This window comes from Candidatus Woesearchaeota archaeon, assembly GCA_016928155.1.
Taxonomy (GTDB): domain Archaea; phylum Nanobdellota; class Nanobdellia; order Woesearchaeales; family JAFGLG01; genus JAFGLG01.
In genome coordinates, this window is the sequence record JAFGLG010000005.1 from 115,344 (window position 1) to 170,792 (window position 55,449).

68 protein-coding genes and 2 tRNA genes (2 of these 70 running past the window's edge) are annotated in these 55,449 nt (G+C 43.3%); 44 read left to right on the forward strand and 26 right to left on the reverse strand.

What is annotated here, in order from left to right:
• On the reverse strand, positions 1 to 237 hold the 5' portion of the coding sequence (locus tag JW968_02320; GenBank protein ID MBN1385793.1) for a hypothetical protein. The gene continues 12 nt to the left of window position 1, outside the view; only the first 237 of its 249 coding nucleotides appear in the window; the start codon lies at positions 235 to 237; its stop codon lies beyond the left edge, outside the window.
• A 128-nt stretch (positions 238 to 365) separates the two neighbouring features.
• Here JW968_02320 and JW968_02325 point away from each other — a divergent pair, with 128 nt between their 5' ends.
• The 3 genes from JW968_02325 to JW968_02335 are packed head-to-tail and all read left to right on the forward strand — an operon-like array spanning position 366 to position 2,552.
• Positions 366 to 1,736, forward strand: coding sequence for a radical SAM protein (locus tag JW968_02325; protein ID MBN1385794.1), 1,371 nt, complete (start codon positions 366 to 368; stop codon positions 1,734 to 1,736).
• Positions 1,737 to 1,761: 25 nt separating this feature from the next.
• The gene (locus JW968_02330; GenBank protein ID MBN1385795.1) at positions 1,762 to 2,166 is read left to right on the forward strand and encodes a hypothetical protein; all 405 of its coding nucleotides are present in this window, start codon (positions 1,762 to 1,764) and stop codon (positions 2,164 to 2,166) included.
• A complete protein-coding gene (locus JW968_02335; protein MBN1385796.1) occupies positions 2,157 to 2,552 on the forward strand; it encodes a hypothetical protein in 396 nt (131 codons plus the stop codon). Before JW968_02330 ends, JW968_02335 begins: the two co-directional genes overlap by 10 nt.
• Before the next feature lie 373 nt (positions 2,553 to 2,925).
• Here the strand turns inward: JW968_02335 and JW968_02340 are convergent, their stop codons facing one another.
• Positions 2,926 to 3,399, reverse strand: coding sequence for a tryptophan-rich sensory protein (locus tag JW968_02340; GenBank protein ID MBN1385797.1), 474 nt, complete (start codon positions 3,397 to 3,399; stop codon positions 2,926 to 2,928).
• Between the two features lie 240 nt (positions 3,400 to 3,639).
• On the opposite strand from JW968_02340, the gene JW968_02345 reads away from it, so the two are divergent.
• Positions 3,640 to 4,422: an HNH endonuclease gene (locus JW968_02345; GenBank protein ID MBN1385798.1), complete on the forward strand. Its 783-nt coding sequence runs from the start codon at positions 3,640 to 3,642 to the stop codon at positions 4,420 to 4,422.
• A gap of 207 nt (positions 4,423 to 4,629) precedes the next feature.
• Here JW968_02345 and JW968_02350 read toward each other — a convergent pair whose 3' ends face one another.
• The 4 genes from JW968_02350 to JW968_02365 form a co-directional block, all read right to left on the reverse strand.
• On the reverse strand, positions 4,630 to 5,097 hold the full coding sequence (locus JW968_02350; protein MBN1385799.1) for a hypothetical protein: 468 nt from the start codon (positions 5,095 to 5,097) through the stop codon (positions 4,630 to 4,632).
• A gap of 154 nt (positions 5,098 to 5,251) precedes the next feature.
• The gene (locus tag JW968_02355; protein ID MBN1385800.1) at positions 5,252 to 5,812 is read right to left on the reverse strand and encodes a YdeI/OmpD-associated family protein; all 561 of its coding nucleotides are present in this window, start codon (positions 5,810 to 5,812) and stop codon (positions 5,252 to 5,254) included.
• Between the two features lie 140 nt (positions 5,813 to 5,952).
• Positions 5,953 to 6,375: a hypothetical protein gene (locus tag JW968_02360; protein ID MBN1385801.1), complete on the reverse strand. Its 423-nt coding sequence runs from the start codon at positions 6,373 to 6,375 to the stop codon at positions 5,953 to 5,955.
• A 209-nt stretch (positions 6,376 to 6,584) separates the two neighbouring features.
• Positions 6,585 to 7,331 carry a hypothetical protein gene (locus JW968_02365; protein MBN1385802.1) on the reverse strand — a complete coding sequence of 249 codons (747 nt, stop codon included), beginning with the start codon at positions 7,329 to 7,331 and terminating at the stop codon, positions 6,585 to 6,587.
• A 106-nt stretch (positions 7,332 to 7,437) separates the two neighbouring features.
• Here JW968_02365 and JW968_02370 point away from each other — a divergent pair, with 106 nt between their 5' ends.
• The 17 genes from JW968_02370 to JW968_02450 all read left to right on the forward strand — a co-directional run bounded on the left by JW968_02370 (position 7,438) and on the right by JW968_02450 (position 24,298).
• Complete coding sequence (locus JW968_02370) at positions 7,438 to 8,016, forward strand: hypothetical protein (GenBank protein MBN1385803.1); 579 nt, start codon at positions 7,438 to 7,440, stop codon at positions 8,014 to 8,016.
• Positions 8,013 to 8,897: a hypothetical protein gene (locus JW968_02375; GenBank protein ID MBN1385804.1), complete on the forward strand. Its 885-nt coding sequence runs from the start codon at positions 8,013 to 8,015 to the stop codon at positions 8,895 to 8,897. The genes JW968_02370 and JW968_02375 overlap by 4 nt, the downstream gene beginning before the upstream one ends.
• 321 nt (positions 8,898 to 9,218) lie before the next feature.
• Positions 9,219 to 9,482, forward strand: a complete 264-nt coding sequence (locus JW968_02380; protein ID MBN1385805.1) for a hypothetical protein — start codon at positions 9,219 to 9,221, stop codon at positions 9,480 to 9,482.
• Positions 9,479 to 9,793: a hypothetical protein gene (locus JW968_02385; protein ID MBN1385806.1), complete on the forward strand. Its 315-nt coding sequence runs from the start codon at positions 9,479 to 9,481 to the stop codon at positions 9,791 to 9,793. Before JW968_02380 ends, JW968_02385 begins: the two co-directional genes overlap by 4 nt.
• A 267-nt stretch (positions 9,794 to 10,060) precedes the next feature.
• On the forward strand, positions 10,061 to 10,408 hold the full coding sequence (locus JW968_02390; GenBank protein ID MBN1385807.1) for a hypothetical protein: 348 nt from the start codon (positions 10,061 to 10,063) through the stop codon (positions 10,406 to 10,408).
• Between the two features lie 118 nt (positions 10,409 to 10,526).
• Positions 10,527 to 12,209 carry a DUF4267 domain-containing protein gene (locus JW968_02395; protein MBN1385808.1) on the forward strand — a complete coding sequence of 561 codons (1,683 nt, stop codon included), beginning with the start codon at positions 10,527 to 10,529 and terminating at the stop codon, positions 12,207 to 12,209.
• An 88-nt stretch (positions 12,210 to 12,297) separates the two neighbouring features.
• Entirely contained in the window at positions 12,298 to 12,702 is a 405-nt protein-coding gene (locus JW968_02400; GenBank protein MBN1385809.1) for a hypothetical protein, read from the forward strand.
• 1 nt (position 12,703) lies between these two features.
• Complete coding sequence (locus JW968_02405; GenBank protein ID MBN1385810.1) at positions 12,704 to 13,006, forward strand: hypothetical protein; 303 nt, start codon at positions 12,704 to 12,706, stop codon at positions 13,004 to 13,006.
• Complete coding sequence (locus JW968_02410) at positions 12,939 to 15,497, forward strand: VRR-NUC domain-containing protein (GenBank protein ID MBN1385811.1); 2,559 nt, start codon at positions 12,939 to 12,941, stop codon at positions 15,495 to 15,497. Before JW968_02405 ends, JW968_02410 begins: the two co-directional genes overlap by 68 nt.
• Before the next feature lie 129 nt (positions 15,498 to 15,626).
• Entirely contained in the window at positions 15,627 to 16,061 is a 435-nt protein-coding gene (locus JW968_02415; protein MBN1385812.1) for a hypothetical protein, read from the forward strand.
• An 83-nt stretch (positions 16,062 to 16,144) separates the two neighbouring features.
• Entirely contained in the window at positions 16,145 to 16,744 is a 600-nt protein-coding gene (locus tag JW968_02420; GenBank protein MBN1385813.1) for an SOS response-associated peptidase, read from the forward strand.
• Between the two features lie 61 nt (positions 16,745 to 16,805).
• Positions 16,806 to 17,102, forward strand: a complete 297-nt coding sequence (locus JW968_02425) for a hypothetical protein (GenBank protein ID MBN1385814.1) — start codon at positions 16,806 to 16,808, stop codon at positions 17,100 to 17,102.
• 47 nt (positions 17,103 to 17,149) lie between these two features.
• The gene (locus JW968_02430) at positions 17,150 to 17,755 is read left to right on the forward strand and encodes a hypothetical protein (GenBank protein ID MBN1385815.1); all 606 of its coding nucleotides are present in this window, start codon (positions 17,150 to 17,152) and stop codon (positions 17,753 to 17,755) included.
• Positions 17,756 to 17,958: 203 nt separating this feature from the next.
• A complete protein-coding gene (gyrB, locus tag JW968_02435) occupies positions 17,959 to 21,129 on the forward strand; it encodes a DNA topoisomerase (ATP-hydrolyzing) subunit B (protein ID MBN1385816.1) in 3,171 nt (1,056 codons plus the stop codon).
• Positions 21,130 to 21,280: 151 nt separating this feature from the next.
• Entirely contained in the window at positions 21,281 to 21,469 is a 189-nt protein-coding gene (locus JW968_02440) for a hypothetical protein (GenBank protein MBN1385817.1), read from the forward strand.
• 76 nt (positions 21,470 to 21,545) lie between these two features.
• Positions 21,546 to 22,166: a hypothetical protein gene (locus JW968_02445; protein ID MBN1385818.1), complete on the forward strand. Its 621-nt coding sequence runs from the start codon at positions 21,546 to 21,548 to the stop codon at positions 22,164 to 22,166.
• A 23-nt stretch (positions 22,167 to 22,189) separates the two neighbouring features.
• Positions 22,190 to 24,298, forward strand: a complete 2,109-nt coding sequence (locus JW968_02450; protein MBN1385819.1) for a diphthine--ammonia ligase — start codon at positions 22,190 to 22,192, stop codon at positions 24,296 to 24,298.
• 224 nt (positions 24,299 to 24,522) lie between these two features.
• On the opposite strand, the gene JW968_02455 is transcribed toward JW968_02450, so the two are convergent.
• Complete coding sequence (locus tag JW968_02455) at positions 24,523 to 24,972, reverse strand: hypothetical protein (GenBank protein ID MBN1385820.1); 450 nt, start codon at positions 24,970 to 24,972, stop codon at positions 24,523 to 24,525.
• Between the two features lie 117 nt (positions 24,973 to 25,089).
• Here JW968_02455 and JW968_02460 point away from each other — a divergent pair, with 117 nt between their 5' ends.
• From JW968_02460 to JW968_02470, 3 genes are read left to right on the forward strand one after another with little or no spacing between them, the layout of a single operon-like run.
• Positions 25,090 to 25,353 carry a hypothetical protein gene (locus JW968_02460; protein MBN1385821.1) on the forward strand — a complete coding sequence of 88 codons (264 nt, stop codon included), beginning with the start codon at positions 25,090 to 25,092 and terminating at the stop codon, positions 25,351 to 25,353.
• Positions 25,354 to 25,402: 49 nt separating this feature from the next.
• A complete protein-coding gene (locus JW968_02465; protein MBN1385822.1) occupies positions 25,403 to 25,687 on the forward strand; it encodes a hypothetical protein in 285 nt (94 codons plus the stop codon).
• The gene (locus tag JW968_02470; protein ID MBN1385823.1) at positions 25,684 to 25,896 is read left to right on the forward strand and encodes a DUF1653 domain-containing protein; all 213 of its coding nucleotides are present in this window, start codon (positions 25,684 to 25,686) and stop codon (positions 25,894 to 25,896) included. Before JW968_02465 ends, JW968_02470 begins: the two co-directional genes overlap by 4 nt.
• 18 nt (positions 25,897 to 25,914) lie before the next feature.
• On the opposite strand, the gene JW968_02475 is transcribed toward JW968_02470, so the two are convergent.
• Positions 25,915 to 26,889: a hypothetical protein gene (locus tag JW968_02475; protein ID MBN1385824.1), complete on the reverse strand. Its 975-nt coding sequence runs from the start codon at positions 26,887 to 26,889 to the stop codon at positions 25,915 to 25,917.
• 244 nt (positions 26,890 to 27,133) lie between these two features.
• Here JW968_02475 and JW968_02480 point away from each other — a divergent pair, with 244 nt between their 5' ends.
• The 5 genes from JW968_02480 (at position 27,134) to hisS (ending at position 30,551) form a co-directional block, all read left to right on the forward strand.
• Positions 27,134 to 27,994, forward strand: coding sequence for a hypothetical protein (locus tag JW968_02480; protein MBN1385825.1), 861 nt, complete (start codon positions 27,134 to 27,136; stop codon positions 27,992 to 27,994).
• 33 nt (positions 27,995 to 28,027) lie between these two features.
• On the forward strand, positions 28,028 to 28,630 hold the full coding sequence (locus JW968_02485; GenBank protein ID MBN1385826.1) for a Kae1-associated serine/threonine protein kinase: 603 nt from the start codon (positions 28,028 to 28,030) through the stop codon (positions 28,628 to 28,630).
• A 205-nt stretch (positions 28,631 to 28,835) separates the two neighbouring features.
• Positions 28,836 to 28,908, forward strand: a tRNA-His gene (locus tag JW968_02490).
• Positions 28,909 to 28,923: 15 nt separating this feature from the next.
• Positions 28,924 to 29,196: a hypothetical protein gene (locus tag JW968_02495; GenBank protein MBN1385827.1), complete on the forward strand. Its 273-nt coding sequence runs from the start codon at positions 28,924 to 28,926 to the stop codon at positions 29,194 to 29,196.
• A 56-nt stretch (positions 29,197 to 29,252) separates the two neighbouring features.
• Positions 29,253 to 30,551: a histidine--tRNA ligase gene (gene hisS, locus JW968_02500; GenBank protein ID MBN1385828.1), complete on the forward strand. Its 1,299-nt coding sequence runs from the start codon at positions 29,253 to 29,255 to the stop codon at positions 30,549 to 30,551.
• Positions 30,552 to 30,564: 13 nt separating this feature from the next.
• On the opposite strand, the gene JW968_02505 is transcribed toward hisS, so the two are convergent.
• From JW968_02505 to JW968_02525, 5 genes are all read right to left on the reverse strand, one after another.
• On the reverse strand, positions 30,565 to 31,455 hold the full coding sequence (locus JW968_02505; protein MBN1385829.1) for a type II methionyl aminopeptidase: 891 nt from the start codon (positions 31,453 to 31,455) through the stop codon (positions 30,565 to 30,567).
• A complete protein-coding gene (locus JW968_02510) occupies positions 31,456 to 33,363 on the reverse strand; it encodes a hypothetical protein (protein ID MBN1385830.1) in 1,908 nt (635 codons plus the stop codon).
• Positions 33,360 to 34,025 carry an HAD family phosphatase gene (locus JW968_02515; GenBank protein MBN1385831.1) on the reverse strand — a complete coding sequence of 222 codons (666 nt, stop codon included), beginning with the start codon at positions 34,023 to 34,025 and terminating at the stop codon, positions 33,360 to 33,362. Before JW968_02515 ends, JW968_02510 begins: the two co-directional genes overlap by 4 nt.
• Positions 34,022 to 35,308 carry a phosphomannomutase/phosphoglucomutase gene (locus tag JW968_02520; GenBank protein MBN1385832.1) on the reverse strand — a complete coding sequence of 429 codons (1,287 nt, stop codon included), beginning with the start codon at positions 35,306 to 35,308 and terminating at the stop codon, positions 34,022 to 34,024. The genes JW968_02515 and JW968_02520 overlap by 4 nt, the downstream gene beginning before the upstream one ends.
• A 237-nt stretch (positions 35,309 to 35,545) precedes the next feature.
• A complete protein-coding gene (locus tag JW968_02525) occupies positions 35,546 to 36,133 on the reverse strand; it encodes a hypothetical protein (GenBank protein MBN1385833.1) in 588 nt (195 codons plus the stop codon).
• A gap of 96 nt (positions 36,134 to 36,229) precedes the next feature.
• On the opposite strand from JW968_02525, the gene JW968_02530 reads away from it, so the two are divergent.
• Positions 36,230 to 36,994, forward strand: coding sequence for a hypothetical protein (locus JW968_02530; GenBank protein ID MBN1385834.1), 765 nt, complete (start codon positions 36,230 to 36,232; stop codon positions 36,992 to 36,994).
• Here JW968_02530 and JW968_02535 read toward each other — a convergent pair.
• Positions 36,978 to 37,601: a lamin tail domain-containing protein gene (locus JW968_02535; GenBank protein ID MBN1385835.1), complete on the reverse strand. Its 624-nt coding sequence runs from the start codon at positions 37,599 to 37,601 to the stop codon at positions 36,978 to 36,980. The two genes, JW968_02530 and JW968_02535, sit on opposite strands and share 17 nt — an antisense overlap.
• Positions 37,602 to 37,796: 195 nt before the next feature.
• On the opposite strand from JW968_02535, the gene JW968_02540 reads away from it, so the two are divergent.
• A complete protein-coding gene (locus JW968_02540) occupies positions 37,797 to 38,207 on the forward strand; it encodes a hypothetical protein (protein ID MBN1385836.1) in 411 nt (136 codons plus the stop codon).
• Here the strand turns inward: JW968_02540 and JW968_02545 are convergent.
• Positions 38,179 to 38,355: a hypothetical protein gene (locus tag JW968_02545; protein ID MBN1385837.1), complete on the reverse strand. Its 177-nt coding sequence runs from the start codon at positions 38,353 to 38,355 to the stop codon at positions 38,179 to 38,181. The two genes, JW968_02540 and JW968_02545, sit on opposite strands and share 29 nt — an antisense overlap.
• A gap of 84 nt (positions 38,356 to 38,439) precedes the next feature.
• Here JW968_02545 and tpiA point away from each other — a divergent pair, with 84 nt between their 5' ends.
• Entirely contained in the window at positions 38,440 to 39,135 is a 696-nt protein-coding gene (tpiA, locus tag JW968_02550) for a triose-phosphate isomerase (protein MBN1385838.1), read from the forward strand.
• 60 nt (positions 39,136 to 39,195) lie between these two features.
• Positions 39,196 to 39,633, forward strand: coding sequence for a hypothetical protein (locus JW968_02555; protein ID MBN1385839.1), 438 nt, complete (start codon positions 39,196 to 39,198; stop codon positions 39,631 to 39,633).
• Between the two features lie 21 nt (positions 39,634 to 39,654).
• Here the strand turns inward: JW968_02555 and JW968_02560 are convergent, their stop codons facing one another.
• Genes JW968_02560 through JW968_02575 form a run of 4 tightly spaced genes read right to left on the reverse strand, consistent with a single transcriptional unit; the run spans position 39,655 to position 42,314 of the window.
• Positions 39,655 to 40,188 (reverse strand): hypothetical protein, encoded by a 534-nt coding sequence (locus JW968_02560; GenBank protein MBN1385840.1) that lies wholly within the window; start codon positions 40,186 to 40,188, stop codon positions 39,655 to 39,657.
• Positions 40,175 to 41,605: a hypothetical protein gene (locus tag JW968_02565; GenBank protein MBN1385841.1), complete on the reverse strand. Its 1,431-nt coding sequence runs from the start codon at positions 41,603 to 41,605 to the stop codon at positions 40,175 to 40,177. Before JW968_02565 ends, JW968_02560 begins: the two co-directional genes overlap by 14 nt.
• A complete protein-coding gene (locus JW968_02570; GenBank protein MBN1385842.1) occupies positions 41,602 to 41,829 on the reverse strand; it encodes a hypothetical protein in 228 nt (75 codons plus the stop codon). Before JW968_02570 ends, JW968_02565 begins: the two co-directional genes overlap by 4 nt.
• A gap of 5 nt (positions 41,830 to 41,834) precedes the next feature.
• Positions 41,835 to 42,314 (reverse strand): hypothetical protein, encoded by a 480-nt coding sequence (locus tag JW968_02575; GenBank protein MBN1385843.1) that lies wholly within the window; start codon positions 42,312 to 42,314, stop codon positions 41,835 to 41,837.
• A gap of 389 nt (positions 42,315 to 42,703) precedes the next feature.
• Between JW968_02575 and JW968_02580 the strand changes: the two genes are divergently transcribed.
• From JW968_02580 to JW968_02590, 3 genes are read left to right on the forward strand one after another with little or no spacing between them, the layout of a single operon-like run.
• Positions 42,704 to 43,225 carry a 50S ribosomal protein L16 gene (locus tag JW968_02580; protein ID MBN1385844.1) on the forward strand — a complete coding sequence of 174 codons (522 nt, stop codon included), beginning with the start codon at positions 42,704 to 42,706 and terminating at the stop codon, positions 43,223 to 43,225.
• A gap of 11 nt (positions 43,226 to 43,236) precedes the next feature.
• Entirely contained in the window at positions 43,237 to 44,346 is a 1,110-nt protein-coding gene (locus JW968_02585) for a mechanosensitive ion channel family protein (GenBank protein ID MBN1385845.1), read from the forward strand.
• Positions 44,347 to 44,377: 31 nt separating this feature from the next.
• Complete coding sequence (locus JW968_02590; protein ID MBN1385846.1) at positions 44,378 to 44,548, forward strand: hypothetical protein; 171 nt, start codon at positions 44,378 to 44,380, stop codon at positions 44,546 to 44,548.
• Here JW968_02590 and JW968_02595 read toward each other — a convergent pair.
• The 5 genes from JW968_02595 to JW968_02615 all read right to left on the reverse strand — a co-directional run bounded on the left by JW968_02595 (position 44,526) and on the right by JW968_02615 (position 47,121).
• Positions 44,526 to 44,960, reverse strand: coding sequence for a hypothetical protein (locus JW968_02595; protein ID MBN1385847.1), 435 nt, complete (start codon positions 44,958 to 44,960; stop codon positions 44,526 to 44,528). The genes JW968_02590 and JW968_02595 overlap by 23 nt on opposite strands.
• Positions 44,961 to 45,025: 65 nt before the next feature.
• Positions 45,026 to 45,547 carry a winged helix-turn-helix transcriptional regulator gene (locus JW968_02600; GenBank protein MBN1385848.1) on the reverse strand — a complete coding sequence of 174 codons (522 nt, stop codon included), beginning with the start codon at positions 45,545 to 45,547 and terminating at the stop codon, positions 45,026 to 45,028.
• 79 nt (positions 45,548 to 45,626) lie between these two features.
• Positions 45,627 to 45,950 carry a hypothetical protein gene (locus JW968_02605; protein MBN1385849.1) on the reverse strand — a complete coding sequence of 108 codons (324 nt, stop codon included), beginning with the start codon at positions 45,948 to 45,950 and terminating at the stop codon, positions 45,627 to 45,629.
• 69 nt (positions 45,951 to 46,019) lie between these two features.
• The gene (locus JW968_02610; GenBank protein MBN1385850.1) at positions 46,020 to 46,541 is read right to left on the reverse strand and encodes a HEPN domain-containing protein; all 522 of its coding nucleotides are present in this window, start codon (positions 46,539 to 46,541) and stop codon (positions 46,020 to 46,022) included.
• Positions 46,528 to 47,121 carry a nucleotidyltransferase domain-containing protein gene (locus JW968_02615; GenBank protein MBN1385851.1) on the reverse strand — a complete coding sequence of 198 codons (594 nt, stop codon included), beginning with the start codon at positions 47,119 to 47,121 and terminating at the stop codon, positions 46,528 to 46,530. Before JW968_02615 ends, JW968_02610 begins: the two co-directional genes overlap by 14 nt.
• 232 nt (positions 47,122 to 47,353) lie before the next feature.
• On the opposite strand from JW968_02615, the gene JW968_02620 reads away from it, so the two are divergent.
• The 4 genes from JW968_02620 to JW968_02635 all read left to right on the forward strand — a co-directional run bounded on the left by JW968_02620 (position 47,354) and on the right by JW968_02635 (position 51,070).
• On the forward strand, positions 47,354 to 47,929 hold the full coding sequence (locus tag JW968_02620) for a hypothetical protein (GenBank protein ID MBN1385852.1): 576 nt from the start codon (positions 47,354 to 47,356) through the stop codon (positions 47,927 to 47,929).
• A gap of 52 nt (positions 47,930 to 47,981) precedes the next feature.
• Positions 47,982 to 50,045: a hypothetical protein gene (locus tag JW968_02625; GenBank protein MBN1385853.1), complete on the forward strand. Its 2,064-nt coding sequence runs from the start codon at positions 47,982 to 47,984 to the stop codon at positions 50,043 to 50,045.
• Positions 50,038 to 50,757, forward strand: a complete 720-nt coding sequence (locus JW968_02630) for a hypothetical protein (GenBank protein MBN1385854.1) — start codon at positions 50,038 to 50,040, stop codon at positions 50,755 to 50,757. The genes JW968_02625 and JW968_02630 overlap by 8 nt, the downstream gene beginning before the upstream one ends.
• A 199-nt stretch (positions 50,758 to 50,956) precedes the next feature.
• A tRNA-Phe gene (locus JW968_02635) sits at positions 50,957 to 51,070 on the forward strand.
• A gap of 8 nt (positions 51,071 to 51,078) precedes the next feature.
• Here JW968_02635 and JW968_02640 read toward each other — a convergent pair.
• A complete protein-coding gene (locus JW968_02640; protein ID MBN1385855.1) occupies positions 51,079 to 51,822 on the reverse strand; it encodes a TrmB family transcriptional regulator in 744 nt (247 codons plus the stop codon).
• Positions 51,823 to 51,944: 122 nt separating this feature from the next.
• On the opposite strand from JW968_02640, the gene JW968_02645 reads away from it, so the two are divergent.
• The 3 genes from JW968_02645 to JW968_02655 all read left to right on the forward strand — a co-directional run bounded on the left by JW968_02645 (position 51,945) and on the right by JW968_02655 (position 54,130).
• Positions 51,945 to 52,085: a hypothetical protein gene (locus tag JW968_02645; protein MBN1385856.1), complete on the forward strand. Its 141-nt coding sequence runs from the start codon at positions 51,945 to 51,947 to the stop codon at positions 52,083 to 52,085.
• A 130-nt stretch (positions 52,086 to 52,215) separates the two neighbouring features.
• Complete coding sequence (locus JW968_02650; GenBank protein MBN1385857.1) at positions 52,216 to 52,566, forward strand: hypothetical protein; 351 nt, start codon at positions 52,216 to 52,218, stop codon at positions 52,564 to 52,566.
• Positions 52,567 to 52,900: 334 nt separating this feature from the next.
• Positions 52,901 to 54,130, forward strand: a complete 1,230-nt coding sequence (locus tag JW968_02655) for a hypothetical protein (GenBank protein ID MBN1385858.1) — start codon at positions 52,901 to 52,903, stop codon at positions 54,128 to 54,130.
• Between the two features lie 276 nt (positions 54,131 to 54,406).
• Here JW968_02655 and JW968_02660 read toward each other — a convergent pair whose 3' ends face one another.
• Complete coding sequence (locus JW968_02660) at positions 54,407 to 54,943, reverse strand: hypothetical protein (protein ID MBN1385859.1); 537 nt, start codon at positions 54,941 to 54,943, stop codon at positions 54,407 to 54,409.
• A gap of 232 nt (positions 54,944 to 55,175) precedes the next feature.
• Here JW968_02660 and JW968_02665 point away from each other — a divergent pair, with 232 nt between their 5' ends.
• Positions 55,176 to 55,449, forward strand: partial view of an NAD(P)H-dependent oxidoreductase subunit E gene (locus tag JW968_02665; GenBank protein MBN1385860.1) — the 5' portion only. It continues 134 nt past the right edge of the window; 274 of the gene's 408 nt are visible here — the first part of the coding sequence; it begins with the start codon at positions 55,176 to 55,178; its stop codon lies off the right edge, out of view.

The following is a 55,449-nucleotide window of genomic DNA, read 5'->3' on the forward strand; positions in this document are numbered from 1 at the left end:
AAACTTCAACAGCCCATGCACTACAAATGCCGGCCAGACAATCGCCTTCAGGAAACCGAGAACTCCGTTCCAGAAGCCTGTCGCTGTTGAGATATAATATACTGCAGCGCCGATGAAACCAAGACCATAGAATGCGCCAGTGCATCCGTTCATGCTGCACCTGCTGTCTGTTGCACACATATCCATCCCGGGTTTAGTATCCTTTATGGTACCCTTTTTTGCTGCCTTTCTTGCCAATAATATCACCTCAGGAAAGATCATAGACTATGTATTTAAATATATTATGGTGCACCCCTCTAAACATGCCCTGATGGATATATTATACAACACAAAGGATTAAATAATCAATACCCCACAGAGGATGCATGAGAATACTATTGGTGTCATTGACAAAGGATTTCCTTAGAGCTGCAAAGCCGCACAAGCCAAAAGGCACAATCTTCTTGAGATTCCCATCACTTGCACTGGCGAACATCGCTGCCCTCACCCCAAAAGAGGATAGGATAATTGTTGCTGATGAGCAGATCTCTCCTATAAATTATGATATTGAAGTTGACTTGGTCGCAATCTCAGTCAATACATCGATTGCAGAAAGAGCCTATGAGATCGCTGATAGATTCAGAAAAAAAGGAGTCAAGGTTGTTTTTGGCGGGTTACATCCCAGTCTGATGCCAGACGAATCCCTGAAGCATGCAGATTCCATCATCATAGGAGATGCAGACGGCATGTGGGAGAAGATGCTGAAGGACCTCAAGGCAGGCAAGCTCAAGAAGAGATATATAAATGACCAGAAAAGAGACCTAGGATATCTGCCAATCCCCAAATGGGAGATATTCAAAGGCATGGGCTATGTCAACACCAACTTTGTCGAGACATCAAGAGGATGCCCGCATCACTGCAGGTTCTGCTCAACATCACCATTCTATCATCACAGGCACAGGACAAGACCGATACAGGATGTGATCCGGGACATAAATAATGTGAAATCCTTCCCGAAAAAGTTCATCTTCTTTGTGGACGACAACATAATCGGGGACCGGGAGTATGCAAAAAAGCTCTTCAAGGCACTTATCCCGCTCAAGATATACTGGATCAGCCAGGCTACAGCGGATATAGGAGAAGATGAAGAGCTTGTCAGACTGGCAGCAAAAAGCGGCTGCTTCGGGCTGTTCCTCGGATTCGAATCAATATCAAAAGCCAATCTCGACGACATGGGAAAAGGGCATAACCACATCGCAAAGTACAAGAAAAGCATCGCGACACTGCACAAGCATGGCATCGGGATCGAAGCAGGATTCATATTCGGGTTCGACAAGGATGACAGGACAGTGTTCAGGCACACCCTTGATTTCCTGAATGATACAAAGACAGACTCATTCCTTGCCATCTATCTTACCCCTATTCCAGGCACAGTGATGCACAAGGAATTCCGGAAACAGAAAAGGATAATATCTGATGATTATCCCAAGTATGATTTCAGGCATATAGTATTCAAGCCGAAGAACATGACAGCACAGGAAGTGTATGATGGTGTGAGCTGGATAACAAGAAGATTCTATTCAAAGAAAGCAGTCATCAGGAGGCTGTTCTACAGATCAGGCAGCTTCCTCTCAAGACCCTCAATCAGGAGGCTGCTTGGGGTGATAGGCCTGGTTGCCATCAGCGTCGGCTTCAGGAAAAGGATAAAAGACCTATCCAAAGACGGCACATTCCCCAGATCATTCCGGAATATTTAAATAATAGCCTGTCCTTGGGTATTGCATGGCAGACAAAGAGGGGTTCTTCAAAGCACTGTTCTTGGTGGCTGCAATATATGATGTGATATTGGGGCTATTGTTCTTCTTTTTCTACAAGCCAGCCTACGCATACTTCAACATCACACTCCCAGTATATCCGATGTACCTGCAGATGGCAGCAGCGTTCGTCATAGCAATGGGAGTCGGTTATTACTTTGTCTTCAGAAACCTCTACAGGAACATCGACCTTGTGAAGCTCGGCATCGTCTACAAATTCGTGTACAGCGGATTGACAGGCTACTTCTATTTTGCAGACCTTGCCAATGTGACCTTCTTCTGGTTCGCAATAATCGACGCAATATTCCTGCTCTTGTTTGTGTGGTTCCTGGTGCATGCCAGCAAAGACGGCAGATACTCAAAATGGAAATAGGGAAGAAAAATATATCTTTTGGATGGATCTGGATCCTAGTCGGACTCATTGTCGGAGCAGTCATGGGGATGTGGGCATTCAACGGGCCGATTATCTCTCCTGTCGGGGATTACACAGCGCTTCCCAGAAGGATGCTGCGGCTATCTCACATCGCCTTTGTTGCGCTTGCAATCATCAACATACTGTATGGGTATGAGATTGATAAAGTAAAGCTCAAAGAAAAGATTAAAAGGATAGGCTCAATATGCATGATCATCGGAGCTGTCCTGATGCCACTGTTTCTGATTGCTGCAGTGTTCTTTGAGCCACTTAAATACCTGACAATGATCCCGGCAACACTTGTGATCCTCGCTGTGGCGATCATGGCTGTCGGACAAGTGAAATGAGTCCACTATCTTCTCTTCTTGGACCAGCCAATAAGAAACAGAATCCCTATGAGGAAGGCAATCCCTGATATCTGTATGGCCCATGCCAGATAGTACCACTCAAAGCCTGACTTGATAGAAGTGATCAAAAGCAAAGTGATATAGATAATTCCTGCTAATATAAACGCAATTCCTCCCACAATCTCGTGCTTCCAGGATATCAACAACACAATCAATAAGATAAATACTGGGATATTATGCATGAATAATGCCAGGATTGTCTGCCAGAAACCTGCACTCATCCCAAATACATCCAATGACATGAGAGCTAGGAATATGATGAATAAAATTGATAAAATCCTCGGTGTCCAGTAAATGAATTTGGATGTCTTCTTCATGTTAGATTCAGTCTCCAGATATAGAAGTTCAGGACTGCAGCAAAAGAGACCCAGAGGATGTAGGGCACTAATAATAATGATGCTGTCCTTGAGATGGGGTAGAAAGAGATTATTGATGCCAGGATGAATATCCAAAGGATTATTATTTCTATAAAGGCATAAAAAGGCGACTGGAGCCCGAAGAAGAGGATGGACCACAATGTGTTGAGGACAAGCTGGATCCCGAAGATGATGATCGCTATCTTGGCAGCCTTTGTGCTCAGGCCAAGATTCCAGATAAGATAAAGGGAGATGCCCATCATGACAAACAATGTAATCCAGACAGGGCCGAATATCCAGTTAGGAGGATTGAATGCTGGTTTCTTGATTGCTGCATACCAAGTCGGGATTGAAGATGAAGTGAAGATAGAGCCTATAATGCCAGCAAGCTGGCATACTACAAGTGAGATTATGAGCTTTGTCCAGTTCATAGAAGGCAATAATCATGCTGGGTATATAAATTTAGTGATGCAGGAGACTGATATTACCCCCATAGATATTATCAGTCTTTTATTCATTTTGGGCACATATCCATCATGGACCTGCTTGATAACAGCAGAGTGTTGCTTATGATTGCTGTAAAATGAAATTTTTGAATTGCTAAAAACAAAAAAAAGAGGGGGATTTTACTAAAAAGATTTATATATGAATTGTTGCAATTAAATTATATAATGAATAATACAGAACCACTTCCTTTTTACAAAGAACCATTATATTATACTGGATTAGTTGCTCTTATCGGAATCGGTTTAGTTATTTATTCTATTGTTGGAAATAATGTTTCTTCAAATCTAATGGTTCCTTCCGTCGTTGTAGCTTTTATTTTTGGAGCAGCAACATATTTTATGTGGAACACAAGATGTCCGCATTGTAAAAGACCTTTCTCTAAAAAAGAACAAAGAGAATGGGAAGAAGATTTAGGTATTAAAAAAGAACCATATAGATATTATTCAAAAGTTTACAAGTATTCTGATGGAACAACTGAAAATGTTCCTGGAAGTGAAAAAACAATAATGCGAGATAGAAAGTATGATAAGCATTATTATATATGTAAAAAATGTGAATATGGCTCTGATAAAGAGTGGAACGAAGAAAAAGGTCAATGGTTAGGAGAAGCACCAAAACCCCAATACATTAAGAAAAAAGGAAGTTCGATGAATTTAGGATTTGATGACGAAAAGGAATCAAATAGAAAAGTTAGAGTTCCAATAAAGAAGAGTGTTCAAAGAGAATTATTTAATAGGGCAGACAATGCTTGTCAGTTATGTGGAGAAAATAAAAGACAATTACACATTCATCACATAGATAAAAATCCATCAAATAATAGCAAGAGTAATTTAATTGTGGTTTGTGCAGGTTGTCATTCTATTGCTGAATCTTTGACAAAAATACAACTTCAAAATTCTGCACAAAAACCTTATAGAAAATCTAAAACAATCAACATATACAAGTAAAATCCCCCTCTTAGTTCTTCGAACATTTACACTCACTTCGTTCGAAATTTATATACGCAATTCAAAAACTCAATGGGACATTGCACTTTGGGACTTCGTCCACACCCTCATTTAACAGCACCCGATGTTATATTAATTGACCCGAGCCGATAGGCGAGAGCACAGCGAGGTCGAAGCGAAGCCGAAGAAGTTATTTTTAAGTGTGCGTTATCTTATAGGATTAAATTTTATTGAATCAAAACCAGAACCATATTGACCATAATTTATTCCAAATTGATAATTCCAAGGATCAAGATAAATCTTTTTTTTATCTGAAACTTTAATTTCCAAATATCGGTGTGGTGCAATATACCAAGAATTAGTTAATTTAATTTGAATATCTTTATCATTAAAAAGACCGCTTTTTACTGCCATAATTCTCAACAAATAATTCATAGTAGTGCAATGCATATATCCTTTTGTTTGAATTATTTTATTAAGGTCTTTTTGATATAATCTAGAAAATTTACAAAATAAATTAATTCTACTTCCACCCCAATTATTTACAATGTAATAAAAAGACTTTTTCAAAAATTCTTCCTTGTCTTTTGATTTGGAAAATTCCTTAATTTTGTCATCAAGTTCTTTTGGAATTTTACTTGGAATCGGAATTTTTTTGAATAAATTTGGAATCATATTAATTCTTAAATGTCTCTGGTTAATAAATCTTCTGCTAGCACACTAAAAAATAATTGAGTTTAATCACTGTCAAGTTCCCCGAGCGAAGCGAGAGGACAGCGTGGTCGAAGCGAAGCCGAAGAAGCTGAAAAAGTGCGCCGTCATTGAGCTATCACTGTACCATGCCATATTTCTTATTCTTTGCAGTCATCTTAAGAAAATATTCCAGTCTCTTCTTAAAAAGTCCAGGGCGAGTTCTGGCTCCTTCTATCCATTCAATACGAATACGTTTGTATGACTCAGGGAATCTCCGGAAGTTCTCCCAAGTCTTTTTGTCTTCCTTTAATAATCTTAGAATATCTGCTTTGATTATACATTTTGAATCTTTCAAAGAATCATCAAACACGTGTTCAACAGCATTGAGACCATCAACTGTCATTTTTTTTTGTTTGATAAGCCTATGGATGCGTTCCTTGTTCATTTGTGAAAGCACACTATTCGGTTTTCTTGGAGAAAATCTTTGTGCAAATTTTTCTTTGTCTATGCTTTTTTGGATACTATCTATCCAGCCATAGCAAAGTGCCTCTTCAACAGCATCATTGTAAGGAATCCTTTTCTTGCCAGACGATTTCCTATAATAAATGAGCCAGATCTCTTTTTCTTTATTATGGTTAGCGAGCCATGAACGCCATTTTTTTCTATCAGTCACATACAGTGTTTTTCCTAACTCCATGTTATCTTAAGAGGTTATCACATATATAAAACATTCGGCGCACTTTTTCAATTGCAATCAATCACTGTTCTCTCCTTTTAGGGATTGATTTTTAATACGATGCCGAAGGCAATATTTCAGAGTTGAGGAGCCAGCCATAATTAGATACAACCTAATAATCTTACAACATCTCCGTTTTCACTTACATCAAAAACAGTCTGAATTCTCCACTTTTGATCATCTTCTGAAAACCAAGAAGCAGTTACTTTCCAATACTTTGTTCCTTCATACAGACCGTGAACTGTTGCATTCTCAAATCTCCAGTTATTACCATATCCAAAAATGTCTTCATCATTATCCTTGGCCCAAGAGATATAGTTGTTGAATACTTGCTCAACATCTTTGTCTTTACTTACGACAATTTCTGAATCATAATCCACCCGAACACCCACAATACATTCGGTTATTTCAGAAAAATCTTCACCAATCGGCGGGATATCCCATTTTTCCTTCTGCATACAACCAACAATCAAGAGTAAACATAATATGGCAACAATCCCAATAAATGGATATTTATTTTTCATCATAAGTATTGTAAAGACAGGATTTTATAAATGTATTGATAAAGTCAAATTGAGTTAAAGATAAAGGCCGGGCTCCTGGATTGAATATCATTCCTGTTCTTCTTTTTCCATAAGAAAGTGTGGAAAATTGCGTCCGCAGAGTCGGAAAAGAGGGCGTTCTATCAAGCGAACAAAGTGAGCAATCAAGACACAGAATCAAAGGGCAATTTCTATTTTTGTGCTTTAGAATTCTTCCAAATGAATTCAAACTGGGATTTTTCAGTATCAACTATGTCTTTATTTTCAATCATTACACCTATTATATTATCTGCTTTCATTGTCATTATTGCTATTTTGTTATTATATATGAAATTAGAGGTAGTTATCTTGAAATTAGCTGGTAAAAATCTCACTTCACGCAATGCTTCTTTTCCAGTTCTTTTATAATAAATCATTTTAGCTGTTTTTTGGTTCAAGATTCTTGTTTTAATTTTGTTCTCAATTCTTTTTTTAATCCAATGAGGGAAATAGAATTGTAAGGTCTCAAGAATATCTGCTGAGCTTAACTGCAATAATTCTCTTGGTTTATCTTTAATAATCATATCAAGAATTGTCTTCAATCCTGTTTTTCCTTCATAAACTGTTATTTCTGGTTTTTCCATAACAGACATCTTCATATCTATCAAATCAGGCAAGATTGATTCAATTTTGGTTTTCTTTTCTTCTAAAATATTAATTAATTCACTGGGATCAACAGCTTCAAAATACTTAATACCAGATTTGATAACATGACTAACTAATCCTTTTTCTATTAATGATCTTAACACAGCATAAGTTGTTTCTCTCAGAATATTTGCTTTTTTTGCGATTTCATTAACTTTTGAGGTGCCTATCTTTAAATTTGCCAAATATACTCTTGTCTCTTTTTCTGTCAGTCCAAAATCCTCTAAATTATTTATTATCTTAGGTTCTTCCATACTTTTTGATAATATTTGCTTGTATTTAAGTCTTTCTATTTTGTAGTAAATTATTTACAACAAATATTAATATACCTGTATATGTTATTCATATTAGGTAATAAAAATGAAAATTCCAAAAAACACAAGGGTATTCATATTTGAAGGAATAAGTGGTGCAGGTAAAAGCACGATAAAGAAAGAACTTTATGATCATTTCAGAGATAAAAATATCTATACATTTACAGATGAACAGCTGTTATTTAACTATACCCACGTTCATATACCAAACGTATCAGAGATTAGATTAAGATTTTATCAAGTTTTTTTAGATTATGTTAATGATACCTTAAAAAAAGATTCAAACGCAATATTCATACTAGAAAGATTTCATATTTCAGCAAGAGTATTAGAATGGGAATTTAATAAAGATTTTGAAGAAAATTATTCTAAAGTTATTTCAAAATTGAAGAAGCTTCCCTGTCATGTCATTGTACCTGTTTTAGAAGAATCTGAGATTGAAGAAAAATCTGCTCATAAAGAGAGATTCAAAGATAGTTTTCTGGATTTTCAATGGAGATTGTATTTAGAGGAAAAAATGAAATTAAGAGGTTTTCCAAATATTGAATCTTTGTACATAGATGAACAAAGAAAAGTTTTGGCTGCTATAAAAGAGCAAGATATACCCCATTCAATAATAAAATGAAATCTGCAAGTGAATTCTGGAAAGAGCATTTAGGAGCAAGTTTTGAACCAGATTATAGTCTAGTAGGCAAGAAGAAAACATTAGATGGCATTTTAGGAGTTCTTGCAAGCGCATCTAAAAGATTTGGTAGCTTTGTTATTGTAGGAGATAGCTGGGGAGATGGCATTGTGTTAAACAATCCCCAAGATTTTGACGTTTATGTATTAGGTTATGGAAATCAATGGGAAGGAGAATATGATGAAAGATTGATAAAAGTTAATGATGATAATGTTGGAACAGAATTTGACAGATTAAAAGAGGAAAAGGGTTTAGAAGATGTTTTATTTCTATTTGATGCTGATGAAACTTTAATACATAGCGAGCAGATTGTATCTAAAGCTTATGAAAATGCATATAGAAAAGCTTGCAATTATTTTGAAATTGAAGAGATCTATTCAGGTACTCAACTTTTCTCAATATTGGATGATTTAAACATGGGTCTTTCAAAGAATCGAGAAACTCCAATCTTGATGGCTGTCCTTGGATCGTATCTTGGACTTGAGTATAATGAATTAATGAAAGACCTGAATGGAAAATCTGTAACTGATTATCTAAAGGAAGCTGCTCCTAGAATTAAAAATGATACATTGCGTGAAGTGGTTGAAGTGGCTAATGGAATAATGACAAATGCTAGTGAGAAATTTAACTTATGGTCTTTACCATATATTGGAAATTATTTTAAAGAATTCAGAGAGGAAATTGCTCAAGAAACAAATGTAGAGAATTTAGAACCTCATCTAAACCAACCTCTTGTATCTCAATTTAGGATTATATTTGAGAAAAATCCCAGTTTTAGAGCAGGCTTGTACACACTAAGTCCATATTATTCTTGGTTAGAATAGAAATTGCCCCTTCTATTTTTAGGACTTCAAATTTATTGAACTTAATTATTGATATGCTAATATGTTGTGTTTGGAAGGCTGATTTCTTCTTGTTAGTGCAATATATGATTGTGGATAATCCGGGTGATCTGCAAAGATAGTTCTGGGAGGGTTATCTGAAGATTGATTCTTCTGCTGGAGATGCAAAGCTTTCGAGAACTTGACAAATCTTTCAAGGATATGTGCAAAAGGCATTTATTGCTTGCGAACAGATAGAAATCTATGCTTAGATTGATAAGGGACACAGAAAGATTTATATATCAATTGATATACAAGGGATCTATGATAGAGAATGCCAGATCACCCACACTGAGGACTGTCAAGATGATTGAAGAGACCATAGAGAGATACAGCGGAGAGCTTAACAGAAGGCAATTGTGGGAGAAGCTGCCAAAGAAAGTCATGTGGCAGACATACCTTGAAGCCATCAATCATCTCCAGAAGAGCTTCAGGATAGGGATTGACCGCAATGGGACCATCGGCTGGATCTGGAACCCGAAGCTCGCAGAAAGAACCCTATCTAGACCCGATCTACGGGCAAGATGAAATCAAGAATATATTTCGCGACCAAAAGACTGAAGTCAGAATTTCTCGGACTGAAAGATGACAAGATCAAGGACTGGATAAACAGGGCCTTGGATAATATCTCTGATGATGCCTTCATCGGAGTCCATATAGGCAAAAGGAAGATACCAAAGACATACATCAAGAGATATGGAATCACTAACCTCTGGAAATATGACCTCCCGCAAGGCTATCGATTGCTTTACTCGATAACTGGCTCTGATCCAGCACCTATTGCAATCATCATATCATGGATGAACCACAAAGAATATGAGAGGATCTTCAAGTATTAGAGAAATCCATGAGCATCTTCTGGCGCTTGCCATCAAAAGAGATGATAGGTTTTTGCGAGGTTAAACACACTATGCGCGAAGCACCGAACCCCTGTTTTCGTAATTTAGAACTTAAACACAATTGAGCTTAACAAACATCAGGAGAGCGACTGCCCGCAATGCCCCCGAACCGCACTAAAAAAAGCATTCTGACCCAAAGCCGATGCTTCCCGCACAGAGCCATAATCCAAGAAAAATTTATATATCCAGCATTGAAAAATACAACACATGAAAGTAATACATACTCTGATCATCTTGTCAACCATCATATCAATGGTCCTTTCAATGGCCATCCTCTATGGATGCCAGCCAAGTGAAGTGATCCCTGCCCAAAAAATCATAAAATGCTCAAGACTGGCTGATTCCTATTCACCCTGCCCAGAAGGATATTTCTGCTATGAAAGCATTGCAGGAGGAAACAGCCCCGCAGGACAAGTGCCACAGGAAAGCATAGGCGGGGACAAAATCTGCCACAAGATATGCACAACTGACTCTGACTGCGATGGCAGATGCAGAACAGTCGATATACTGACAGATGATTACAGTGAGAAATACCAACTATGCTTTGAATCCTGACATACTGGCCAGCTTCTTTGGATCAGACAATACCAATGCTTAGCCATGATTTAATCACTTGCATGTGAATACCTTCCTGGTATCAGTATTAAATACTGAATCCTGATGACATGACCGAATGACACTGCTTGGAAGGCTCACAAACCGGAATCCGCTGGACATATTGGGAGAAGGAAGCGAAGAGCTCCAGAAGATATACAAGAAATTCCCTGCACTGAAGGAGCTGGCATGCTCCAGCTTCTACTTCGGGCTGTTCCGCGGCCTGATGGAGCTTTCAGTGGCGACGAAGCTGTACATGAACATGCCGGAGACAGGGATCCTCAGCATGCTGACAGGAATATCATTCGATGTGCCAGGCAATTATTTCGGAGAAGTGAAAGGCAATGAGTTCCTCAATGAGAACGCAATCCCGATCAACCCTAGCTACAGGGTCTCGAAGCTGAAGGAGAAGCACTGCGGCTTCCTGAAATCAGGCGGGCTCGAGAGCAGGATAAGGCTCGAAGAGCATCTCAGGAAGAATCATTTCAAGAGCGACAAGGAATTCGAATCAAGATACCTGCAGAAATATGACTCTATCGCAAAAGCACTGAAGACCGACCCGCCGGAAAAGAGAACCAACAGCATCGCAGGCATACTCTTCGGAAGGTCCCAGGCACCTGAAAAGGATGCGACGCTGAATGAACTGCTTCATGAATTCTCATCATCAACCCTTGACCCCAATGCAGTGGATGCCGGAATGAAAGATCTCTACGGGCAGATCTCGGCAATACCCCCAAATATACCGACATCAAGCAGGCTCTGGACAAGAGGGAGATATATGGACCTTGTCAGGGCGCTCAAGAGCGTGATCCAGCACGGGTACTATGAAGAGATGGATGTAGAGCTCAGTATCCTGAAAGATGCCAAAGACTCCATAAAGGGGATCCGTGAAGGCAAGAAACCCAGGAAAGAGGACATCGAGCACATCATCAGGCTTTCAAAAGAATATCTTGCATTCGCACTCACGAGCCAGAAGTACTCCCACGACGAAAGCATGGAATTGCAGACCGAGGGCATCTCCACAGACGAGAAGACCCGCGCCATGAAGAGGCTGCTGAAACGGGCTTCCTCAGGAGAGATAGCCGGATCGGATCTTGATGAGCTGTCCTTGTACATAACAGCAAGGGAGAACGCCATAAGGAAAGCAGGAGTCTCTGAAAGGAGGATCTACTGCTCTGCGAGCGACGCTGTCAGGAAGTTCATCGAGGAGCCCCTGAATGACCACACGAGGAGCATCAACAGGGAAGAGATGAAGCAGATAATGGACATATGCTTCAGCGAGGCGAGGAGAGTGACGAAATATGAGATAGGATCGCATGCCCTGCTGTTCGGCATGCTCGGAGCAAGCATATGGAACCCATTGCTCTTCGGAGGCAGGGCAGCCAACATCTTCGGATGGGGCCTGCCGATAGCGGCAAGGTCATTTGTCGACAGCTACTGCTCGACAAAAGGGGGGAGGGTGCTGACGAACGCCCTTACGCAGATATTCTTCGACGCATTCAAGAAAGAGGGCATAAACACCGGCAGCGTGATGAATGAATATGACTCCCTTGTGTCCCAGGCATACCACAGGGGATACATGTTCTCGATGGGCAGCTCATTGGCCGTGAACTATTTCGCGACCCTGGCCAACAGGATGGAAGCACTGTACATACCTATCGGGGCTGCAACAATATTCTTTGCCCTGGCATACAGCAAATGGTACTCGAGCATACGGAACCTGGAATCACAGATATACAGCAATGCAAGATTCATCGGATAGTGTCATCGGATCAGAATTTCAGGAGCCGCACACGACCCACTGGACAGGCTGACAATGGGTATTTATACCTGCTGAGCACTATAATCTGATGGCATTGATAGGTCTCAGAGGGTCGAACCACGACCTACTGCTGCGGGCATTCGAAAAAAGGAGCCTGATACTGGACTGCGCAAACTGTGCGAATCCGCATAGCCTGTTCCCTGAGATACCTTATGAGAAATTCCACGATGTATTTGTGCTGGAAGTCGAGATAATATACAAATTCAGGGACACTCTAAAGGAGATGGACCGGATAATGCAGAGCATCAGGGCAGAAAGACTCATTGTGACACCATTTGACAGACTGTTCTATTATGACGATGAGAAAGAGAGAGAAAATGTACTGGAACATGCATGGGAACTCATGAAAGGCATCTCAAAGAGATACGATGTTTATGTCGGGGTGAAAAAACAGGAGGATAACGCAAGAAGATACTGCGATAAGGTGATCTGATTTGGGGCACACAGTATGGAGCAACAGGATAGTCGTAGACATAATGCTGAATGAGCTGAAGAGCTTCGGCAAGGCGCTGCGCAAAGAGGACAGGGAGATATTCGAGAGACTCCTCAAGAAACCACTGAAGCACTTCGGCTCGATAACATATGCAAGCAGCATCCATGCTTGGGCGTTCATACTTATCTGCGTGATGCTTGAGCAGGAGAAGAGGATAAGAGATATCGAGGATAAACATGAGAGCATGGCTGATGGATGCATACAGGAGGAAGAACTCGATAGTATTATGGCTGAAGACACCTGAGAACATACAGATTGAGAGAGAATTCAAGACAGAGATATACCTGAACATACAAGAAGAATCCACAGAACTTCTCAGGAAAGAACGGATGCCCTATATTGTCGTTCAGAAGAAGACATACATGAGAGAATGGAAGAGCGTGTATTCCGTTCCTGTCTACAGGCTTGACCAATATGAAAGAATAGTGAGGTGGATAGAATACAAGACAAGGCACCGACTTCCGATGTACAATGCAGACATAGCGCCAGAACAGCACTATCTCTATGAGAATGACCTTCGTCCATGCAGTGCAGTGGAGATCAGCGGGTCAAGGATAACCCCATTGAAGACAGATGAGACAGCAGTGATGAAGGTCATGAGAGTGAAAGTCATCTCTTCAGGCGATGTCAGGCAGAGCACAGAGATGCAGGTCAAAGAGATAATAGCAGACAGGAACAGATACCAGGGGAAGGAAGAAGTGATACTGCATGAGTTCGCAGAATATTTCAAGAGAGAGGACCCGGATGTTGTTGTCATGCAATATGGATTCTCAAGGCTCCCCTATCTTGTGAAAAGGATGGAAGGGCATGGTATTGGATGCCCGTTCCACCGCTGGGACCCTAAAGAGATAAAATACAAAGGAGGGAAATCATTCTACAGCTACGGCAATGTCAGATACAGGGATTTTGCAGTCCGTCTTAATGGACGTTTCCTCATCGATACATCCTCCATGCTGGCAAGCGAATGCTCAGTGGACGGCATAGCAGAGCTGAGCTATCTCTCAGGAGTCCGCTTCCAGCAGATAGCATCGAGGAGCTTCGGAGCAGTTTTCCAGGGATCACTGGTGCGGCATATGATACAGCAAGGCATCCTGGTCCCATTCAAGGAGAAGCCAGTAGAGAAGCCGATGAGCATGTTCCAATTATTGAAGTCAGACAGGAGCGCACACACATATGACCCCAAGGTCGGGATGCACCATGATGTTGCAGAGATAGATTTCTCGTCGATGTTCCCATGGCTCATCTTCAACCATAATATAAGTGCAGAGACGATACTGTCAGACAAAGGGCCGTTCGACAAGGTGCCTGGCATACCAGTGAGAGTATCATTGCAGCACAAAGGATTTGTGCCACTTGCGATAAAACCACTGCTCGATCGCCGTATGGAATACAAGAAGAATCCGACACGGGTCAACAAGGAGAGAGCAGTAGGCCTGAAATGGGTGCTTGTGACAAGCTATGGCTACCTGCGCTTCAGGGAATTCAAGCTCGGAGTGGCAAGCTCCCACATGGCCATATGCGCGTATGCAAGAGAAGTGCTGCTCAAGGCAGCGAAGCTTGCAGAAGACAGGGGCTTTGAGATAGTGCATGGCATAATCGACTCGCTCTACATAAAGAAGAAAGGAGTGCAAGCTGATGAGGTCAAGGAGTTCTGCGAAGAGCTGCACCAGATAACAGGGATACCGATAAGCTTTGAGGGGATATTCAAGTGGATATGCTTCCTGCCGAGCGTGAATGACAATTATAGGCCAGTGCCCACAAGATTCTATGGAATATTCGACAATGGTGATGTGAAAGCAAGAGGGATCGAGGTGAGGCAGAGGAGCTGTCCGCTGATTGTGAAATATTTCCAGCAGAAGGTCCTGGAGAATATGGCAGGATGCGGGAATGAAGAGGAGATAAAGCAGATGATACCAGCATTCTACAGGATGCTCAGGAATACAGTGGACAGATTAGAAGAGCTTGATGCAGACTGGCTTGCAAGCTCAGTGTGTGCCGCGACATCTGACTACAAGCATGAGATAAGCCAGAAGAAAGCAGTCAGAGAGCTCAAGAAGAAAGGCATAAGAGTCATGCCAGGGCAGAAGATAAGCTACATCTATGGAAAACATGGGATAGTGCTTCCAGAAGATTATGACATGAATCCTGATGTCATGCAGTACAGGAGACTCCTGATCAGGGCACTATATTCAGTGCTGCAGGTGTTCGGCATAACAAAAGAAGAGATCCGAGAAGGTATCATGGATGAGATGCAGACAAGGATAATGTGCATCCCGATGAGAAAGGATTTCAAGAACAGGCGAGGATTATCAGAAAAAGAGCTGAGAAGGAGGCTTGAAAGGCATGGATGGCTTGTCTGGAGAGGGGACATGCTCGCTGCGATACGCACAAGAGAGCTGTATCCGAATGTCGAGAGAAAATATAAGATGCTGACTGATCTGCTTGAAAGGCATCACCCAGGCAGACTCGAAGAGCTACAGTACATATGCGCTGTGCATCATGGGATGCCAGATTTCCTCTGCTACAGGGATTGCAGGTTCAAATTCGTGGAATGCAAGCTCGAATATGAACCGCTGAGCGATGCGCAGAAGAGATGCATCCGGCGGCTGGAAGGGATGGGGTTCGGTGTCGAGATACATAAGCTTGTGCAGAAGACCAGAATGAATGAAGCGGTTTATGTTGGAGATGAGAAGGTCATTATCGAAAAACAATTACCACTTAGGACGTTTGCATGAGAACCTCACTTGGTGTAGCAACATTATTTTCATATATCAGACTACCATAAATTATTTAAGAAAGTATTAATTCCTAATGGATAGTAAAAAAAGAGTTCTGTGATAAAAAACTGCTATGGGGGTATTGAAATGAAAAAGTATCTAGTTTTTGCACTTGTGTTTTTGCTAAGCACTTTCGCTGTTTATGCCTTAAATTCAGCACAAAAATCAGATTCTGCACTGATACCTGGGACAGAGCATGTGACTGTACCAGCGCGATTCGACCTGTACCTGAATCAGGCAGCAATTCTTCATAACAATTGGATAAGCTTTGCCTATGTTGATGAGATTGCACAAGTAAAGGTTATCAGACTGAACCAGGGAGAATCAAAATCAGTGAAACCTGTCTTGATAGAAGTCAAGTACACTGATGGACCGACATTTAGCCCTGCGGACCCTATACACACCGAATATTTTTATATGGACATCGGCGACAGCGTGTATTTCAATGGAGTCGTACTGGACCTGACAGGGATAAGCAACACATGGAATGTTGAATTCTATGTGCACTATCCTGAATGGTAAACCCTATCTTTTCTCTTTTTTATTTTCTTTCTCTATTCCCGTGATACAAAATCTATTTAAGCCTCAGAGTCAAAGCTAAGGTCATGTGCGGCAGATTCATCTTGACAGTGGATATCGGAGAGATATTGAAGAGATTCAAGGTAGAGACAGATATCAGAACGAATCCCAGACATAATATTGCACCGACACAGAACATCCTCATAATCACTTCTCACGAGCCAAGCAAACTGAACATTGCCAGATGGGGGCTGATGCCATCATGGGCAAAGCACCCAATAATCAACACAAGAGAAGACAGCATCACAAAACCCCTGTACAAATCGCTCAATAGATGCCTGATCCCTGCAGACGGTTTCTTTGAATGGAAGAAGGTAGGAAGCAAGAAGATCCCCTATTTCATATCGCTCAAAGGGAAGAAGATCTTTGCTTTCGCAGGTCTATGCAATCAGGAAGCCTGTTCAATCATCACAACAGCAGCAAATCAATTGGTGAAACCTATCCATGACAGGATGCCGGCAATACTTGAACAGAAAGAAGAGAGAAGATGGCTTAAAGGGATGGACAAGGATCTGCTGAGACCCTATCCTTCTGACGAGATGCAATGCATACAGATAAGCGATCTTGTGAACTCACCGAAGAATGATAATCCTGAGGTCATCGCAGCCCAGAACCTGCTTAAATAGGGCCTCACAAACTTTATATACCTTAAAGACCACCATATCATCAGCCAATGAGGTGGGAACGATGATAACTCTGGGCAGTAATATCGAATTAGTTGGTTTCAAGGAAGTAGACCCTGGTTCTATGGTGATTGTTCGCAAGATGGTGGGCAATTATTTCAGGAGATTCACTGACACCAAAGGCGGGATTGAGAAACTTACACTGACGCTGAAGCCTGTCCATGCGCAGGATGAGAACAGCAAATTCGAGCTCAAAGGCAGGGTCGCCATGAGCGGCGCTGTCAAGGCCAGCGAAGCCACTGAGAAGAACCTTTTCTTTGCACTCGACAAGGTGCTCAGCAGGATAGAAGCACAACTATAACCCCGATCTATATGCCTGAAACCACAAAGAAGGAAGCTGTAGAGGGAATGAAAAGCGCAATCGAGGGCCTCATCAGCAGATACAATGAATGCGGCAGAGCTGACATAGACCTTCTCGACGAGGTAATAAACCGCCGCGTGCTTCTGAACAGCTGGGATGAACTGAGAGGCCCTGAGAGAGACGGGCATGAGCTAGGAAGGCAGATGATCATGCTGGCAGAATCAGTCGACAGGATACTCCAGGAAAACTATCCAGTCTTCTTCGGACCGCGTGCCGAGGAGGCAGAGCAATGCATACCCACAATAATCGACCTGACCAAAAGGTACTATGCAAGCGAGCGTACACTCACTGATTTCATCAGCAATGCAGAGACGGCATTCAATGGAGCCATAATGCAATATAGGAAAAGACTGGAATTCCTGACAGGATATCCTGACACTCTTGTGGAAAATGAGAGGGATATCATCATCACAGGCCTACATCAGCTGCTTGTCCTGGCGACAGAGATGAATAGTTTCTGGATTGAAAAATCCAATGGACAAGGGGTATCTGGAAAAAAACCATTTGACACCCAGCTCTATGAGATCATCGGATGCTTGAGAGAATATTCAAATGAGACTGAGAGCCAGGAACGCCATGGCCCAGATGCCTGAATTCAAGCTCCCAAGAGGCTATAAAGCCATTCTAGAAAGAAAAGATTTATATATGAGAAAGTGATTTTTCAGATTGAAAGAGAGGCGCTATATCCCCTAAATTCTGGGCTTATAGACCGTCTGGACAAAACCAGAACTAAAGTGAAAAAGGCGTATTGATTTCATTATAGAAAATAAATATAAGATAGTCAGAGGTTTTTGAGATGGAAGGAAGCTATGATGCACAGAACATAAGTGTCCTGGCAGGACTGGATGCAGTAAGGAAAAGGCCGGGAATGTATATAGGATCAACAGGATTGCCTGGACTTCACCACCTTGTCTATGAAGCAGTTGATAACGCAGTGGACGAGGCCTTGGCAGGGCACTGCACAGAGGTCAATGTCATAATACATAAGGATAATACCGCTTCAATAATAGACAACGGGAGAGGGATCCCCGTGGACATACATCCAAAATTCAATGTCTCTGCACTTGAAGTCGTCATGACAAAGCTCCATGCAGGAGGCAAGTTCGACAAGGACACATACAAGGTGTCAGGAGGACTGCACGGAGTAGGCATATCTGTTGTCAATGCCTTGTCCACGTCCCTCAAAGTAGAGGTGTACCGCAACGGAAAGGTGAATTACCAGGAATACAGCATCGGAAAGCCCTTAGCCCCTCTGAAAGTCATCGGAGACACGACAAAGAGGGGCACAAAGATAACATTCAAGCCAGACACATCAATCATGGAGACAGACAATTTCTCATTCGATATCCTGTCAAGCAGACTCAGGGAGCTGGCATTCCTCAACAAGGGCCTGAAGATAACAATCCATGACGAAAGGGTTGACAAGAGGCATGAATTCGTCTATGAGGGAGGCATCGTCTCTTTTGTCGAGTATCTCAACAAGAACAAGACACCGATCAATGGCGTCATCTATTTCGAGAAAGAGAAAGACGGGACGCATGTCGAGATAGCCATGCAGTACTCTGATGCATACACCGAGATCATATTCTCATTCGTCAACAACATCAACACTGTTGAAGGAGGGACGCATCTTTCAGGATTCAAGGCTGCGCTGACCAAATCACTCAACAAGTATGCTGAGAAGAACAAGCTCGGGGATGAGAAGCTCAGCTCAGATGATGTGAGGGAAGGGCTTTCAGCAGTGATATCAGTCAAGGTGCCAGAGCCTCAGTTCGAGGGACAGACAAAGGCAAAGCTGGGGAACAGCGACGTCAAAGGGATTGTCGAGAGCATAGTGAATGAGAAGCTCGGGGATTATCTTGAGCAGAACCCGCAGACAGCGAAGATAATAGTCGGCAAGACACTCGCTGCTGCAAAGGCGCGCGAAGCTGCGCGCAAGGCAAGGGACATGGCAAGGAGGAAGAGCGCATTCGACTCTGCATCGCTCCCGGGAAAACTGGCTGACTGCTCGAACAAGGATCCTGCAAAATGCGAGATATTCATTGTCGAGGGGGATTCTGCAGGGGGATGTTTTTCAGGCGATACTGAAGTTGCATTAGCTGATGGGAGGAATCTCACTTTCAAAGAACTTGCGGAAGAGCACAAACAGGGCAGGACAAATTATTGTTATACCCTGGATGAAGAAGGATCCATAAAGATCGCAAGAATAGAGAATCCCCGGCTCACAAAAAGGGATGCTGAAGTGATCAGGATTGTGCTTGACAATGAAAAAGAGATAATCTGCACTCCAGACCACAGGTTCAGATTGGCAGCAGGATCGTATGTTGAGGCAAAAGACCTTGATACAAGCATGAACCTGGCACCATTATACAGGAAGACATCAAGTAAAGGGGGCCCTATCACAATAGATGGCTATGAGATGGTATTTGACGGAGCCAGAAGAAGATGGGTATTCACCCATATGCTCTCTGACGAGTACAACCTAAAAAATCATATCTATTCTGTCAAAGACGGATCGCATAAACACCATAAGGATTTCAACAAGCTGAACAACAATCCGGATAATTTGGCCAGACTACCAAAAGATAAGCACATTGAGTTGCACGCTGAAATGGCAAGAAAGACCTTGATGCGCAGTGATGTCCAGGAAAAACTAAGACAGATCAGAAAAACCCCTGAATTCAGAAATAAGATAAGGGAATCAATGCTCAGAATCAAGGAAGAGCTTAGCGACAGAGCCAAGAAGCAATGGGGGGATACAGCTTATAAACAGCATATGAAGAAGAAATTCATGGAATTCTATCATGATAATGAAGATTACCGGAGAGAAAATAGAGAGAGACTCAATCAGCTACAGAAAGAATATTGGTCATCAGAGAAGAACAGGGAAAAGCGTTCACAAGAGGTCAAAGAATATTTCCAGAATAATCCCTCAAAAAAGCATGATCTATCTGCAAAGGCAAAAAAACAATGGGATGATCCAAGACTGGTTGGATGGAGAAGCAAAAAAACAAAAGAACAATGGACTGAAGAATTCAGGAGGAAGCGCAAAGAATCATATGACCAAACCTATTACCACAGCTCGATCAGCTTAATGAAACTTCTTCATGAGCTTGATGCACTTGAATACTATGATGGGGTAAGAACTGACCATAACAACAAGAATCTCCTGAAGATGGATACTTTCAGGGAAAGATTCTTCAGCAATGATGAGAGCCGGATGATTGAGGCAATAGAGGGTTATAACCATAAGATCAAAGCAATCATTCCGTCCAAACAGAAGATGGATGTGTATGATCTGGAAGTGCCAGGAACCCATAATTTTGCGCTTTCGGCAGGAGTGTTTGTCCACAACAGCGCCAAGATGGGACGAGACAAGGAGTTCCAGGCCATACTGCCCCTTAAAGGGAAGATATTGAATGTGGAGAAATCAAGGATCAACAAAGTGCTCGCGAATGAAGAGATAATGACACTTGTCACAGCGATCGGCGCTGCAATCGGGGAAGAGTTCAACATCGAAAAAGCAAGATATCACAGGATAATCGTGATGACAGATGCCGATGTCGACGGCAACCACATATCATGCCTGCTGCTGACATTCTTCTACAGATACATGCCTAAGCTCATAGAGAACGGCTACATATACCTGGCGATGCCTCCATTATACAAGCTCAAGATCGGCAAGACATCTGAATATGTCTATACTGACAAGGACAAGGATGAGTTCTTCAAGAAGCACGAAGGAGAGAAGATCGAGGTCCAGAGATACAAAGGCCTCGGCGAGATGAATCCGGACCAGCTCTGGGAGACCACAATGGATCCAAAGACAAGGAACATCAAGAAAGTCAAGATTGAGGATGCTGTAGAGGCGGATGAGACATTCACAATCCTGATGGGAGACCAGGTTGAACCGCGGCGTAAGTTTATAGAGGACAATGCCAAGAATGTAGTCAATCTTGATGTCTGATTATAACAAATTCTATTTTTTATGTTAATATAATAACAATAAGTTAAAGTATTGTATAAGATTTCTATATTCAGCCAACGCAATTCCCAAAAAACTAAAGGAGTGATAATAAATGACATATGGACCAAACCAACAGCAACCTGCATATGCAATGCTTTCAATAGATCCAAACCTGGCATATGGATCTGATCCTGAAAGGCGCCAAACAAATACCCTCTGTGCAGCAGATTTCCTCCCTTATGAAGTCCTTGCACAGATAAACAGGAACAGAGCTGCAGTGCAGCCGAGCGAATTTGATGCTGCTGTTGAAGCAGAGCATGCACTGGCTGTGAACTATTAGCCATCAACAGCTCGCAACCTTTTCTATGTTTTTCTTTTCACATATTCTTAAATAATATCTGGCATTACACTGCTCCATGGATGATCTTCCAGCACCGCCGAAAGGGTATATGCTGTTTGCACAGAGCAGCATAGCCGGCACACTGGACATTGATTATCAAGCCCAGACCATGGGAAGGCAGAACCGGGATGCAGGAGTGCTGCGCTTCACAGAAGACTACACTTTTGTCAATATCGCTGATGTCTGCAGATATAAACAGACCCTTGATGACTATGTGGCTGAATCAACTTTCCTGTCAGATCTCAGCAAACTCGGATTCACAAGAGAAGACCTGCCGGATCTCGAGAAAGAGATAGGATTCGACAAGACAAGGTTCTTGGGGAAGACAAGGTACAAAGCAGACTCGATCGACAGAGTCCTGGAATATTTTCCAGAACCAGAAAATGAGAAAAAACCAGAAAAAGAAGAGGAGAGAATTGACTTCTCCCAATCGAAGATGATCACAGTGCAGGAAGCAGCTGCAATGATCAGGCAATACAGCCTGCCGCTGAACACAATTGTGGAGTTCAGAAAAAAATACCAGGACAATCCGGAAGCGGCAGTCATTGAAGGAAGCTCTGTGAAGAGATTCAATGAACTGGCACTCGAGATGTTCATCCTCAGGATACTTGAAGAGAAAGACGCACAAAATATATAAAGCGACAAAATTGCTGAATTCTCATGTGCGGCATCATAGGATATTTCGGGCCAGAGCTGGATAAAGAGAAGATAAGAGCAGCTTTTGCCCTGATAGAATCACGAGGGAAAGATGCATATGGATACAGCAATGGCTCTACAGTCGAGATCAAGAAGCATATAGACAGACTTTCGCTGAAGGATACAACAAATTTCTTCTTACACAAACTCCATTCCATTGTCGGAAGCAGACCACAGCCATTCAAAGGCAAAGGGATCTTCATCGCGAACTGCGAGATATACAACTGGGAAGAACTGGACCAGAAATATGATCTCGGTGCAGGGAATGATGCAGAGCTGATGTTCAGGCTTATTGAGGAAAAAGGGACAGATGCACTTGATGAGTTTGATGGTGTCTATGCTTTCGCCTACTGGCGCGACGGAAAAGTGATCCTCGCCCGGGACATAATAGGAGAAAGACCAATATGGGTGTCAAGGACAACATTTGCCTTCAGCTCAGAGAAGAAAGTGCTGGAGGCAATGGGATTAGATGATGCAGAGGAGCTGAATCCTCGCAAGATACTGACCTATAAAATCAAGACCAAGGAGAAGGGATATGTCGAGAGAGAATTCTTCAAGACAGAACCACAGGTCAAGGATAATCTACAGGGAATAAAGAAGAGATTGAATGGGCTGCTCACAAATGCAATATCAAAAAGGGTGCCTGACACAAGGATCGGGGTGCTGTTCTCAGGGGGGATTGATTCAACACTCATTGCATTCATCCTAAAGGAATTAAGGGTAGATTTCACATGTTATGCAGCGGGGCTTGTGCAGGAAGGGCTGAAAGAGGCAGAAGACCTTGTACATGCAGAGAAGATAGCAAAAGAATTAGGATTCCCGCTGAAGTTGATAACAATAGGCCTGGATGAGGTTGAAGCATACCTGACAAAGATCGTGCCGCTCATCGAAGACAGCAATGTGGTCAAGGTAGGAGTTGCACTGCCATTCTATCTGGCATGCGAAGAAGCGCAGAAAGACGGAGTCAGAGTGATATTCTCTGGCCTGGGAAGCGAGGAGATATTTGCAGGATACCAAAGACATGAGCAGAGCCAGGATATAAACAAGGAATGCCTGCACGGACTGCTGAAGATGTATGAGAGAGACCTATACAGGGATGATGTCATCACAATGCACCACAATATTGAACTGAGACTTCCATTCCTCGACAAGAAATTGGTTGGGTATGCACTGCAGATACCTGCAAAGTACAAAATAAAGGATGATGTGAAGAAATGGATAATACGCGAAGTGGCTAAGGATCTTGGAATGAAAGCTGAGTTTGCCATGCGGAAGAAGAAAGCAGCACAGTACGGCAGCAATTTTGACAAGGCAATACAGAAATTAGCAGCAAAGCAGAAGAAAAGCAAATCAGGATATCTGAGGGATTTCTATCCGACGCATAATCTCAAAATAGGTGTGCTTTTCAGCTCAGGCAAGGACAGCACTTATGCAATGCACATCATGATGAAGCAGAACTATGAGATAAGCTGCCTGATCTCCCTCAAGAGCAAGAATCCTGATTCCTATATGTTCCATACACCGAATATCGACATGGTCAAACTCCAGTCAGAAGCACTCGGGATACCATTGATACTTGAAGAAACACAAGGAGAGAAGGAGACAGAGCTCGAGGACCTTGAAAAAGCGATCATAAGAGCAAAAACAGAATATAGTATAGATGCAATATGCACAGGGGCCCTGTTTTCCAATTACCAAAGAGACAGGATTGAGAAGATATGCGACAGGCTCGGGCTAAAGATGTTCTCGCCGCTCTGGCACAAGGACCAGGAGCTTGAGATGAGGGAGATAATCAATGAGGGATTCAAGTTCATGATGAGCAGCGTCGCGGCAGAAGGGCTGGATGCAAGCTGGCTCGGTCGGGAGATAACCTTGACTGACGTCGACAAACTAGTTCAGCTGCACAGAAGGATCGGCCTGAATGTCTGCGGCGAAGGCGGGGAGTTCGAATCGCTCGTTGTCGACGGGCCGATATTCAGGAAAAGGATCATCGTCAAGGAATCTGAAGTCCTGACTGACGGATCAAACGCAAAGATCATAATAAAACAGGCCGGACTCATGGAAAAGACCTAAATAATCTGCCTGGAGAACGGACATCATTCTTGACAATGAGGTGAAAAGTGACAAGGAACAGTGGATGCACCTTTCTTACCACCTGCAGACCTGCTCGGCGTACCCATATGCTCCCGCCTGTGCCTTGATCCAAGGTCTGAAAATACAATATTACCAATAATACCCCCAAGGGGATCAGGCCTGCAGAAGCTTTCTCTGCAGCCCAGCAGGCGATAACTGAAACCTCAGTTCAGGCTGAGAAAACTGACCAGGGTGATTCTCTTCAGATTACCATCCTGAAAAATGTCATATGAATTGGATATGTAGAACCTTTCGGACGGATGATAACAGAGAGACCTGCGGCAGAACTCCCTCACAGGCCCTACAGGCGGATTCGCTGTCCTGAAAGAGAGATAAAGGGCATCCAAATCTTCTCCAGAGACCTCCCCACCATCGGTAGTATCAGCCAAAGCAGCCAAAAACTCGATGTAAGACAGGGAATATGTCCTGGCAATATGCTGATCAGCCCCAAAATTCCTGGATTCCCATGCAACAAAGGCATCACTCAGGGTTTTCAGGGCAGAATCATCCTTCCTTGAGAAGTATCCAATAATCTCCCTTGACAGCTCTGAGTGGCTGACCATTATCTCAGGACCTGAATTCCTTATCCTGTCAGCAAGCGAGTCTTGAGCCATCCCGAGCGGGGAAAGATGGAGGATTATAAACTTTTCTGGGAAAGGTAATACCACAACCGAAAATCCTCCATTATTCTCCAGCAAAAGTATAATAATCCATGATCAATCTTATCCCTTATGGATAATATTGAGATATGGATACTCAACAAAATGTGCAGAAGAGGGTATTGGGGCAATAGGCTGATTAACTTCGATGATTTGCACAACAATAAGATCTCCAGAAGAGACCTTGAACACCATCTCAGGAATCTTGAGAATCTTGGTTATATCCAAAAGAAAAAAGGAGACAAGTCTTCGCTTTACAGATACTCTCTTGTTCCTTGTCAAAAACATATTATTTTGCATATCCTAGAGGAGGTAAGTCTAAAAAATGGACATTGAAATACTAAGAAACAATACATTTATATATGAAGACCGGTTACAAGATGAGATGAGACTTTCAAATTTCACTGATCTGCTCGGCGATGATCCCAGGATCAAAGTACTTGATTATATGCTGGAGAACTGTATATTTGATTACACAAAAAAAGAGATAGCTGAAAACGCAGGCATATCCAGGACAACCCTTGATACCTTCTGGATCAAACTGTTGGAATATGGAGTCCTGAAAAAAACGAGGAGCATAGGGAATGGAACTCTTTACAGGCTGAATCACAATAGTCCTATCGTGAAAAAGATGAAAGAGCTGGATCTTGAGATAACAAAAGCAAAATGAAAGGCAGATACAGGCATTACAAAGGGAAAGAGTATGAAGTGATCGGAATCGGCAGGGATTCTGAGACATTAGAAGATGTTGTTGTCTATAGAGCACTGTATGATGATGCGAGATTCGGGAACAATGCATTATGGGTCAGGCCAAAAGAAGAATTCTTCGGAGATGTTGAGGTGAATGGAAAGAAAAAGAAAAGGTTTGAGATGGTTTAATAATTAAAATAGCTATAATCACTGCAACATATCATCCTCATCATCCCAAGGTGGGTCTATATACACCGGAGTGTCCAGTTTCATAATCAAAGGAGATTGTCCTCCTCCACCACCCCCACCACCAATTTTGCTTGTATCACAGCAGACCCTTGTCTCTCCCCACGCATACCAGTATTGATCTCTTGGCACTTCAGCAGCATCTGGGCAATTTGACGGATCCCTCAATTCTGTGATACCTGGATTTACATTCCAGCACTTCGGCCTGCAACCTGGAGGATACGCTGCTGCAAAACCACAAGCATCTGAATCTTCTTCAATATCAACACATTCATAAGGGTCACAGGCATAGCAGTTGCTTTGACTGCAGCCTGAACTTCCGCCTGGTTTCAGGCAACAGACTGGATTGGGGTTACCACCTGACCAGAAGATATTGACCTCATCAGTTATATCTGTCTCGCCAGAAAGGCAGACATTATTCCTGACAACCTCGGAATCTGCGCTCTCACCAGGTATGTAATGATAGCAGTCAGGCTTGCATTGCCCATTATCCCAACCGCAATAAGGATACAGTTGATTATTTTCACATGCATCTTCGCTGCATGATCCGCAGTTGTTAATATCACAACCTGCATCATAGCAACCACCTATACAGCAGACAAATCCCTCAGGGGCATCGTAGGAACTAACTTGTCTCCCCGAACATGTGCCCTCCCCACAGAATGTTGTACCTCCTGCTGCACCGCAGGAAGGAAGACATTGATTATCTTTCCACCCGCAGTGCCCTCCTGGAATATTGGAACATTGATTTTGGTTACAATCTCCGCAATTATTGGCTGAGCATTGTGGAGCAGAGACCTTAATATTCAGAAAAGGACGGGAACCATAACCAAGCATATCCTCACCAAGTTGGCTTCTGTCTGCAAAAACCATGATAAACAATGCAACAACAGCAACAACACCTACAACAATAAGATACGAATATTCCTGCTTCATATTATCACCTATTTTTAAAATAACAATAGGAAAAAATAGTCTGTTATATATAAATTTGCCCATCGGCCCATAATGATAGGGGGTTTTAGGAGATATATTTTCTATAATGAAAATATACCGGAGAATAATCAGCGGACATCAAAAAAACCCTAAGAAATAAATCCAAGATTCTAATATATAAAAATATACAATCCAATTCCATTACATTTATAAAGGGCTCCCAGTTTCTCGGGCAAGGGTATTGATGGCACAACAAAAGAAACAAGCACAGTCAACAGTAATGAGATGGAAAAAGAAGAGATGGTTCCATATAAAAGCGCCAAAGCTCTTCAATGAACAGGAAGTCGGTGAGACACCAGGAGAGACTGCTGAAGAGCTGGTCGGCAGAAGGATAAAAGTCAACCTGATGCACCTGACCAGGGATATAAAGAAACAGAACTACAGGATCACATTCGAGATAACAAAAGGCTCTGGAGACTCATTGTTCACAAATTTCTACGGCTTCGAGATAATACCTGCCGCGGTCAGGAAGCTCATAAGGAGGAGCAGGACAAGGATAGATGATTCTGTTGTTGTGAAGACAAATGACAATGTCAAGGTAGCGGTCAAGCCTTTGCTCGTCACAAGACAGCTTGTCAACAACTCGCTCAAGTCAGAGCTGATAAAGTCATGCAGGAAACTGCTCAGCGAATACGCGAGCCAGGTATCATACCACCAATTCGCGCACGATGTCGCATTCTTCAAGGTCCAGAAGACCATGAGAGACAGCTTAAGCAAGCTCTACCCGCTGAGGAACGCAGAGATCAGGCTGATGCATTTCTACAGAGAGAAGAAACAGCCAGAGACACCGGAAGAGACAGAGATAAGCAAAGACCTGAAAATAGAAGTAAAGGTCATTGAGAAACCCGAGGAAGAGCCGATAGAGGAAGAGACGGCAGAGGAATCAGAGAGCGGACCTGAAGACAAGGAAGATGGATCCGGCGAAGAACAGGAGAGCGAAGATGACATAGAAGATGATTCTGATGCAGATGAAACAGAATCTGATGAAAGCGATGAAGCAGAGACAGATGAAGAAACAGAAGATGACGAAGAGCCCAAAGAATAAAATTTATAATTTCTATCACAATATAGTGCACTCATGAGAAAAATCCTCAGTTCTGGAGCAGAAGCAGTCATCTATAAGAATGACATTTCAGTGATCAAGGACAGGGTCAGAAAAAGCTACAGGATAAAGGAGATAGATGAAACGTTGCGCAGAACAAGGACGCGAAGAGAAGCAAAAGTCCTCCAGAAACTGGCTGAGATAAATTTCCCGGCACCAAGGCTCATCAGCACAGATGACAGGAAGATGCATATCCACATGGAGTATATCAAAGGGGATGTGCTCAAAGAGACATTTGACCAGGATCACAAGAGATTCTCAGAAGAGATCGGCAAGAAGGTTGCGATACTGCACAACAATGGCATAATCCATGGAGACCTGACAACAAGCAACATGATATCCCGGGACGGGATAGTCTTCATCGATTTCGGCCTGAGCTTCTTCTCAAAGAAATACGAGGACAAGGCAGTTGACCTGCATCTCCTCAAGCAGGCGCTCGAGTCAAAGCACTGGAGAGTGTTCGATGAGGCATTCGATATCGTCAAAAGATCATATTCCGCGAATGCCGATGACGCAGGACAGATAATGCAGAGGTTCGAGGAAGTCGAGGCCAGAGGGAGGTATAAGGGGAAGCATTGAACGAAAATTATTTATACTTCTTCAGCCTACATAATTACATCATGGCAAGAGTTGATTTTATTCATTGAAAGCAAATTCCTTTTTCTTGTTAGTTTGAAATCCAAAATCTCCTGCGGGTACCATGCTAGCTTGCGCTAGCCCAACAAACAGACAAATTCTGAAAATGCACGATGATTGCAGAGAAATTGCATAACCCACAGATACTGGCAAGTGTGGTGTAATGGCAGCATAGCAGACTGTGGATCTGCAGGCCCGGGTCCGAATCCCGGCACCTGCCCTTCGGAGGTTCGACAATGGATAATGAAGTAAGCCTGGAGAACAAGATAATCATATCACTCAAGACAGCAACGCTACCTGATATGCTGACTGAAAGGCAGATTACCAAGCTGATGTCAGCAGGAGACCCGACCATCGAATACCAGAGGTCACAATTTGAAGAGATAAGAAAAGCGAGCGATGCCATAATGATCATAACAAAAATCTACGGCGCTGATTCAAGAGAAGCAGACATCAGCCTGATGCACTTACGACAGATAGAATCAATGTACCACGGGTGGATGGAATAGCATCTTTATAAACACCCCAAAACATTTTTAAACAATACCGGCAGAAGGTGGGAGAAATGACTAAAATAAAGACCGAGACACCCAAAGGGATGCGCGACTTCCTGCCAGAAGAGATGATCAAGCGGGAATATGTCATGGAACGCATCAAGAAGATATTCGAGAAATACGGATTTGACCCCCTTGAGACACCTGCTGTAGAATATGCAGAAGTCCTTACAGGGAAGTACGGGGAGGATGAGAAGCTCATCTACAAATTCTTTGATAAGGGCAACAGGGAGCTGGCGCTGCGCTATGACCTTACAGTACCGCTCGCAAGAGTCATGGCAGCAAATCCGAACCTCCCAAAGCCGTTCAAGAGATACCATATCAGCAGGGTATGGAGATATGACAGGCCGCAGAAAGGGCGCTACAAGGAATTCTGGCAGTGCGACATCGACACCATAGGCAGCAAGTCCATGAAGGCAGATGCCGAGCTCATCGCAGTCATGACAGAAGTGATGAAGGAACTGGGATTCAAGAAATTCACAATCCAGATCAACAACAGGAAACTGCTCAATGGGATAATGCTCTATTCGGGTCTCAAGACAGACAAGATAAAGGAAGCGCTCATCTCCCTCGACAAGATCAACAAGGTCGGAAAGCTGGGAGTCATCGAAGAGATGAAGAACAGGGAGATAAAAGAAGAGAGCATCAACAAGATAATGGAGCTCATGGTAAAAGAAGGGAGCGATGAAGGCATACTGGCTGAGCTCAAGGACAAGGTCACAGATGCAGAGGGCATGGAAGGGCTCAAAGAGATGGAAGAGCTGCTTTCCATACTCAAGGAGATGGGCATAGACAAGATGTACAAGCTTGTGCTCTCGCTCGCAAGAGGACTTGATTACTACACTGGAACAATATTCGAGACAGTCGTGGAGGAACCAAGCATAGGATCCCTCACAGGAGGGGGCAGGTATGACACGCTCATCGGAAGATTCTCAAACAATGACCTTCCAGCAGTCGGAACCAGCTTCGGGATCGAAAGGATAATAGATGTCATGAAAGAGCTCAGGATGGGGCTTCCTGAACAGAAGACCAAGTCAAAGGTGTTCGCAGTGAATGTGACACCTGATACAGAAAAGGATGTCAACAGGATAGTGAGCGACCTAAGGGCAGAAGGCATCAGCGCCCAGAGCGACCTCATGGGAAGGCCGATAAGCAAGCAGATAAAATTCGCAGACAGCCTGGGCATACCATTTGTCGTCATAGTCGGGCCGGATGAGCTCAAGGAAGGCATGGTGAAGCTCAAGGACATGAAGACAGGAACAGAAGAGAACATCAAAGTCAGAGAGCTTGCAAAAAAACTTGGAATATAAGAAGAAAGAATTCTCACTTTGTCAATACTTCGCATCCACCCCCTGTGACAAGCACAGTGTGCTCTGCCTGGCTGACCAGGCCCTTTGCCTTGTCATTGAGAGGAGGATAAAGCCTGAGAATGCCTTTCTCAGTCAGTTCTTTCAGGGCAAAATTCACCTTGAAGTAAGGCATCTTCCTTGTGAGCCACCTTGTGGTGAAAGGGAGCCCATTGAACTTCTCAATCTCCCTGAGGACCAGCCGGGTTATTGGGCTGCGCACAGGTTTCTTATCTTCAATCATAAAAATCTCAGCAGAGTCCCCCTCCACAACCATGCCCTGCCCGTCTGTTGCAAAAGGCTCGATGGCAAAGACCATCCCCTCCTCCACACAGGTATCATCTCCATTGTCATAATTAGGGATCTGCGGAGCGGTGTGCACTGAGAACCTCCCGACACCATGGCCGGAAAGGTTCTTGATAGGCACATAGCCATACCCCACTATCGAATCCTGAATAACCTTTCCTATGGCGCCGAGAGTCACGCCCGGCTTTATTATCCTGATGGCATTTTTCAGGGCTTCCTCAGAAGCAGCGACGAGCTTAGAATGAGAACCGAGGTCAATGGTCACAGCAGTGTCTGCCACATAACCATCGACATGCGCGCCAAGGTCAAGCTTCAGAACATCCCCTGTGCTGAACAATGTCCCATCATTCGGACCAGGGCAGTTATGGGCGGCAGTATGATTGAAAGATATCTGGACAGGAAAGGCCATATCTCCCCCAAGCCCGACAATCTTTTCTTCAATAAGGTCAGTGACTTCCCTCAGGGAAGCGCCGACCCTTATCAGGCCCTTACCATATTCCCTTGCCCCGGCAGTGATCCTGCCTGCTTCCCTGAATCTCTCCAGCTCTTCATCAGAATACATTCACACCACGACCAAATCCGCTTCCTTATTTCTCCCGTTATCTCTCTCTTCTTTTCTCTCTTTATTTCTCTCCATATTCCTCTTTTTATTTTTCCTGATGACATGAATAAGCTCAATCAACATGGCACTGCTCCATGCCTGCGAGAAGCACCCCCTGCTCTCAAGCCTTGAAGCAGAGCTTATCTCGGCATGGTGGCCGATCGCACCTGAATACAATATCTCATTAGTTGATGCACTGACAATCCTGTCAATCTTTTCCTGATAATACTTACTATCTACCTGATGCATGCAAAGGGCTGCAAGGTTGTTTATCCAGAACCAGGAATCACCGCGATGATAGCTCATGTTGTCAGTGCCTGTATGGGTGTCCCTGAAGAGCGGATGGTCCTTCTCTATCGTGGATATGCCGCCCCATCCCAACCAGAGCTTGTCCAGAGCACTGTCAAAGATCCTTTTCCATTCTGCTTTCGAGAAAAGCTTCGGATATATGTAGTATGTAAGGAAAACATTCGGCCTCTGGGTCATGTCATCAATGCCATCAGCAAGCCTGCCATCCTTGAAGAACTCCTGCCTGATCTTCTTCTTCAAAGAATCCCTCTGGCTCTTCGCAACATTCGGCATCTTGAGGATCTCAGAGAGCTTGATCCAAAAATCAAACATGCAGAGTGTCAGGGCCTGTATCTCAATCCTCACACCAGATCTCGCATCCTGGCCGCCGATATGCGTATCCATCCAGGTCTCAAGCTCCTTGTTCCATATCAGGCCATCGACAGCATATGTGTTGAAGAGCTGTGAGATGCTCTTCTCGAGCTTTTCCTTGATAACATAGAGCTCAGGGAGGCTCAGGTATATCTTCATGTCATCGCGCATATCAAGATGTCTAAGGAAATCAGACAGTCTCCTGAAAAGCCACCCTACACCATCGGCATTGCCCAGCTTGGCATCTGGTTTCCTGTTCGGGAGCCTTCCATCAGGAAGCAACGCCCTCAGATGATCAAACAGGACTCGCTTCACAAGACTAAGCTTGTTCGACAATATCATTGAACCTAAAGAAATGGTCTCATCCCTTGTCCAGAACTGGAAAAACCAGGGAAGACCTGCATATATCCCTGTCCTGCCATCAACTGTGCAGAGCAGGGAATCAAGAGAGTACTGCGCGCATGCAAGAGCAAAATCCTGTTCAGAAGACGGAGAGCCGAGCATCACATCATAATACTGCTCTTCTCTTGCCTTCAAGCCATTGATGTTGGCGAATACAAAATCCGCCTCCTTGAGAGCCTTCTCCCTGTCCAATGAGAAAGAAAAGACAAAGTTCTTCCCGATGATGGAGAGCGCCCTGTACACATACCATTCATGATGAGAATCTTTCCTCTGCCGCTCATACTCATAGCCCTCCTTGATCCACTCGTTGATCATGTCAAATTGCCCTGAATCAGACCTTATCGCAAGATAAGCCTCATACTTCTTCTGGTCACCGACATGTTTTGTGAACCTCACGAGGATGGTGTCCCTCACCTTCTCAATATCATATGCTCTCCCCCATTCATCATAATCATATATCTGCCTCATATCAAGGTCTATGATTACCTCCTGCTCCCTGTCAAGCTGATAGACAAATGAATCATGATTCCGGGGCATGAAAAAAGACTCGGTGAGATTCTTCCTCTTCCTTCTCACCTGGCAGAACTGGTTTATGACCTCCTCAACAGGCTCTTCAGACGGTATCAGATTAGACACCACCTTGTACATACTCCACCTGTCATTGCAGAAAAATCCATTATATTTGGTGTAAGGCAGCTCAGAGAAAAGCATGAATGCACCTGTGCGGTTAGTCATGATGAATGAGCTGTCACTCCCTTCCACCTGCTTCGATATCTTCTTCCCCTTCAGCGAATGTGATATCCTCATATGCTCATCACGCTCACAAGAGCCAAAAGGCTCTTCATGTCCCTTATCTCATCGAAATTCTCAATTATGATATCAGCCCTGCCCAGCTTCCTGGCGCTGACTGAAGTAGGCACACCTATGCAGAACATCCCGGCAGATTTCGCAGCCTCAACACCAGAGGGAGAGTCCTCTATGACAACACAATCATCAGGATGGACACCGAGCCTCTTGGCTGCCTTCAGATAGATCTCCGGATCAGGCTTTGACCTCTTGATGTCCTCTGCTGTAAGGACAGCGTCAAATAATCCCTTGATCCCTAGCTTGCTTATCATCAGTGTTGCCTCTTTCAATTCAGAACCAGTAGCAAGAGCCAGCTTGAACTTTCCATGCAATGACCTCAAGAACCCCACAGAGCCAGGGACAGGGAAAAGATCATCCTTTGCCAGCGCAAGAAATAACCTGTGCTTCTTCGCAATAAGCTTCCTGACATCAGCCTTCAAGCTGAAATGACCCAATAAGTTTGCCATTCCGACCTTATCTGAAAGGCCCAGGACAAGCCTGTCATAAACAGCCTGATCCAACACTTTCCCATGATCCGCAAAGACAGCGCTGAATGCCCTGAAATGCAGCTTCTCGCTGTCTGCCAATACATTGTCCAGATCAAAAATCACAGCCCTTATCATTTTCCCTCAATGATACCGATTATCATTGACCTCTTCTCCTCCAGTATCACCTTGTTGTCAGCCTCAATCCTCAGCCTGACAAGAGGTTCTGTATTCGATTTCCTCAGGCTGAACCACCAATCATCATATTCGATGTACACACCGTCGATGTCAGAGCTCCTGCCGTCAGAGAAAGCAGACTTGACCCTGCTGAGAACCATGTCTGCATCATCAACCACCATGTTTATCTCTTCAGTATGCGCGTACCTGTCGATCGGAGCAATGAGCTCAGAAAGCCTGCGCCCGCTCTTTGCCAGTATCGCCAATGCCTTGACAGAGCAGAACAGACCGTCGTCAATGCAGAAATTATCCCTGAACATGACATGACCTGAGAATTCCCCTGCAAGGATGCCTCCCTCATTGACAAGCTTCTCCTTGTAGAAAGGGTTTCCCACCCTCATCTTTATCGGGATGCCACCATCCTTCCTGACATCTTCCTCCACTGCTTTTGAAAACCTCAGGTCATAATACACCTTTTCGCCCTGATGATGCTTCAGCTCATCAGAAGCCAGCAGGGCAAGAAGCATGTCCGGGAAAACCAGTTCCCCTTTCTCGTCGACAAACTGGCACCTGTCAGCATCACCATCAAAGAAAATGCCGCAATCGGCCTTCTCCATTACAACCCTCTTCTGGAGATCCCTGAAATTCCCGATCTCATGAGGATTAGCCGGATGATTCGGGAAAGACATGTCCATCTCAGGATACATGTGGATCGCCTCCACAGGCAAGGAATCGAACAGGGGCCTGGCAGTCAGGGCACCCATGCCATTGCCGTAATCAAACACAATCTTAAGATCCCTGATGCCTTCTGCAAATCCTTTCACATGATCAAGATAATCCTTAAGCACATCCTTCTGATTGATACTGCCTTTTCTTGCATCATCAAAACTGCCCTTCTCGACCAGTCCCCTGATCTGATCAATGCTGTCTGAATGCATCTGGACACCCTTAGGCCTTATGAGCTTGAATGCATTATACTGCGCCGGGTTGTGAGAGGCGCTTATCATGATGCCGCCTGAGTAATTGAAATTGGCAACAGAGAAGCTCAGCATAGGTGTGGTCACGAGCCCTATATCAACAACATCAGCACCCTGGTCAGTTATCCCATCAGTCAAGGCCTTGAACAATGAGGGTGATGATCCCCGCATATCCCTGCCAACAACAACTGAATCACACTTCAGAAATGCAACAAATGCCCTGCCTATCTTATATGCGAGCCTCTCATCAAGCTCAACAGGGTACACGCCCCTTATATCATATGCTTTGAATACAGATATCCAAATCACCTCACTGCATGGTCAGATAATACAAATGATACAAATAATGCATATGATGCAGATATTTGATATTATAAAACTTTCTATTTAAATAGAGTGTGTGTCACTACTGAAGAAAAATAAATCAATCAGAAATCATTTCGGTATCAGATATTATTCTGTAATATCATTTCACAATATCATTTCACAATACTATTTTGCAATTCATTTCGTGAGATTCAAGGAGAATTCCTGATGATCTATGGCCTGCTCTTCACCATCAATCCTCGCAGAAACATCATATTTGCACGACATCTCATTAACAGCAGAGAAGTCAGCTAACTTGAACTCGAAGTTGAAAGCAGCGAACCCGCCTGGGAACATCCTGGAGACATACACCCTCTGCTTCGGGAAGGTAATATCCTTGTAATCCACCAGAAGCCAAAGGCCGCCATAGGTCTTGATATAAACCCCGTTATTTGCACAAAAAAGAGCTGGAGTGACCAACTGCATCTCCTGGTCCCCTGCATTATCAATCCTGAACTGGACATAAAGATTCTTATCAATATCACATGTGTAATCAGCCTGATTTGAACATGAACAGGCTTTGTCAGAACACAGCTTGCCATCACCCATGTAATAAATAGTATCAGTGGGACAGAGATCACAGGCTTCTGCAGGAGGAGGAGTCTCATTCTTTGGCTCTTGCTTTGCTGGAGCAGGAGGGACATATGGCTGAGCATCATCTGTAGAAAAATAATCAACAACCTTTGTGCATCCTCCGACAAGCATAGCAGCAACTAGGACAAACAAAACATACCTGAAAAAATATCTATGGTGATCGATTGTATCCCTCTTTTAACACTCTGATGGATTAATTATTTAAATAGTTATTGATACTGGGCATCCATGGACAAGAAGATCGGACAGAATTTCCTCAAGAACACTGATATCGCAGGAAAAATAGTGAAGGCTCTTGAGCTCAAAAAGGGAGAGAATGTGCTGGAGATAGGCCCAGGAAAAGGAATCCTGACAAGGATAGTCTCAAGAACAAACAAGATCACAGGGGTAGAGCTGGACAAAAGCCTGGAGCTGCATATCCCAAACACAGATATCATCTATGGCAACTTCCTCGAGACAGAGCTTGATGGGTTCGACAAGATAATCTCAAACCTGCCCTATGACATAACAGAGCCCTTCTTTGTCAGGCTGAAGAGCATGAGATTCAAGAAAGGTGTGTTCATGATCGGAGAGAACTTCTATGGGATCATCAAAGACAGGATCGGCAGGATGGGAAACATGATATGGGCTTATTTCGATGTCGAGCATATCATGGAAGTAAGCAAGAAGGAATTCTACCCACAGCCCAAGACCAGATCCGATGTGATATCTGTCATCCCGATCCCAAAGCAGGACATCAAGGAAAGCAAAAGGAGATTCTACAGAGAGATATTTGACCAGGATGACAAAAAGCTCAAGAATGCACTGCGGGAAGCCCTGACAAGGATAGGCATGACAAAAAGAGAAGCAAAAGAGGATATCGGAAAACACTTCCTGCCAACACTTGATTTCTCTGAAAAAAAAGTGGATATGCTGAGCAACAGCGAGATGCAGAGATTAGATGGATGCATAACAAAAGCGATAAAAAACAAAAAAATCAATATCTCCTCCTGACTGCAAAAAATACGAGAATACAGCAAGTGAAAGTGAACAAGGCAGTCAGCAATGAGAACTCCGGAGCCTGGCTCGATACAGAATTCAAGTAACCCGGGGTTCCGCCATTCTCAGTTGATTCAAGCCACGACGTGCTGGCATTATTGTCCAGAGAAGCATCAATGAGCTCCAATGTATAATTGCTGGCACCGCCCCATGAGCTGTTGTAGAACACAGAGTCCATGACCAAATCTGATGCATCCCTCATCTCCAGGAGCTCTCCTGTGTTTGACAGGGAGCTCCATGTGGAATCAAAAAGTGTTCCTGAGAATGAAGGGAAATCCAGCAGGAACTGGTCAGCATCATCAGTGATTATAGCGTATGAACCGGCAGGAAGAGTGCCTGAGCCCTGGATTAGTGTAAGGGAATGAGCTGATCCACCCTCGTAGAACCTGAACCCTGTCATGTCGACAGAGGTCTGCTCATTGAAGAGCTCCACCCATTCATGACCTGAATCAGTGCCTGCCGGATCATACATAATCTCGTTTATCACGAGAGCATGAACAAAACCTGCAAATAATATCATTGAAAACACAAAAATCAGCATCTTCAGTCTTGGTTTTATCATAAAATCACCCTTGAAAATCAAAAGGCATGGGATTTAATATCCTTTTCTGGCCAGAATCCAGAAAGGTTTTCCTGATATGGGAAACCCTCTGTCTGCTGTGAAATTATTCTGGAAAAAATCCCGAAAATCAGAAGTTCTCCGGAAAACGTGCCGTCTCAACGCATCATCCTCGCCAAAAAGACAGAAAGGACAGAGATGAAAAAAACTGATGATAACGCCGACAAGAACAATGAAATGATCCTGAGGAAATCCTGCGTAAAACTCACAAAAAGGCCATGCGGCAGAAAGGCAGGAGATATCAGTAGCATGAGCAGGATCGAGATGACATACGGATTCATGCCGAATCTGGCAATCGGGATTGACCGGGTGCATATCAATGCAGATGATATTATCAGGATACTCGCAGACAATATCAGCATATGGAACCTGACAGGGAAGATGCCTTTGATGAACAACCACAGCAGCCAGCAGAAAATTCCGGAGTGCGATACAACAAGGAAATCCTTCACCTTCTCCTTCATGAGCAGCCTGCCGAGGACAAGCAGAGAGACCAGGAAGAGAGCTGAGACAATGTATATCAAGCGAACCCACCGACAAAACCCTTGATGAGAATCAGCAGAACAATGAAGCCTGATGACAAGACTATATGGAGGAAGAGCCTTGAGGAATCCTCACCACCCCTGCGGACCTGCAGGAGCTCGACTGCCACGGATACCAGCACCAGATAGACAAGACAATATGCTTCAGGAGACATGGATATATCAATCACCTATGGATTCATTAATCTTAGGCATGAAAAACCGGAAATTTTTTATATCTGGGATGCCAGGATCATGACATGCTGAAAACACCAATAATCATGATCAATTTCAAGGCATATGAACAGGCGATCGGGGACAAGGGTGTGCAGCTGGCGCAGATCTGCGAGATGGTGTCAGTCAAGAGGAACATACCCATCGCGGTCGCTGTGCAGACAGCAGACATCTACAAGATGAGCCACACAGTCAACATACCTGTGCTTGCGCAGCATGTCGACGCTGACGAATTCGGAAGCCACACAGGAAGCGATATTGCCGAGGACATAGAGCAGAACGGGGCTGTGGGCACACTCCTCAACCATTCAGAGCACAGGATGAGGATCGATGTGCTTGAGCAGAGCATTGACCGGGCAAAAAAAGCAGGGCTTGCTACAATTGTGTGCGCCAACACACCAGAGATTGCAGAGGCAGTTGCTGTATTCTCTCCTGATTTCATCGCAGTCGAGCCGCCAGAGCTGATCGGTGGGACCATTTCTGTGTCTTCGGCAAAGCCTGAAGTGATCACAGAGACAGTGAAGCTCGTAAGGAAGGTGGATAAGAGAATCAAGATATTGTGCGGAGCAGGAGTCCACACAGCAGAAGATGTGAGGATTGCGCTGAAACTTGGGACTGACGGAGTGCTTCTTGCATCAGGGATCACAAAGGCATCTGATCCTGCAAGTGTCCTGAATGAGCTGTGCGACGGCATAAGGAAACCCCTTCTCAAACAGGTATAGACAATTAGGACTACCCTAAAATAGTAAATTATATAAATATCTATTATTGCCTACTGACACATGGATCTTGTCAACATAATAAGGGAATCAGAACCGATCCTCGCAGAGCTTGGACAAGCTACGGCAGTAGGCCTGCCAGCATATATAGGAATGTGCGCATTGAGGGGCGCACGCAGAGGGACTGATGTGATACAGCAGTTTGCAAGCCCGATAAACATAGGTGTTGGACTGGCTGCAGCAATAGTCTATGCATATTTTCATGAGTTAGATATGACTGCACTGCATCACACCTCAGGCATGGTATGGCAGCTGACAGGAGCAGGGGCAGCAGGGGCTGCAATGGGCAGTGTGATAAGACCATTCTACAGGGCGACATTAAACCAGGCACAAGGGTTCATCGCAGACTTTCCGCAGAACTCCCCGCGCGGTGCAGCAATCGGAGCAGCAATCGGACCTGTATTGTACGGGATAGCACATGGGCTCATGAAGTACCTGTGAGAACATCACAGAACCAAGACACTACTTGACTTCCACATAGATCTTCTTCACAGGAGCATACTCATTGCCCCCATCATATGTGACAAAGGCATCAATGACATAAGTGCAGGCCATAGTCTCCTTCTTCGCCCTTACAGCGACGAGAAATATGAACTGGTCATTGTTCCTTATCGGCTGGGAGATGACAAGGCTCTGGGATGCTGTGGTGATCTCCAAGGAAGTGGCATCGCACCCCGCAATGGATTTTGGGACTAAAGTCAGGGTGAATGTGTTCTCTGGGGCCGTGTTCAGCACATTGAGCACGCCGACACCATAGGTCGCGACCTCTGCCTTGCTTATCTCCTTCCTGTTGACAGGAACAGCAACCTTGCTCCCGTCATAGAGCAGGGACTTTATCTCTCTCTCAGTGGCGGTGTCAAGCTGGAGCTTCAGGGATTCGGCTTTCGTGAAGAACTTGGCCATCAGATAGAAGCTGCCGCTCAATATGACAATAGAAAGTATCATTATCGTCAGGAAGTTTATCGATAGTTCAAAACCCTTCTTAGATGTCAGCATTGGCAAAGTTCACCTTTGATCTGAACTGGTATTCCTTTATCTCATCAAACACATTCTCCATCTGGCCGCCGAATTTCGAATACTGATATGCACAGTGCACCCTGACCTTGACCTGCTTCTGGGACTCCTCATCCTCACCCAGAGGAAAATTCACAGGGATGCTGAAGGACTTCATGTCCCTTATCGACTGCAGGGTATTTTCAGAGAACAGATCAATCTTGCCCAAGAGCAGCTCCCCTTCGACAAGCTCTATCTTATTTATCGTGACAACAGTGGCAAGATCAGGTGAAACAGACACAAGCTCAAGCTTTATGTCAAAAGAGTCCTTGTTGACATTGAACGGATCATTGAAATTTGACTCCATGTTTATCTTGAACTTCGTGTACGAAAGCTCTGCCGAAAGCGTGCTGAGGCTCTGCTGGGCAAGCTTCGACTGACAGTCATTCTGGTAGCAGACAGCTGTCATATGGTCTGAGATCTGCCCATCGCACGGCCCGCAGTCGCCCGGACAGGAACACTTGTTCTCATTCGATTCGCAGATGAAGTTGCCGCACCTGTTGGGTATAGGATCATGGGTGCAGAGCAGAGTTCCCTCGATGCACTCATCCTTTGTAGCCGGATTATTGTCATTGCAGTCCACATCATCACAGACATATACCCTGGTCGGGACCAGGAAATTATATTGTGCAGATGCTTTCTCAGTGAAGGAATCCCTCACAGTCTTCTCTGAACCGAAAGATGTCTTCCTGTATTCATAGAAAACCTTTACGGCGAGTGTCTGGAGACTTTCAGGCTGAGGGAAATCACAGGTTGCTATTATCTCTGTTTTCATAGATGCGCCAGGACCCCACATCGGCCTGTTCAGCTCCTTCTCACCAATGACAAACTCCTTGGCTGCAAAACCTGTGCCTGAAGAGCCCAGTACCTGGATCTTCGATATCATGAAATCCTCTATGCCATCTGACATATCGGTTATCTCGAGCTCCACATCAAAGACAGAGGACTTGACATCAAAAGGCTGGTCAAGAGTCATCTTGATGTCTGTCTTGAAATCAAAAGTCGACTTGGCGAAGGTGACAGGAGTCCTTGTCTTGCTTCCCTTGACATCAAGCGCGCATTGGTCATTATCCGGACCGCAGCTGTATTCAAGGCCGGTAAAAGCAGTCGCATTACCTTTAGGACCGCACTTGCCGCAGTCGACCATGCATGTGCATTCGTTCTCAGAATCCTCGCATACCTTGTTCCCACAGCAGTTCTGCTGAGGACTATACACACATTTTCCGTCAACACATGAGGAATCAAAGCATGTCTTTGCCTGGCAATCGCTTTTCTTCTCGCACTCCTTGCCGCCGCAGCCAGATAGGATTACAGAGAAAACTAGGATTACAAGAAAAAAAATGAAAATCTTACGGTTCATTTTAGGAATTCATATTCCTTAATGATCAGGACCATGAAAAGCACAAGCACAATCGCTCCTGCAACCATATAAGTCAATCCAGACATGATCTGATCAGTGTTGCCGGTCCTCATGATCCAGACACCTGCAGCCATGATACCAAAACCAAGCCAAAGGAACTTGTCAAGGACAAGCTTCATGATCTCAAATTCCTGGGCAGCTGAAAGCCTTTTCTTCATCTTCATGGATATCACCTTACATCAAATGTTATCTGAGTCGAGGCAATGGGCCCCTGAACCGCGTGCACAGACTGGATAGTACATACAACCAGACCCTCAGGCAGTGAGTTCTGGGATATGATAATCCTGAAAGTCTTGTCTGTCCCGGAATCAACGTTCTGAGGCTCACCCTGGACCTGATATGTGCCGCATGTCAGGAACGGAACAATAGGAGCTGTCTCGAATGAGTTGTATATCTGTATTGTCAGGGCAGTCGCCTTGGCCCTCTGGACACTTATCTGGTCACCAGAAGGAGTGACAATCGGCTCTTCAGCGCTTGCCGGCAAATCAGGTTCCGGGACATAAAGCGTCTGGCCGAACTTGGTGAACATCCTCTTAGTGAATGCGATACCAAGCCCCAACATTGTAATCGCGAGAACAAGAATAACAATAGCATTGATAGAGAGCTCCATAGAACCTGCTCTTCTTAGCTTACCGCTAAAGATTTTCATTCAACTTCACCTCTTTTGCCTGACAAAATAATCATAATCAACCAGTTACAAATGGGGTTGGTGCTTTATAAAGGTTTTGATAATTGCAGTATATTTTATACAGGCTCTGTCCGGAATCTCGCTAACGCTAGGGTTAGTGGCTTCAAAGTCCCTGTTAAAACCAATCCAAAGCTGACATTTCCCGTAGGGAGCTCCTTTGTCAGCCAGAAAATCACTCATTAGGACTTTGACCCGATGCCACTAACCTACATTCCGGACAGAGCCTTTTATACAGAAACATTTAAATGCAGAGAATCTCTTGATTTTCTTATTTAAAGGATGGGGGATCACAGGAATTTCCAATACCTTTAAAAACAAGCCCTTTTCATCAGAAAAACCAGGTAACAAATATGGCACGAATAAGGAAATTTTGCGCATACAGACGCCTTGAAAGGCCTTACACCCGAAAAAGCAAGTACAGGGAGAAGAGCTATGTAAGAGCATCTCCGGTATGCAAGGTGGTGAGATTCCACATGGGCAACCTGCAAAAGAAATTCCCTTTCTCACTCAGACTTATCTCAAAGAGCAGCCTTCAGATCAGGGACAATGCAATTGAATCTGCAAGGCAGATCAGCAACAAGGCCCTTGAAAAGAAGCTCGGCAAGACAGGATTCCAGATGATCATCAAAGTCTATCCTCATCACATACTGAGGGAGAATCCCCTGGCAGCAGGTGCAGGAGCAGACAGGATGAGCACGGGGATGGCCCACAGCTTCGGAAAGGCGATAGGCATCGCAGCCAGGGTGAAGAAAGGGCAGACACTCATCCATGTTTTTGTCGAGAAAGATCATGTGCCTGTCGCCAAACAGGCCCTGAAGCTCGCAGGATCAAAGCTCCCGTGCTCGACATCCATAGTGATCGACAAAGCTTGAGCTTTTAAGAGGTGGAGCAAATGCTTAACAACACATTATTCACTAATATCACACAAGGTTCTCTGGTCAGATATGAATCATACCTTTCAAACCCTATTGTGCAGGCAAAATATCTCATGGCACTGTGCATATTTGTCGGCTTCTGGATAATATCTGAAGCAATACTCTTCATCACCAGAAAATATGTAGAGGCACTGTTCGCCAAGACAGAGACAGATGTCGATGACAGGCTCATAGCAAAGACAAAGAGGCCCATAGCATGGTGGCTGAGGATAGTGGGCCTGAGACTCGGCATTTCTTACCTTGCGTATGAAGGGACGTTAGAAGTCATACTTGAAAGATTGCTTGATACATTGCACATAATACTTTTCATGTATATCCTTATCGCATTATTCAATGCATTCATAGAGTTCTTCGGACACAAATGGGCAAAGAAATCAAAGACCTCACTTGATGATCAGCTTCTGCCATTAGTGCACAGGATAATGTCAATAATCATGGCAGTCATCGGAGTCATATGGATAATCAAGACATGGGGAGTCGAGATAACACCCTTCCTTGCATCACTAGGTATTGCCGGCTTGGCCATATCATTCGCATTTCAGGATGCGCTCAAGAACATCATCGGCGGCGTTGCGCTGATACTTGACAAGAACTTCAACCTGAACGACAGCGTCAGGTTAAGTTCTGGAGAGACAGGCAGGGTGAGGGAGATAGGCCTCCGCAGCACAAAGATACAATCATGGGATGGCGAACTGATAATAATCCCTAACGGTGTGCTCTCAAATGCGACCATCTGGAATGTCGATCTCCCCCACAAGAAGCTCAGGGTAGTTGTGAATGCCGGTGTGGCTTATGGCAGCGATATCGACAAGGTCAAGAAGATCATAATGAAAGAGATCAAGACAGTGAAGGACATTGTCGATGATCCAGCACCTTATATAGAATTTACCGGCATGGGGGACTTTGCATTGAACATTGCAGTCAAGGTCTGGATACCCAACTCATCGGTCAAGATAGAAGTAAAGGATGAGCTGACAACAAAGATATACAATGCATTCAAGAAGAACAGGATAGAGATACCCTTCCCGACAAGGACCATCTATACCAAGAAGGGTTAATTTTTTATATTTAGACATATTCTGATAGGGCATGGACGAGCTAAAAACCAACTTCAAGGTCCCTGAAGGCCATGTATGCCAGGGCTGTCTTAAGTATGAGCAGTTCGGCCCAAAATGCTGGGTCTACTGGGAGAAGAAGAAGATCTGCACGCACAGGGTCGTGAATGTGGATGAGCTTTCTATGGAAAAGATGATGAAGTAAGTCTTGAGTCAATAATCTTCATTAGCTTACTTATAATCTCCTTTAGTTTCTCTTCGTTCCTCCTAAGATATTCTTTTGGGACAAACCTGCCCTCATAAACCACCTGATTCCTCTTTATGCGCATTTGATCAATCAGGGCTATCTCAGATTCAATGAAGTCATTATAAAACTTACCAAGATACAGGACCAGTGCCTCATGACTTACTGTCTTGAATCCATCTATGGCCATCAGCGCAACAATCAACTCCTTAATAATCTTATAATATTTCTCAACAACTAAAGAAGGATATCTATCATGATCAATATTATTGGCTTCGATCCTGGCATTAGCCATCTTTAAAATGGATCTGGACTTTGCTATGTCAGGAGAGACCTTATAAACCATATGCTCAATATCATTCCATGTTTTCATGATTGATAAAGATAATCAGAATTATTATGCCTTTTGCAGATTTATCGAGCAGAAATCTTCAAAAATCACAGCATATCCAGGTATCCTGAAAGAACAATTCCATTTGCCAAAGAATTTCGGAATTCTTCTGAAAGTTCTTTAGGATTTTCGGCGAAGAAAAGATTTATATCTCTATTTAGTGTTTTTTCGTACTGGGACAAATCCATGTCCTGTTCTTTTGCCTGAAGGAAAATATCAATATCGCTCCCTTCATGATCCTGACCCTTTGATGCAGAGCCGAACAAGAGAATCACATTTGGATGAAGACTATCATTCAGATGCTCTATCAATCCGGTCTCATGCAGCCTTAGGATCATGTCATTTCTCTTGTATAACTGGAATCTTTCTTCAGGATTTGCTTTATAGCTCGGGTATGTCGTGACCTTTTGTTTTCTTATGAAGCCATCCTTCTCCAATGCCTTCAGATGATTCCTGACTGTGGGCAGTGTGAGGTTTGTCTTTCTGCAGACCTCTCTTATCTGGAATAATCCGGTGGGATAATCAAAGAATAAACGCAGGATCCTGTATCTGGTATAATTTTGTATCATGTGATATAGAAATGTAGCAGTTGTTTATAAAGGTTTTGATTTTCCCTGAAAATATTTTTGAAAAACAGGTGCTGAAGAACTATTGATTCATCTCTGCCTTTGCTCTGTTTTTCTCATGCACATCCTGTCTTGTTGTTTGCCAATAAAGATCCTTGAATTTTCTTGCTGATGGATTTGACATGTCAAGCCTGAACATCTTTGCCTTGCCGACTCTTCTTGTCATTTTGACAATGCCTGCTGATTCCAGCTTGCTCCAGAACAATTTCAGAGTAGAATAACCGACACCTGAAAGGCTTGAAATGTCTGTCATGCTGTAGTCAAATTCCTCATTGACAACCAAGAAATCCATGACTCTAAGAATCGGGGAATCTCCAAAAATCTCTAGGAATATTGATTTATGCATAACATTTGGAGGATGAGTTCGGTATATAAATATTACTATCTTTGGCTTTTAATGGCTATTTCTAAAAATTTAATTTTGGCTTTCTAATATCTGTTTAGCTTTGTTGACAAACATGATTGACTTAATCCTTAATTGCTCAACCAAAGATTTGTCAAACACGTATCTTGTTGAGTATGTTGCCTCTTCTCGCTTTAATTTTGACTGCACATAAAATAAAAGATCATGATAATCAAAGAATAGACTGTTTATCAGAGCTATGTCCTCTGCATCAATTCCCTGGTTATGATATTCCTTAATCAACACACAGAGAGTGGCATCATGACTCTTGGTCCTGTAACCTTTCTTGCTCAGGAGCGCCATGGCTGCCTGATATGCTGCATAATAGCAACCTACAACACACCAGTCATGATAACCTAACTTCAGGTTGTCTTTAATGAATCTCAGATTATGCTCTGCCTTGGCTTGATGACCTTTGATGAGAGCTTTATCTTCTGGCTGCATGACCAAGATATTCTTCCTTTGGTAAGTCCTAATTTTATTTTCCAACAGTTTAGGATCATCTATCATCTTATTGAAGTCAAACAGCTTCATTATAATAAACCTCATAGAAGAACACATGATTCGTTATCGGGTAACCTGTGTTAAGGGCAGACTGCACAACATAATCCTGCTTCATCCTCAGTTCTGTCTTGAAATCAAGAAAAGTCATCTGGAAAACATTGATCCTTATGGCAGTCTGCGACTCGGCATATCTTTCTGCATTGCCTGTGTCCATTTTTTTATTAGTAATCAACAATAAATCAATATCAGAATCTTCGGTGTAGGTCCCTTTTGCAGTGGAACCGAACAGGAATGCTATGACCGGCTTCTCAGTGAGCTTGTCAAGAAAACATGCTATTGCATTCTTCCTTATGCTTGGTAGCATGCTTAACCTCTCGACATCAAACAGGGTGAATAATGCAAAGGTCTTGAGATTTTTCTTTGATGAATATTTCTTGAGATTTGCATCCTTTCTTGATGTGAGAAATCCCTCTTTCTCCAACTGGTTGAGGAATCTTGATGCGCTGTTCTCATTCAATCCTGTCCTTCTAGCAATCTCTCTCAGATGAAAGCTCTTATCCGTATTCCTGTAAAAGAGATACATAATCTTTGAGGTCCCTATTGTTTTCATTTTTTAAACGATTGTTTAAATATTTTAAACATTTATATATTTTATTGTTTCTATCTGGGATACGAAGCTTAATAAGATTATATGAGAAAAATCCGAAAATTATCCGAAATGTTGATATTAATTAAATTAGTATATTATTGTGGATTTCTTATACCCCTATTTATAAATGTTTTAGTTACTTGTTAGTGATTAACAGCGAAAACTATAAATACCTGAGAGTCTTAAAAGCAGTATGCTTGAATCATATCTGAACCAAGAATGCAACAGGAGAGGTTTTCTGACTGGACTAGCTAAACTTGCAGGCGGAGCAGCAATTGCAGCAACAGGACTGGATCTGCTAGCATCAGAAGCAGAGGCTGGAGAAAATTATTTTGGAACAAAAAGACCAGATCAAGAGTTATATGATATAATCAGTAACCTCAATCCAGAAAGGATGGAACAATTGAATGAACAGCAGAAATATAATCAAGTAGTTACCGAGCTCAAAGCTCCTCTTGAAAAGGCATTGAGATATGATTTGCAAAGCCTAGGAACATCAGAGAAGAAGAAACTTGCATATGCATTCAATAGTTATGGTATTGGAAAGAATGCAAGTTTGAATACAACAAAATTCAAATATGGAAATGAATTTATAATTGCCACTATCCTAAGTCCGGAGGTAAGCACTTTTTGGTACAGCCTCGCAGGGTATTACATGGCATCTGGAGACAATAAATCTGCAGTACCTTGCCTTAAGAAATTTGTTTCTCTTGAACCAAATGATAAAAGAACGCCAAGAATTCTAGATTGGATAGAAAAAAATTCATAAAAATCAGGTTTTCTTAATAATATTTTTAAATAAAAGCTGTCCAATAGCACATATGATCTGTAAAAAAGGGGTAATAGTACTAATTATTGTTCTATTACTATGTATAATAATCCATGCACAGGAACCTTGTAATCCAGCATTTGAGGATTGTCCAGATGAAGATGTCGATTACGAATCTGAAGACACATGGCAGGATCCGAATAATTATGGAGCAGCTACTTCTTCTCAAGTAGGGTATGCACTTCAGAATGGATGGATAAGTGCAGGCAATATCCAGCACCTGACAGTTGATCAACTCAGAGCTAATCTTAATAATCTTGATGCACCACATATTAATGGACTCACACAGACTCAGATAATGGGTTTCACAGGACCAGAAGTCTCAAACATCTACTATAGCATGCAAACAAACAGATACCAAGAGCTAACATCACCACAACTCACCCACCTCATGGACAATGGAATGATATTCAACAACCCATCCGGCTTCAACCCACAGGATTACAATGCAAATGCCTTGAATTCAGCATGGCAGCAGCACTACAATAATCCTGGACTCTATGTGAATGTAGGCACAGCAGGGAACGTGGGAATGACAAGGACAGCAACCCAGACAGGGAATCATGATGTGATGAATATCGATGGCAACACAATATACCTGGACACATTCAATCTCTATGATCACAGCATCAGCTCAGCAGGCAGCCAATGGATCATAATAGATGATGTCATGTTCAAGAATGTAAAGAACCTGATGAGAAGCGACAGGAACTGCAACAATGACAACTGCCTGAATGCAGACAGCGCAGAAGAGATAAGGATACCGAATGCGAGAGGCAGGGCAGAGGCACAGGTCTCCAAGGATATCACAATAGACTCAGACCATGAATACTATCTCAGCGAAGTGCAGCTCTTGGATGACAATGGCATCGTGCTGAAAGATGGGAAAGAGATCACATCCGCAAACACGCTGTTCTTTGCAGGAGAGAGCTCAAGCTTTGATGTGCTCTCAATATCCAGCGTGAGGAACTTTAATACAACCTACCTATATGATACCGCATTCCTCACAGACCTGGGGGGCCTCATAACAACAGACCAGGACATCCTCCCGAGTGTCAGGGATTTTGAGTATTATTTCGGAGAAGACATAGATGGCGAAAGATATGACATGGTATGCAACAAAGACAACAACCAAATCCTGCTGCATAACCATCTTCCAGGAAGCGGTAGAGAGATCCTCATCGACTGCGATAAGGATGGGGTGATCAATGCATCCCTAAGCGAACAGGAAACAAACCTGATGATAGATGAAAAATCCACCATCACGATAAAGACAGACAATACAAGAAAGATAGAGTTCAATCCGAACAAGACAATACCCAATCTAAGCAGTGTGATGAGAATAATAGCAGCGCCCACACCTAATTACTATTTCCTGAATGGGATCATGAAATATCAGAACAACAACATCAAGGAAGAGATAAATGTGGGAGATGCCCTGAATTCAGTAGAGATTGACCTCAACTTTGGATTCAAGTGCATGCAGCTGAGCAGGAATGCAATTTACTATTATTATGGGGATGATTACAGCACATTTTCCATAAGGAATCCATCTTACAATCCAGAAGAGCATTACTCAATCTGCCTCAAGAAAGCAGATGGAGACCTGCTTGGAGGAGAATCACAGGTCGATTTCCTGCAGAAACAGATGTTCTTCAAGGGCTATGCCGAGGCAAACAAGTTCGTGTTCGCGCCCAGCAAAGAGATAATCTCGCATCTTCTGCTCCCCATCTACCAGGGGTATTCAGATAACAGGATAGGCATGCAGTTCGACAATGAGCTCCACTTCGTGGAGAACAGCTATGCGACAGGAGAGAGGACATCCAATTCCAGCATGATAAACTCAGGTTATTTCACAATATTCGAGAGAGACCATAGGTATGTGAGAGTGAATCAGGCGCCTTACTCATCAGCTATAAAGAGCTACAGCGCAAGCTATGATGACTCACAGATAATCATTGGATATGACCTGATCCAATACAAGGACAATTATGTCAGGGTCATAAGAGAAGATAACAACAAACAACAATATGAGAGATGGCTGGCAGATGGATAGGAAGGGACAGATAACAATATGGATGATATTCGGAATTGTCATTATAGCAGTGCTCGCAATAACCATCTTCCTATGGGGCATGAGAGAATTCGGGGACAAACCAGAGCTGAACAGGTATGAGATACAATTGTTCACAGAGAGATGCCTCAAGGATACAGGAGAAAGCGCCCTCAAGAAGATCGGACTGCAAGGGACATATCTCCACCCGACAGATCATGTGGAGACAGAGTTCGGAAAAGTCGGGTACCTGTCAAGAAACGGAGAGAATGTCAACAGGACCTTGATCAATATCGAGCGTGACATCGCAGAGCATGTCATTGAGAACTTCGATATCTGCACTGGAAATTATTCTGTGTTCAAGCAGAAAGGACTGAAGATAAAGCAAGGAGATAAATATCTATCAGTCGGATTCGGCGAATATGCGACAATATTCACACTCAACTATCCAGTATCATTCATCCTCGCAAATTCTACTTTCAGCTTTGAGAGATTCGAGACAGAAGTGCCGATAAGGTTCAAAACACTGTTCAGCTATGCCCTTGGAGTCAAGGATCCAGACCTTATAGACATGACATATCTCGGCGACCTTGATGTCAACACCACAGTCCTTGATTACAACACATCAAAAGTGTATGTCTTTGATGATTCCTTATCAGAGATAAGATCAGAAGAGAGGCTGAAGAGCTATAAGCTGGCGTTTGCTGTGAAGTAAGAAGATTTGAATATTTCATATTTGTCATCGAAAAATATCTGATTCTATTGAAAATAAACTTGTTTTTTTCTGGAAAGAGATATTAAACTATATCTTCTTATAAAATAAAGAAAAAACCATGGTGGCTTGCACCTTGGTGAAATCCTCCGATTGAAAAAGAAAAGCAAAGATATTATTTAATGCTTTCGGTTTAGGCAATGGCGTGGTGGCTCAACCTGGTACAGCGCCAGGCTGAAGCCCTGGTGAGATCCTCCGATCTCATGCGGGTTCAAATACTCTTGACCCCTTGAGTTTGGAAATCCCGCCCGCGCCGCCTAAAACCTAATCCTCAGATATGCTCCACATCTGGTCAAAATATCTCTTGAAGTTGACAGCAATCTCTTTTGACTGGATAACAACACCTATCATGCCAGTGAAAGAGATGATAGCGACCTTATCAGCATAGACATAGGTTGTTGTGGGGAAGAAGCCGAACTGCTTGGGAAGAAAACGTCTTTCCTGGAGAGGAAAGATCTCCTTGCCCCGCGCATTCTGATAATATATTGACTTGACCTTGACACCCTTCCCATCCCTTCTCCTGGTCCAGTCAGTGATCCAGTGCTTCAGTATCTCTCTCATGATGCCTGTTGTTCCAAGACCATACATGTATTCTCCAGGCTTCAGGGTCTCGATCATATCTTCATAGATAGAGATTATGCCGCGCTTTCCCTTGAAGTGATGCACCTCCTGCTTCTCAGTGCCCATCTGATACTTCAGCTCAAGCTGAGGAAAAATCTCATCGAACTGCTCAATCTCTTTTCTCTTTCTTTCTGCGATTCGCTTGAGATTCTCAGGTGAGGCCACTTCAAAATATTTCTTCTCAGCTTTGGAGGAGGTGCTCACAAGGCCCTTTTCCATCAATCTCTCAAGAGTATCATAGACATTGACCCTGTGAACGCCTGATTTCTGTGCAACTAAACCGGCAGAAGCGCTCCGCATCTCCAGAAGTGCAATATAGACCTTTGCCTCATTCTGGCTGAGACCAAGGGTCTCTATGTTCCTAAGTAATCCAGGCTCAAACGGCATAATATAGGGTATATAAAGCTTTTATTTAAATATTTCTAATTGTAGTATTGATATATACTACATTTATTTATATATTTGGACCGGTATAATTATCACTGTAAAGTCATTAAGAGGTGACAAAAGTGAAACAGAATGAGATCCAAATGGCAATCAAGATCGCAGTGCTCGGAAAGAAGTCAAAGACATACACTGTGGAGACTGAAAAAGGAAAATGCCAGGAGAGCGGCGGGATGAGCAGCTGGGGCGTAATGATGATGAGGTAAAAATATGATAATCCTAAATGAAGATGACATAAGGACATTGAGGGAGCAAGGTTTCCTCAGCATAGAGCGACCAGAGGGAAAGCTTGTGCTCTATCATGAGACATCGATGGAGATAATGTGAGGTGATAAGATGAAACCTACACTTATGGAACTGGAAGCGGATCTTGATAAAATCATGGGAGGCAAAGAGCCAGATGGGATTCCTATTGGGTTGGGCTCCTGTCAAGGAACCTTAGAAATGCAATTGCTGATAAGACCTTACTTGAGACTCTTAAAGGATGAGAAGGGCATCACAATACCTGAAGCAATCACCATGGCACTCGAAAGATACAAAGGGAGCCTGCCATTGGTTGATGGGATATACTTTGCATGGGGCACCTACAGGAACCCAGAAGAGGAAAATCAAGCGATGGCTGGTGTTGAATCACAGATCTTGACAACGTATAAAGAGTTAGGCATAGAATTCAATTCAATAAAATAGACATGCTACCACAAACTAAATAAACAAATCATGGGGTTGATTAAATATGGAAGACGAATGGATGCTTGCAGAAGAAATTCCTGATATAGATTTCTTTTTCTCGCAGATATGGCTGAGCGCTTTTGTGAATGATATGGAAAAAAGCGTTGGAACAAATTATGAGAAGATACTCTGTGTGTACAGGGGATTCAACCTGACATTCTATTACGGCAAAGATGATTCAAAGAGATTTGCACAGCATGTCATAGATCTCATCAAGAAAGACAGGAAGTTTGGGCACAGGATAAATGACCAGATCTATAAGTTATCTGATAAACTTGCCACCTTCAGCAAGATGATTTATGATGCAGACCTTGGGAAGATGGACAACAATGAGCTGCTCAGACTGTTCAAGACACATGATGAGATGCATACTGAGCTGTATCAATGGGGATGGCTGCCAAATTCAATAGACATGTTCCATCCATTGTACACGGAGCTGCTGCTTTCCTATCTTGAGAAGAAGACAGGATCAAAAGAGGGAGCTAACAAGGCGTTGATAGCACTTACGCAGCCGCAGAAGAATTCCATACTTGCTGATATCGACGATGAGCTGCTGGAGATCGGTGCTGAGATAGAGAAGGACCAGAGCCAGACAGAGGTCTTCAAGAATAATAGCGCTAAGGCGATAAAGCAGAAGCTCAAGAAAGAGTTCCTGCAGAAGCTTGAGGATTATTGGCAGAAATACATGTATCTAGGTTATATGTGGTTAGGAATAGGGAAACAACTAGATGTGGAGGATTATATACAGACGCTGAAGGATTTTGTGGGCAAGGGTGTGAAGCTGACTGAGCAGGCAAAAGAGAACAAGAGGAGAGTTCTTGAAGATAACAAGAGAAGGAAAGAGGTGCTGAATGAATTGAAGATAGATGATGATCATAAAAACTTATTCGACCTCTGGGGAGATTTCATGCTGACGAAGATATACAGGAGGAATGCCCAGATCAAATCATTCTTCTATTTTGACAAACTTCAGAAGGAGATAGCAAAAAGGATAGGCGTGATACAAGAGCACCTGAGATTCATGCAGCCGGATGAGGTTGAGAATGCCTTGCATGGCGGTGAAGTGTATGTTGAGCTGCTCAACAAGAGGATGGAGTTCAGCGTCTACTATGCAGAGAAAGGATATGATGAATTTGTGACAGGAGAGGCTGCAAGAGAGCTGGCAAAAGCAGCAGAATCAGAAGTTGATAAGGATGTGACTGAAGTGACAGGCCAGGTCGCTTGCTTGGGGAAAGCAAAAGGCAGAGTGAAGATCATAATCAGGGCAAGCGATATGCATAAATTCGAGCAGGGTGACATCCTGGTGAGCATTGCGACAGATCCTGATGTTGTTCCAGCGATGAAGAAGGCAGCAGCAATAGTCACAGAGCAGGGAGGAGTCACTTCGCATGCAGCAATCGTGTCGCGTGAGTTAGGCACACCTTGCGTGATTGGCACAAAGATCGCAACCAAGGTCTTCAAGGATGGGGATCTTGTTGAAGTAGATGCAGAGAAAGGGATTGTGAGGAAAATCAGTAAATAAGATATTATTTTTCTGAAAATTCTTTATTATTGGTCTGCATTCTCGGAAATTTCACGATTTATTCTCTTTTTTTCCGGTTTCTTCGGAAGGAACACTGGACAAGTTGACGATGGGCATATTAAGATATTCAGATATAGATATAATGCCGTCGGTCCGGAGCCGACGGTTGCCCACACTGCAATGAACTAAGAGTGGAACTGATGGTTGCTGGGAAGGCCATTAAGTGATGAGACTCTGTTATGATGAGCAGTGTGGGCACTTCCTAGTTTAAATATTTTACTGCAAAACCCTTACAGTCTTCTCATAAGCAAATGAGGCAATGCCCCCAAGGAAGCCTGTTATCACCTGGAGAATGCCCATTGCAGTCAAGAATATTATTGGGATTATATCTAGGCTGTAGAGGATGTAGGCTGATAAGAACAAGAATGCTGATTTAAGAAGCACTCCGACGAATAGACTGATCCAATAAGATTTCCTGAGCTTCCTGAATGCCATGACAAGTAGGGTGTTGCCTATCCAGATGAAAGGAATCATGTAGAGCAGGAAGGGTGTGAAAGGCCCGAACAAGATGCCTCTTGACAAAACACCAAGAGAAGGCAGTAAGATTATCGGAAGAATCTTCCAGCCTTTGAGCTTCAGAGCATTGCTGATCAGGAAAGCATTGACCAACAAACCGACAACAATCTGAGGATGGCCGATGAAAAGCGGGATGCAGAAGCCAAGCACTGAAAAAATAACAAGCTCTGCAATCTGATAAGTGTTTGAGAAATCAACCTCTTCAAGAGTCACCCATTTTTTTATGTAAGCATACATGCCTGTTCACAATACTTATTCATTTAAATATTTTCTGGAGCGTCCAATCTTTCGCCTTGCTCAAGATATCTCAAGAAAATATTAGGGAAATAACAAATTCGCCTGCGAATTTGGATAAGCAGGATATTAACCCCAATATTTTCCAGAATAAGCAGTCTTAAGGCAAAGAATCAAAAGAACCACAACAACCTTTATAAATAAAATACCCAATAGCAGAGCAAAGAGGTGGGTAATGGACATCATCCTGGATGAATTCTGGAAGATACAGGACAAAGAGGGCTATGTCTCAGAAGAGGCCATGAAAAAGCTCTCGAAAAAGACAGGGATCCCGATAGTGAAGCTATATGCTGCAGCCTCATTCTATTCATTCATCTACACAAAGCCCCAGGGAAAATATGTGATAAGGCTGTGCAACAGCCCATCATGCTATCTCAATGGAAGCCTTAACATAGCAGAATGGATTGAGAAAGAGCTTGGCATAAGATCAGGCGAGACCACAAAAGACA

What these genes read in the sequence shown, in the direction of transcription:
- JW968_02390 (MBN1385807.1), top strand. Translation starts at nt 10,061, where the DNA reads ATGAAAGTAATACATACTCTGATCATCTTGTCAACCATCATATCAATG.
- JW968_02330 (MBN1385795.1), top strand. Translation starts at nt 1,762, where the DNA reads ATGGCAGACAAAGAGGGGTTCTTCAAAGCACTGTTCTTGGTGGCTGCA.
- JW968_02640 (MBN1385855.1), bottom strand. Translation starts at nt 51,822, where the DNA reads ATGCCGTTTGAGCCTGGATTACTTAGGAACATAGAGACCCTTGGTCTC.
- JW968_02555 (MBN1385839.1), top strand. Translation starts at nt 39,196, where the DNA reads ATGGATCTTGTCAACATAATAAGGGAATCAGAACCGATCCTCGCAGAG.
- JW968_02660 (MBN1385859.1), bottom strand. Translation starts at nt 54,943, where the DNA reads ATGTATGCTTACATAAAAAAATGGGTGACTCTTGAAGAGGTTGATTTC.
- JW968_02620 (MBN1385852.1), top strand. Translation starts at nt 47,354, where the DNA reads ATGCTTGAATCATATCTGAACCAAGAATGCAACAGGAGAGGTTTTCTG.
- JW968_02395 (MBN1385808.1), top strand. Translation starts at nt 10,527, where the DNA reads ATGACACTGCTTGGAAGGCTCACAAACCGGAATCCGCTGGACATATTG.
- JW968_02495 (MBN1385827.1), top strand. Translation starts at nt 28,924, where the DNA reads ATGGATAATGAAGTAAGCCTGGAGAACAAGATAATCATATCACTCAAG.
- JW968_02470 (MBN1385823.1), top strand. Translation starts at nt 25,684, where the DNA reads ATGAAAGGCAGATACAGGCATTACAAAGGGAAAGAGTATGAAGTGATC.
- JW968_02340 (MBN1385797.1), bottom strand. Translation starts at nt 3,399, where the DNA reads ATGAACTGGACAAAGCTCATAATCTCACTTGTAGTATGCCAGCTTGCT.
- JW968_02650 (MBN1385857.1), top strand. Translation starts at nt 52,216, where the DNA reads ATGAAACCTACACTTATGGAACTGGAAGCGGATCTTGATAAAATCATG.
- JW968_02355 (MBN1385800.1), bottom strand. Translation starts at nt 5,812, where the DNA reads ATGGAGTTAGGAAAAACACTGTATGTGACTGATAGAAAAAAATGGCGT.
- JW968_02375 (MBN1385804.1), top strand. Translation starts at nt 8,013, where the DNA reads ATGAAATCTGCAAGTGAATTCTGGAAAGAGCATTTAGGAGCAAGTTTT.
- JW968_02540 (MBN1385836.1), top strand. Translation starts at nt 37,797, where the DNA reads ATGAAAAAAACTGATGATAACGCCGACAAGAACAATGAAATGATCCTG.
- JW968_02445 (MBN1385818.1), top strand. Translation starts at nt 21,546, where the DNA reads ATGGATGATCTTCCAGCACCGCCGAAAGGGTATATGCTGTTTGCACAG.
- JW968_02425 (MBN1385814.1), top strand. Translation starts at nt 16,806, where the DNA reads ATGATAACTCTGGGCAGTAATATCGAATTAGTTGGTTTCAAGGAAGTA.
- JW968_02630 (MBN1385854.1), top strand. Translation starts at nt 50,038, where the DNA reads ATGGATAGGAAGGGACAGATAACAATATGGATGATATTCGGAATTGTC.
- JW968_02560 (MBN1385840.1), bottom strand. Translation starts at nt 40,188, where the DNA reads ATGCTGACATCTAAGAAGGGTTTTGAACTATCGATAAACTTCCTGACG.
- gyrB (MBN1385816.1), top strand. Translation starts at nt 17,959, where the DNA reads ATGGAAGGAAGCTATGATGCACAGAACATAAGTGTCCTGGCAGGACTG.
- JW968_02455 (MBN1385820.1), bottom strand. Translation starts at nt 24,972, where the DNA reads ATGGCTCAAGACTCGCTTGCTGACAGGATAAGGAATTCAGGTCCTGAG.
- JW968_02595 (MBN1385847.1), bottom strand. Translation starts at nt 44,960, where the DNA reads ATGAAAACATGGAATGATATTGAGCATATGGTTTATAAGGTCTCTCCT.
- JW968_02580 (MBN1385844.1), top strand. Translation starts at nt 42,704, where the DNA reads ATGGCACGAATAAGGAAATTTTGCGCATACAGACGCCTTGAAAGGCCT.
- JW968_02545 (MBN1385837.1), bottom strand. Translation starts at nt 38,355, where the DNA reads ATGTCTCCTGAAGCATATTGTCTTGTCTATCTGGTGCTGGTATCCGTG.
- JW968_02625 (MBN1385853.1), top strand. Translation starts at nt 47,982, where the DNA reads ATGATCTGTAAAAAAGGGGTAATAGTACTAATTATTGTTCTATTACTA.
- JW968_02655 (MBN1385858.1), top strand. Translation starts at nt 52,901, where the DNA reads ATGATTTATGATGCAGACCTTGGGAAGATGGACAACAATGAGCTGCTC.
- JW968_02485 (MBN1385826.1), top strand. Translation starts at nt 28,028, where the DNA reads ATGAGAAAAATCCTCAGTTCTGGAGCAGAAGCAGTCATCTATAAGAAT.
- JW968_02515 (MBN1385831.1), bottom strand. Translation starts at nt 34,025, where the DNA reads ATGATAAGGGCTGTGATTTTTGATCTGGACAATGTATTGGCAGACAGC.
- hisS (MBN1385828.1), top strand. Translation starts at nt 29,253, where the DNA reads ATGACTAAAATAAAGACCGAGACACCCAAAGGGATGCGCGACTTCCTG.
- JW968_02335 (MBN1385796.1), top strand. Translation starts at nt 2,157, where the DNA reads ATGGAAATAGGGAAGAAAAATATATCTTTTGGATGGATCTGGATCCTA.
- JW968_02505 (MBN1385829.1), bottom strand. Translation starts at nt 31,455, where the DNA reads ATGTATTCTGATGAAGAGCTGGAGAGATTCAGGGAAGCAGGCAGGATC.
- JW968_02610 (MBN1385850.1), bottom strand. Translation starts at nt 46,541, where the DNA reads ATGAAGCTGTTTGACTTCAATAAGATGATAGATGATCCTAAACTGTTG.
- JW968_02480 (MBN1385825.1), top strand. Translation starts at nt 27,134, where the DNA reads ATGGCACAACAAAAGAAACAAGCACAGTCAACAGTAATGAGATGGAAA.
- JW968_02535 (MBN1385835.1), bottom strand. Translation starts at nt 37,601, where the DNA reads ATGATAAAACCAAGACTGAAGATGCTGATTTTTGTGTTTTCAATGATA.
- JW968_02420 (MBN1385813.1), top strand. Translation starts at nt 16,145, where the DNA reads ATGTGCGGCAGATTCATCTTGACAGTGGATATCGGAGAGATATTGAAG.
- JW968_02345 (MBN1385798.1), top strand. Translation starts at nt 3,640, where the DNA reads ATGAATAATACAGAACCACTTCCTTTTTACAAAGAACCATTATATTAT.
- JW968_02400 (MBN1385809.1), top strand. Translation starts at nt 12,298, where the DNA reads ATGGCATTGATAGGTCTCAGAGGGTCGAACCACGACCTACTGCTGCGG.
- JW968_02570 (MBN1385842.1), bottom strand. Translation starts at nt 41,829, where the DNA reads ATGAAGATGAAGAAAAGGCTTTCAGCTGCCCAGGAATTTGAGATCATG.
- JW968_02325 (MBN1385794.1), top strand. Translation starts at nt 366, where the DNA reads ATGAGAATACTATTGGTGTCATTGACAAAGGATTTCCTTAGAGCTGCA.
- JW968_02360 (MBN1385801.1), bottom strand. Translation starts at nt 6,375, where the DNA reads ATGAAAAATAAATATCCATTTATTGGGATTGTTGCCATATTATGTTTA.
- JW968_02385 (MBN1385806.1), top strand. Translation starts at nt 9,479, where the DNA reads ATGAAATCAAGAATATATTTCGCGACCAAAAGACTGAAGTCAGAATTT.
- JW968_02465 (MBN1385822.1), top strand. Translation starts at nt 25,403, where the DNA reads ATGAGACTTTCAAATTTCACTGATCTGCTCGGCGATGATCCCAGGATC.
- JW968_02410 (MBN1385811.1), top strand. Translation starts at nt 12,939, where the DNA reads ATGAGAGCATGGCTGATGGATGCATACAGGAGGAAGAACTCGATAGTA.
- JW968_02365 (MBN1385802.1), bottom strand. Translation starts at nt 7,331, where the DNA reads ATGGAAGAACCTAAGATAATAAATAATTTAGAGGATTTTGGACTGACA.
- JW968_02590 (MBN1385846.1), top strand. Translation starts at nt 44,378, where the DNA reads ATGGACGAGCTAAAAACCAACTTCAAGGTCCCTGAAGGCCATGTATGC.
- JW968_02430 (MBN1385815.1), top strand. Translation starts at nt 17,150, where the DNA reads ATGAAAAGCGCAATCGAGGGCCTCATCAGCAGATACAATGAATGCGGC.
- JW968_02530 (MBN1385834.1), top strand. Translation starts at nt 36,230, where the DNA reads ATGGACAAGAAGATCGGACAGAATTTCCTCAAGAACACTGATATCGCA.
- JW968_02510 (MBN1385830.1), bottom strand. Translation starts at nt 33,363, where the DNA reads ATGAGGATATCACATTCGCTGAAGGGGAAGAAGATATCGAAGCAGGTG.
- JW968_02415 (MBN1385812.1), top strand. Translation starts at nt 15,627, where the DNA reads ATGAAAAAGTATCTAGTTTTTGCACTTGTGTTTTTGCTAAGCACTTTC.
- tpiA (MBN1385838.1), top strand. Translation starts at nt 38,440, where the DNA reads ATGCTGAAAACACCAATAATCATGATCAATTTCAAGGCATATGAACAG.
- JW968_02350 (MBN1385799.1), bottom strand. Translation starts at nt 5,097, where the DNA reads ATGATTCCAAATTTATTCAAAAAAATTCCGATTCCAAGTAAAATTCCA.
- JW968_02605 (MBN1385849.1), bottom strand. Translation starts at nt 45,950, where the DNA reads ATGCATAAATCAATATTCCTAGAGATTTTTGGAGATTCCCCGATTCTT.
- JW968_02565 (MBN1385841.1), bottom strand. Translation starts at nt 41,605, where the DNA reads ATGAACCGTAAGATTTTCATTTTTTTTCTTGTAATCCTAGTTTTCTCT.
- JW968_02615 (MBN1385851.1), bottom strand. Translation starts at nt 47,121, where the DNA reads ATGAAAACAATAGGGACCTCAAAGATTATGTATCTCTTTTACAGGAAT.
- JW968_02380 (MBN1385805.1), top strand. Translation starts at nt 9,219, where the DNA reads ATGATAGAGAATGCCAGATCACCCACACTGAGGACTGTCAAGATGATT.
- JW968_02575 (MBN1385843.1), bottom strand. Translation starts at nt 42,314, where the DNA reads ATGAAAATCTTTAGCGGTAAGCTAAGAAGAGCAGGTTCTATGGAGCTC.
- JW968_02370 (MBN1385803.1), top strand. Translation starts at nt 7,438, where the DNA reads ATGAAAATTCCAAAAAACACAAGGGTATTCATATTTGAAGGAATAAGT.
- JW968_02460 (MBN1385821.1), top strand. Translation starts at nt 25,090, where the DNA reads ATGGATAATATTGAGATATGGATACTCAACAAAATGTGCAGAAGAGGG.
- JW968_02450 (MBN1385819.1), top strand. Translation starts at nt 22,190, where the DNA reads ATGTGCGGCATCATAGGATATTTCGGGCCAGAGCTGGATAAAGAGAAG.
- JW968_02475 (MBN1385824.1), bottom strand. Translation starts at nt 26,889, where the DNA reads ATGAAGCAGGAATATTCGTATCTTATTGTTGTAGGTGTTGTTGCTGTT.
- JW968_02600 (MBN1385848.1), bottom strand. Translation starts at nt 45,547, where the DNA reads ATGATACAAAATTATACCAGATACAGGATCCTGCGTTTATTCTTTGAT.
- JW968_02440 (MBN1385817.1), top strand. Translation starts at nt 21,281, where the DNA reads ATGCTTTCAATAGATCCAAACCTGGCATATGGATCTGATCCTGAAAGG.